Origin of the sequence: Lacihabitans sp. CS3-21 (assembly GCF_024343675.1) — a bacterium.
Taxonomy (GTDB): Bacteria; Bacteroidota; Bacteroidia; order Cytophagales; family Spirosomataceae; genus Leadbetterella.
Window position 1 is genome coordinate 1 of sequence record NZ_RJUD01000004.1, and the last position, 57,671, is coordinate 57,671.

The 57,671-nt window shown below is 34.6% G+C and carries 53 protein-coding genes and 3 tRNA genes (1 of these 56 running past the window's edge); 26 read left to right on the top strand and 30 right to left on the bottom strand.

Annotated features, from left to right (window positions below; genetic code table 11):
• Positions 1-65 precede the first annotated feature (65 nt).
• A tRNA-Lys gene (locus EGI24_RS03620) sits at positions 66-138 on the bottom strand.
• A gap of 351 nt (positions 139-489) precedes the next feature.
• Between EGI24_RS03620 and EGI24_RS21945 the strand changes: the two genes are divergently transcribed.
• Together EGI24_RS21945 and EGI24_RS03625 are read left to right on the top strand one after the other, a co-directional pair.
• On the top strand, positions 490-915 hold the full coding sequence (locus EGI24_RS21945; protein WP_409035468.1) for an SH3 domain-containing protein: 426 nt from the start codon (positions 490-492) through the stop codon (positions 913-915).
• 76 nt (positions 916-991) lie between these two features.
• Positions 992-1,075, top strand: a tRNA-Leu gene (locus EGI24_RS03625).
• 48 nt (positions 1,076-1,123) lie between these two features.
• Here the strand turns inward: EGI24_RS03625 and EGI24_RS03630 are convergent.
• Entirely contained in the window at positions 1,124-2,632 is a 1,509-nt protein-coding gene (locus tag EGI24_RS03630) for a DUF5723 family protein (protein ID WP_255046957.1), read from the bottom strand.
• Positions 2,633-2,742: 110 nt separating this feature from the next.
• Here EGI24_RS03630 and EGI24_RS03635 point away from each other — a divergent pair, with 110 nt between their 5' ends.
• The 3 genes from EGI24_RS03635 to EGI24_RS03645 all read left to right on the top strand — a co-directional run bounded on the left by EGI24_RS03635 (position 2,743) and on the right by EGI24_RS03645 (position 5,154).
• The gene (locus EGI24_RS03635) at positions 2,743-4,176 is read left to right on the top strand and encodes a circularly permuted type 2 ATP-grasp protein (protein WP_255046958.1); all 1,434 of its coding nucleotides are present in this window, start codon (positions 2,743-2,745) and stop codon (positions 4,174-4,176) included.
• A gap of 53 nt (positions 4,177-4,229) precedes the next feature.
• Positions 4,230-4,793: a DUF6580 family putative transport protein gene (locus EGI24_RS03640; protein ID WP_255046959.1), complete on the top strand. Its 564-nt coding sequence runs from the start codon at positions 4,230-4,232 to the stop codon at positions 4,791-4,793.
• A gap of 67 nt (positions 4,794-4,860) precedes the next feature.
• The gene (locus EGI24_RS03645) at positions 4,861-5,154 is read left to right on the top strand and encodes a DUF4286 family protein (RefSeq protein ID WP_255046960.1); all 294 of its coding nucleotides are present in this window, start codon (positions 4,861-4,863) and stop codon (positions 5,152-5,154) included.
• On the opposite strand, the gene EGI24_RS03650 is transcribed toward EGI24_RS03645, so the two are convergent.
• Together EGI24_RS03650 and lpxK are read right to left on the bottom strand one after the other, a co-directional pair.
• On the bottom strand, positions 5,151-6,905 hold the full coding sequence (locus tag EGI24_RS03650) for a putative porin (protein WP_255046961.1): 1,755 nt from the start codon (positions 6,903-6,905) through the stop codon (positions 5,151-5,153). The genes EGI24_RS03645 and EGI24_RS03650 overlap by 4 nt on opposite strands.
• A gap of 148 nt (positions 6,906-7,053) precedes the next feature.
• Entirely contained in the window at positions 7,054-8,076 is a 1,023-nt protein-coding gene (gene lpxK / locus EGI24_RS03655; protein ID WP_255046962.1) for a tetraacyldisaccharide 4'-kinase, read from the bottom strand.
• Positions 8,077-8,078: 2 nt separating this feature from the next.
• Here lpxK and EGI24_RS03660 point away from each other — a divergent pair, with 2 nt between their 5' ends.
• Complete coding sequence (locus EGI24_RS03660; protein ID WP_255046963.1) at positions 8,079-9,146, top strand: o-succinylbenzoate synthase; 1,068 nt, start codon at positions 8,079-8,081, stop codon at positions 9,144-9,146.
• Here the strand turns inward: EGI24_RS03660 and hemF are convergent.
• Positions 9,133-10,044, bottom strand: a complete 912-nt coding sequence (gene hemF / locus EGI24_RS03665) for an oxygen-dependent coproporphyrinogen oxidase (protein WP_255047184.1) — start codon at positions 10,042-10,044, stop codon at positions 9,133-9,135. The two genes, EGI24_RS03660 and hemF, sit on opposite strands and share 14 nt — an antisense overlap.
• Positions 10,045-10,133: 89 nt before the next feature.
• On the opposite strand from hemF, the gene hisC reads away from it, so the two are divergent.
• Complete coding sequence (gene hisC / locus EGI24_RS03670) at positions 10,134-11,180, top strand: histidinol-phosphate transaminase (protein WP_255046964.1); 1,047 nt, start codon at positions 10,134-10,136, stop codon at positions 11,178-11,180.
• Positions 11,181-11,240: 60 nt separating this feature from the next.
• On the opposite strand, the gene EGI24_RS03675 is transcribed toward hisC, so the two are convergent.
• From EGI24_RS03675 to EGI24_RS03695, 5 genes are all read right to left on the bottom strand, one after another.
• Positions 11,241-11,314 (bottom strand) — tRNA-Ala (locus EGI24_RS03675).
• Positions 11,315-11,359: 45 nt separating this feature from the next.
• A complete protein-coding gene (locus EGI24_RS03680; RefSeq protein ID WP_255046965.1) occupies positions 11,360-14,479 on the bottom strand; it encodes a tolB protein precursor in 3,120 nt (1,039 codons plus the stop codon).
• A gap of 35 nt (positions 14,480-14,514) precedes the next feature.
• Positions 14,515-14,976, bottom strand: a complete 462-nt coding sequence (locus EGI24_RS03685) for a C40 family peptidase (protein WP_255046966.1) — start codon at positions 14,974-14,976, stop codon at positions 14,515-14,517.
• Positions 14,973-16,367, bottom strand: a complete 1,395-nt coding sequence (locus EGI24_RS03690) for a TlpA disulfide reductase family protein (protein ID WP_255046967.1) — start codon at positions 16,365-16,367, stop codon at positions 14,973-14,975. The genes EGI24_RS03685 and EGI24_RS03690 overlap by 4 nt, the downstream gene beginning before the upstream one ends.
• A gap of 1 nt (position 16,368) precedes the next feature.
• On the bottom strand, positions 16,369-17,244 hold the full coding sequence (locus EGI24_RS03695; protein ID WP_255046968.1) for a Ppx/GppA phosphatase family protein: 876 nt from the start codon (positions 17,242-17,244) through the stop codon (positions 16,369-16,371).
• Between the two features lie 67 nt (positions 17,245-17,311).
• Here EGI24_RS03695 and EGI24_RS03700 point away from each other — a divergent pair, with 67 nt between their 5' ends.
• From EGI24_RS03700 to EGI24_RS03725, 6 genes are all read left to right on the top strand, one after another.
• Positions 17,312-17,893, top strand: a complete 582-nt coding sequence (locus EGI24_RS03700; protein ID WP_255046969.1) for a hypothetical protein — start codon at positions 17,312-17,314, stop codon at positions 17,891-17,893.
• A complete protein-coding gene (ybeY, locus tag EGI24_RS03705; RefSeq protein ID WP_255046970.1) occupies positions 17,890-18,312 on the top strand; it encodes an rRNA maturation RNase YbeY in 423 nt (140 codons plus the stop codon). Before EGI24_RS03700 ends, ybeY begins: the two co-directional genes overlap by 4 nt.
• A complete protein-coding gene (locus tag EGI24_RS03710) occupies positions 18,299-20,005 on the top strand; it encodes a GMC oxidoreductase (protein ID WP_255046971.1) in 1,707 nt (568 codons plus the stop codon). Before ybeY ends, EGI24_RS03710 begins: the two co-directional genes overlap by 14 nt.
• 113 nt (positions 20,006-20,118) lie before the next feature.
• Positions 20,119-20,955, top strand: a complete 837-nt coding sequence (locus tag EGI24_RS03715) for an alpha/beta fold hydrolase (RefSeq protein WP_255046972.1) — start codon at positions 20,119-20,121, stop codon at positions 20,953-20,955.
• A gap of 5 nt (positions 20,956-20,960) precedes the next feature.
• Positions 20,961-21,464 carry a 2'-5' RNA ligase family protein gene (locus tag EGI24_RS03720; RefSeq protein WP_255046973.1) on the top strand — a complete coding sequence of 168 codons (504 nt, stop codon included), beginning with the start codon at positions 20,961-20,963 and terminating at the stop codon, positions 21,462-21,464.
• Between the two features lie 93 nt (positions 21,465-21,557).
• Positions 21,558-21,962: an OmpA family protein gene (locus tag EGI24_RS03725; protein ID WP_255046974.1), complete on the top strand. Its 405-nt coding sequence runs from the start codon at positions 21,558-21,560 to the stop codon at positions 21,960-21,962.
• Positions 21,963-22,013: 51 nt separating this feature from the next.
• On the opposite strand, the gene EGI24_RS03730 is transcribed toward EGI24_RS03725, so the two are convergent.
• From EGI24_RS03730 to sucC, 5 genes are all read right to left on the bottom strand, one after another.
• Positions 22,014-24,401 carry a malectin domain-containing carbohydrate-binding protein gene (locus EGI24_RS03730; RefSeq protein ID WP_255046975.1) on the bottom strand — a complete coding sequence of 796 codons (2,388 nt, stop codon included), beginning with the start codon at positions 24,399-24,401 and terminating at the stop codon, positions 22,014-22,016.
• 637 nt (positions 24,402-25,038) lie between these two features.
• Positions 25,039-25,413, bottom strand: coding sequence for a hypothetical protein (locus tag EGI24_RS03735; protein ID WP_255046976.1), 375 nt, complete (start codon positions 25,411-25,413; stop codon positions 25,039-25,041).
• A gap of 267 nt (positions 25,414-25,680) precedes the next feature.
• On the bottom strand, positions 25,681-26,226 hold the full coding sequence (locus EGI24_RS03740; RefSeq protein WP_255046977.1) for a hypothetical protein: 546 nt from the start codon (positions 26,224-26,226) through the stop codon (positions 25,681-25,683).
• A 386-nt stretch (positions 26,227-26,612) separates the two neighbouring features.
• Positions 26,613-27,086 carry a hypothetical protein gene (locus EGI24_RS03745; protein ID WP_255046978.1) on the bottom strand — a complete coding sequence of 158 codons (474 nt, stop codon included), beginning with the start codon at positions 27,084-27,086 and terminating at the stop codon, positions 26,613-26,615.
• Positions 27,087-27,497: 411 nt separating this feature from the next.
• Positions 27,498-28,709 (bottom strand): ADP-forming succinate--CoA ligase subunit beta, encoded by a 1,212-nt coding sequence (gene sucC / locus EGI24_RS03750; protein ID WP_255046979.1) that lies wholly within the window; start codon positions 28,707-28,709, stop codon positions 27,498-27,500.
• 110 nt (positions 28,710-28,819) lie between these two features.
• Between sucC and EGI24_RS03755 the strand changes: the two genes are divergently transcribed.
• Both EGI24_RS03755 and EGI24_RS03760 read left to right on the top strand, forming a co-directional pair.
• Entirely contained in the window at positions 28,820-29,470 is a 651-nt protein-coding gene (locus tag EGI24_RS03755) for an ABC transporter ATP-binding protein (protein ID WP_255046980.1), read from the top strand.
• On the top strand, positions 29,467-30,234 hold the full coding sequence (locus tag EGI24_RS03760) for a queuosine precursor transporter (RefSeq protein WP_255046981.1): 768 nt from the start codon (positions 29,467-29,469) through the stop codon (positions 30,232-30,234). The genes EGI24_RS03755 and EGI24_RS03760 overlap by 4 nt, the downstream gene beginning before the upstream one ends.
• Here the strand turns inward: EGI24_RS03760 and EGI24_RS03765 are convergent.
• The 6 genes from EGI24_RS03765 to EGI24_RS03790 form a co-directional block, all read right to left on the bottom strand.
• On the bottom strand, positions 30,221-30,391 hold the full coding sequence (locus EGI24_RS03765) for a hypothetical protein (RefSeq protein WP_255046982.1): 171 nt from the start codon (positions 30,389-30,391) through the stop codon (positions 30,221-30,223). The genes EGI24_RS03760 and EGI24_RS03765 overlap by 14 nt on opposite strands.
• A gap of 192 nt (positions 30,392-30,583) precedes the next feature.
• On the bottom strand, positions 30,584-31,096 hold the full coding sequence (locus EGI24_RS03770; RefSeq protein WP_255046983.1) for a YfiT family bacillithiol transferase: 513 nt from the start codon (positions 31,094-31,096) through the stop codon (positions 30,584-30,586).
• A gap of 165 nt (positions 31,097-31,261) precedes the next feature.
• Entirely contained in the window at positions 31,262-32,050 is a 789-nt protein-coding gene (locus tag EGI24_RS03775) for an inositol monophosphatase family protein (RefSeq protein WP_255046984.1), read from the bottom strand.
• The gene (locus tag EGI24_RS03780; RefSeq protein ID WP_255046985.1) at positions 32,028-33,209 is read right to left on the bottom strand and encodes a DUF4105 domain-containing protein; all 1,182 of its coding nucleotides are present in this window, start codon (positions 33,207-33,209) and stop codon (positions 32,028-32,030) included. Before EGI24_RS03780 ends, EGI24_RS03775 begins: the two co-directional genes overlap by 23 nt.
• Before the next feature lie 57 nt (positions 33,210-33,266).
• The gene (locus EGI24_RS03785) at positions 33,267-35,801 is read right to left on the bottom strand and encodes an ATP-dependent Clp protease ATP-binding subunit (protein WP_255046986.1); all 2,535 of its coding nucleotides are present in this window, start codon (positions 35,799-35,801) and stop codon (positions 33,267-33,269) included.
• Between the two features lie 46 nt (positions 35,802-35,847).
• Complete coding sequence (locus EGI24_RS03790) at positions 35,848-36,459, bottom strand: WbqC family protein (protein WP_255046987.1); 612 nt, start codon at positions 36,457-36,459, stop codon at positions 35,848-35,850.
• Between the two features lie 126 nt (positions 36,460-36,585).
• Between EGI24_RS03790 and EGI24_RS21865 the strand changes: the two genes are divergently transcribed.
• Positions 36,586-39,102 (top strand): OmpA family protein, encoded by a 2,517-nt coding sequence (locus EGI24_RS21865; protein WP_255046989.1) that lies wholly within the window; start codon positions 36,586-36,588, stop codon positions 39,100-39,102.
• On the opposite strand, the gene EGI24_RS03800 is transcribed toward EGI24_RS21865, so the two are convergent.
• Both EGI24_RS03800 and truA read right to left on the bottom strand, forming a co-directional pair.
• Entirely contained in the window at positions 39,099-40,058 is a 960-nt protein-coding gene (locus tag EGI24_RS03800; protein WP_255046991.1) for an L-threonylcarbamoyladenylate synthase, read from the bottom strand. The genes EGI24_RS21865 and EGI24_RS03800 overlap by 4 nt on opposite strands.
• Positions 40,055-41,263, bottom strand: coding sequence for a tRNA pseudouridine(38-40) synthase TruA (gene truA / locus EGI24_RS21870; RefSeq protein WP_310586071.1), 1,209 nt, complete (start codon positions 41,261-41,263; stop codon positions 40,055-40,057). Before truA ends, EGI24_RS03800 begins: the two co-directional genes overlap by 4 nt.
• A 111-nt stretch (positions 41,264-41,374) precedes the next feature.
• Here truA and EGI24_RS03815 point away from each other — a divergent pair, with 111 nt between their 5' ends.
• The 5 genes from EGI24_RS03815 (at position 41,375) to EGI24_RS03835 (ending at position 46,015) form a co-directional block, all read left to right on the top strand.
• On the top strand, positions 41,375-42,580 hold the full coding sequence (locus EGI24_RS03815; protein ID WP_255046992.1) for an MFS transporter: 1,206 nt from the start codon (positions 41,375-41,377) through the stop codon (positions 42,578-42,580).
• Positions 42,581-42,646: 66 nt separating this feature from the next.
• The gene (gene fumC, locus EGI24_RS03820) at positions 42,647-44,047 is read left to right on the top strand and encodes a class II fumarate hydratase (protein ID WP_255046993.1); all 1,401 of its coding nucleotides are present in this window, start codon (positions 42,647-42,649) and stop codon (positions 44,045-44,047) included.
• Positions 44,048-44,101: 54 nt separating this feature from the next.
• Entirely contained in the window at positions 44,102-44,395 is a 294-nt protein-coding gene (locus EGI24_RS03825) for a hypothetical protein (protein ID WP_255046994.1), read from the top strand.
• A 60-nt stretch (positions 44,396-44,455) separates the two neighbouring features.
• Positions 44,456-45,475 carry a hypothetical protein gene (locus EGI24_RS03830; protein ID WP_255046995.1) on the top strand — a complete coding sequence of 340 codons (1,020 nt, stop codon included), beginning with the start codon at positions 44,456-44,458 and terminating at the stop codon, positions 45,473-45,475.
• A gap of 9 nt (positions 45,476-45,484) precedes the next feature.
• Positions 45,485-46,015 carry an NUDIX hydrolase gene (locus tag EGI24_RS03835; protein ID WP_255046996.1) on the top strand — a complete coding sequence of 177 codons (531 nt, stop codon included), beginning with the start codon at positions 45,485-45,487 and terminating at the stop codon, positions 46,013-46,015.
• Here the strand turns inward: EGI24_RS03835 and holA are convergent.
• The 5 genes from holA to EGI24_RS03860 form a co-directional block, all read right to left on the bottom strand.
• Complete coding sequence (gene holA / locus EGI24_RS03840) at positions 46,007-47,026, bottom strand: DNA polymerase III subunit delta (RefSeq protein ID WP_255046997.1); 1,020 nt, start codon at positions 47,024-47,026, stop codon at positions 46,007-46,009. The two genes, EGI24_RS03835 and holA, sit on opposite strands and share 9 nt — an antisense overlap.
• Positions 47,016-47,630 carry an ACP phosphodiesterase gene (locus EGI24_RS03845; RefSeq protein ID WP_255046998.1) on the bottom strand — a complete coding sequence of 205 codons (615 nt, stop codon included), beginning with the start codon at positions 47,628-47,630 and terminating at the stop codon, positions 47,016-47,018. The genes holA and EGI24_RS03845 overlap by 11 nt, the downstream gene beginning before the upstream one ends.
• On the bottom strand, positions 47,627-48,100 hold the full coding sequence (locus EGI24_RS03850; protein WP_255047000.1) for a dCMP deaminase family protein: 474 nt from the start codon (positions 48,098-48,100) through the stop codon (positions 47,627-47,629). The genes EGI24_RS03845 and EGI24_RS03850 overlap by 4 nt, the downstream gene beginning before the upstream one ends.
• A gap of 91 nt (positions 48,101-48,191) precedes the next feature.
• Positions 48,192-49,454, bottom strand: a complete 1,263-nt coding sequence (locus EGI24_RS03855) for a M43 family zinc metalloprotease (protein WP_255047002.1) — start codon at positions 49,452-49,454, stop codon at positions 48,192-48,194.
• Positions 49,435-50,379 carry a PhoH family protein gene (locus tag EGI24_RS03860; protein ID WP_255047003.1) on the bottom strand — a complete coding sequence of 315 codons (945 nt, stop codon included), beginning with the start codon at positions 50,377-50,379 and terminating at the stop codon, positions 49,435-49,437. The genes EGI24_RS03855 and EGI24_RS03860 overlap by 20 nt, the downstream gene beginning before the upstream one ends.
• Positions 50,380-50,638: 259 nt before the next feature.
• Here EGI24_RS03860 and dnaB point away from each other — a divergent pair, with 259 nt between their 5' ends.
• A complete protein-coding gene (gene dnaB, locus EGI24_RS03865; protein ID WP_255047186.1) occupies positions 50,639-52,132 on the top strand; it encodes a replicative DNA helicase in 1,494 nt (497 codons plus the stop codon).
• A 3-nt stretch (positions 52,133-52,135) separates the two neighbouring features.
• Here the strand turns inward: dnaB and mnmA are convergent, their stop codons facing one another.
• Positions 52,136-53,242 (bottom strand): tRNA 2-thiouridine(34) synthase MnmA, encoded by a 1,107-nt coding sequence (gene mnmA, locus EGI24_RS03870; protein WP_255047004.1) that lies wholly within the window; start codon positions 53,240-53,242, stop codon positions 52,136-52,138.
• Between the two features lie 119 nt (positions 53,243-53,361).
• Here mnmA and EGI24_RS03875 point away from each other — a divergent pair, with 119 nt between their 5' ends.
• From EGI24_RS03875 to EGI24_RS03885, 3 genes are all read left to right on the top strand, one after another.
• Complete coding sequence (locus EGI24_RS03875) at positions 53,362-53,919, top strand: hypothetical protein (protein ID WP_255047005.1); 558 nt, start codon at positions 53,362-53,364, stop codon at positions 53,917-53,919.
• 118 nt (positions 53,920-54,037) lie between these two features.
• Entirely contained in the window at positions 54,038-54,499 is a 462-nt protein-coding gene (locus tag EGI24_RS03880; protein WP_255047006.1) for a PspC domain-containing protein, read from the top strand.
• 12 nt (positions 54,500-54,511) lie between these two features.
• The gene (locus EGI24_RS03885) at positions 54,512-55,507 is read left to right on the top strand and encodes a LiaI-LiaF-like domain-containing protein (RefSeq protein ID WP_255047007.1); all 996 of its coding nucleotides are present in this window, start codon (positions 54,512-54,514) and stop codon (positions 55,505-55,507) included.
• Between the two features lie 41 nt (positions 55,508-55,548).
• Here EGI24_RS03885 and EGI24_RS03890 read toward each other — a convergent pair whose 3' ends face one another.
• Positions 55,549-56,760 carry an ABC transporter permease gene (locus EGI24_RS03890; protein ID WP_255047008.1) on the bottom strand — a complete coding sequence of 404 codons (1,212 nt, stop codon included), beginning with the start codon at positions 56,758-56,760 and terminating at the stop codon, positions 55,549-55,551.
• Positions 56,761-56,877: 117 nt separating this feature from the next.
• On the opposite strand from EGI24_RS03890, the gene guaA reads away from it, so the two are divergent.
• On the top strand, positions 56,878-57,671 hold the 5' portion of the coding sequence (gene guaA / locus EGI24_RS03895) for a glutamine-hydrolyzing GMP synthase (protein ID WP_255047009.1). The gene runs 739 nt beyond the window's last position; the window shows 794 of its 1,533 coding nt (coding positions 1-794); it begins with the start codon at positions 56,878-56,880; its stop codon lies beyond the right edge, outside the window.

Sequence of the window (57,671 nt, forward strand, 5' to 3'; positions counted from 1 at the left end):
AATCGGATGAATAACAAATTGAGTTTTGGAGAAATAAAAAAAGCGATGAATTTTTCATCGCTTTGTGATCCCGCTGGGATTCGAACCCAGGACCCATACATTAAAAGTGTATTGCTCTACCAGCTGAGCTACGGAATCAAGACCTTGTCTCAAATGAGGATGCAAAATTATGAAATTAACCCAACAATGCCAAGACTCTTTTTAAAATTATTATTATTCTTTTTGCTATTTTTCTTTCAAATCGCTGATTCTAAGGCACAAAATGATGTTGCTAAAAAAGCAGATTCTTTATTTAGTGCAAAAAAATATTCGGAAGCTGCAAATATTTATGAACTCATTTTTAAAGATAATCAAGTAAACAAGCCAAATATTTCTCTTAAGCTGGCATATATTTACGAAAGTTTGGGAGATTTTCCGAAAGCTATCTACTATTTGAACAACTATTATAATCTAAATCCGGACGATGAGGTGTTTGAAAAAATGAATAAAATGGCTTTGGAGAACAAGTTTACCGGTTTTGAAAGAAGTGACTTGAATTTTATTTTGGTTTTATACCAGCAGTTTTACATTTTTATTCTTTATTCAGTTATTCTGATTGGAATATTTATTCTTATTATCCTATTCCGAAAAAAAATATACAATAAAAAAATTCTACGGAGACATCTTATTTTGGTGGGTTTGTTTATCGTGTTTCTGTTGGTCTTTATTAATGTACCAAATACTTACCAATCGGCCATTATAAATAAGAGTACCTATTTTAGAGAATATCCATCTTCTGGATCACCGATAATAGGTTCCATAGAAAAAGGAAACAAAATCAATATTTTTGGACAAGAAGATATATGGCTTAAAGTCTTGTGGAATAGAAAGATAGTGTATATCCATAAAAATGATACGTGGATTTTGAATGGATAGGCTCATTAAAAAGTTTATTTTTTTTATGTTTGTAGTTTTTTAATTAAGCATTAATACATATTTTTGCGGCTGTATTGGCGAGGTGGTGGAATTGGTAGACACGCTACTTTGAGGTGGTAGTGAGCGAAAGCTTGTGAGAGTTCGAATCTCTTCTTCGTCACTTTAACATATTGATAGGCAGATAATTGAGAAATTGTCTGCTATTTTTTTATCGTCTTCTGAATTTCTTCTTCCGATAGGATTGCGGGTTTGCCACCACAAAACACTTTAATGGACTACCGGGAAGACTGTGATAAATAGGAATAAAAGCCCCTGCGTAAACCGAAACACCGCGAGGATTGAAGGTATTCAACCAACCCGTAATATTATCTGAGCCAAAATAAAATCCATAATACCGGAAAGCGGCTCCAATATTCAAGTTCTTATAATTGTTTTCAATACCAATAGGAACTGCTATTTCTAAGCTTTTTTTCTCGTATCGTGGTGTTATGGATACTCCGGAATAATTGATAACCCCTCGCCTATTAGAATTCAACAAGGATTGCCTCCAGTTTAAGTTGATGTAGATATTTTCTTTCAGATTATAATCAAAGGTGAATACACTCGTAGCAGGCATTAAAATTATGAAAGAATTGCTGTTGGCACTGGCTGTTCCAAATATTGAATTTGTAGTGGCAATAACAGGCTCAAATCCACCAAATTTTTGATAAGTCTGAGGAAGAATTACATCATTAGAGCTGAATAATGCATTGGTTTCAACGCCATTACTGAATTTGATAAACCCTACATCTATAAGTGAAAAACCAATTTTGTAAAGATATTTGTTTTGAGTAGGATTGGTAAATTGCTTTCTATTGTTGTTTCTAGTATAGGTTTGAAAATCAGGACGATATTCATAAATTATTCCCAAATCACCTCCAAATCCCTTACCAATACCTGTCAATTCGATCATTTGACCAGTGAAATTTGAAGTTTGCAGAGAATTAAAACCCGAGGCATCAGTAAGCGTAGCTTGGGCATTTTTAATATCTATATCTTGCCTTAAATTGTCGTTTAGGTTCGGTACTATCGTAAAATCAAAGTTTTTTGATCCTATGTGATTGTACATACTAGATACGTAATATTTACCCGTTGCTCCTATTTTAATGAATTTTGATTCTTCTTCTACAATTACTTTTCCAATAGACCCGTAAAACTCATTTAAAAAGCTGGAATTCAAATAGCCATGTTCGTTCACATAAGTATTTCCTATCAATTCGGTTGATTTTGTGCCTTTGATAATGGTTTTACCTATTTCATCAGACGCTTGGGTGAGCGAATTCATGAATCGATATCGCACGCCAACGGCTACTCCCAACCCCCATTTCTTTATATCTACCCCAAGGGCAGGCCCTTTGGCTTCACCGTTGGCATATAATGACAAATCTCTACCAGACTCTGAGACTTTTAAATAACTGGGCTTCCATATAACTTTTGAACCATCGGCATTTCGGAATTTGTTAGGCGTAGTTTGTGTAACAAAACTTAACAATGAAAACGGAGCATTCCACCTTACATAATTATTTTGAAAATCGATACCAGCTCCTGCCAAGTTTATAAAAATACGCTGACGAGTATCTACCACGTTTGCAGGGTTTGTTGCAAGGCTATTGGTTCCTGAATAGTTACTACCAGCTATTCCCAAAAAATTTTGAGAAAAAACGTTGTGGCTTAACAAAACGAAAAAGTAAATTTTGTACTTTAAGGGCATCAATGCTTATATGACAATTTTTTTTACAAAAATATCACTATTTGTATAGTTTATAACCATATTATACCAAAGAAAAAATGAACAGTAATTTTAGTAACTATCAAACCAACCAATTTTATGATGAGTTGATTGGCACTTCAAACCTTCCACATAAAGGAATTGAAATGGTTTATGACTATTTTAATGACCTGAGTATTGATGAACTGAAATCAAGGCAAAGAAATCTTGAGACCGCCATGATAAACATGGGTATAACTTTTAATGTGTACTCAGAAGAAGGCGGAACTGAGAGGATTATTCCCATAGACATTATACCGAGAATAATAAAAGCCAAAGAATGGAGTAGGCTTGAAAAAGGACTAAAGCAAAGAATTTTTGCTCTCAATGAATTCTTGAAAGATATTTATTCGGATCAAAAAATACTAAAAGATAAAGTAATCCCTTCAGATGTAATTTTCAGTAGCAAAGGTTTTATTAAGGAATGCATGGATATTAAGCCCTTGAAAGATATCTTTATTCACATCACAGGTACTGATTTGATTAGAAATCACAAGGGTGAATTTGTGATATTAGAGGATAATTTAAGGTGCCCTTCAGGCGTGTCTTATATGCTGCAAGGTCGTGAATTGTCTAAACAAGGACTTTCAAAGCTTATTTCAAAGGCCAAAGTAAGATCTATCAGCGAATACACAGAGAAACTTTTTGAGGTGATGAAATATGTTTCTGGCAAATCTGATCCAACTATTGCTGTTCTTACGCCTGGGATTTACAATTCGGCTTATTATGAACATTCGTATTTGGCACAGCAAATGGGTGTAGAATTGGTGGATTACAGAGATTTAGTGGTGGAGAATGATGTCCTAAAAATGAGAACTACAAAAGGCTTGAAGACGGTGGATATGCTCTACCGCAGACTTGATGACGTTTTCATAGACCCGAAAGCGTTTAATCCAAATTCTTTAATTGGGATTCCTAATTTATTTAAGGCATATAAAAAAGGAAATTTGGGCTTGGCTAATGCACTAGGTACAGGAGTGGCAGACGATAAAGTGGTCTATGCCTACGTGCCAAAAATAATTAAATATTATCTGAACGAAGAGCCAATATTGTCTAATGTGGAAACTTTTCTATGCGAGGATCCCAAAAGCATGAAGTATGTACTGGAAAATATTGACCAGTTGGTAGTAAAAGAAGCCAACGAAGCGGGAGGTTATGGCATGCTAATTGGACCAAAATCTACAAGAGAAGAACAAGATATGTTTAGAGAAAGAATAAAATCAAATCCAAGAAACTATATTGCTCAGCCAACAATATCCTTATCTACTGCCCCTTGTTTAGTAGATGAAACCATCGAAGGCCGTCATGTGGATCTTCGTCCTTATATTCTATTTGGAGAAGAAATTTATGTAACTCCTGGTGGTTTAACTCGTGTAGCATTGAAAAAAGGCTCACTGGTAGTGAATTCATCACAAGGTGGTGGAAGTAAAGACACTTGGGTGTTGAAGGAATAGAAAACATTTTTATTGATAGGCTTTTTTTGTAATTTTGTCAAAAAATAATTGAAATGTCGAAATCAGAGATAAAAACCGGTCTTATAATAGGTTCATTGATAATTTTAGCGGCTCTTTCTAGGTTGGTGGATCATCCTATGAATTTTACGCCCATGACAGCTATTTTGTTGTTCAGTACTGCATACATTACTAACAAATGGTTGAAGTTGATTTTTCCTTTTGCGACCATATTGTTCACTGACATGGTTTTAGAGGCTGTAACGGGCTTCGGCTTTCATTCTGGATCATCTTTGGTTTATTTGGGATATGCACTCATTTTTGGAATAGGCTATTTGTTACTCCAAAAAGTTAATGTAGGTCGAACCATCACTGCGGTTTTTTTATCATCAACAGTGTTTTATTTATTGACCAATTTTGCATTTTTCTATCCTGAAAGTGAAGTTTCAAATCCAGCAATTGGTGCTTATCCGCATAATTTTTCAGGGGTTATTGGCTCGTATCAAGCTGGTTTGCCATTTTTTAGAAATATGCTTGTTGGAGATTTGACTTTTACTACTATCGTTTTTGGAAGTTATTATCTAATCAGAAACTTTGGTCTTAAAACTATCAATAACTGATTTTTAAAATAATTTTACTAAAAGGGTGTTTATTCAGATAAATACCCTTTTTTATTTCCGAGATACTATGTTCTTAGAAAATATTACCTTCTCTATCTCAAAAAACAGAAGCCAGGACTTCGAAAGATGGATAAAGCCTGAATTGCAGGATATTGAAATTTGGGTAGAAACCATTCATACCTATAAACTTTTGACTGAAATAGACCCTCAAAGTTGTAACTACTCCATTCAGTTTTCTTTTGTCTCAAAAGAGCAACATGAGATTTTTAAACAATTGCATTTCGATACTTTACTGGCAAAGACACAGATTAATTTTGAGGGGGAAGTGTTGTATTTCAATACACTGCTCCAAAGGTTTTAATCAAAAATTGGCCAATCTACTTTAAACATGAAAGCCCTAGGAGTGGCCAAATAGTATGGGGATGTATAAAATCCCTGGAACCGAAGTCCCTGGTTGGCGTGGCCAAGTTTGAAAGCCAACCGAACTTTGTTTACCTGAAAAGACATGTAGGGATCTACAGTAGCCACACCCCAAACCTGAAAATCGTCTTGCAGGTAAAACTGATTTAAGAGCGGAGAATAAGCATCTGCAGTATACCTTGACTTAAAAAAGACATCAGATCCCACAAAAATCTTCAATACTTTAGCATAAGTGAAATTGAACTCAATATTTGTAAAATTTATCAATGTGGGCAACTTATAAATGTCTTTTGCATTGTGAATATTTACAATAAACTGATTACTCGCTCTAAATTTTGGCTTGTTGATACCCACATTCAAGATGAGATTCGTAATATTTATAATAGAATCAGTCTGTATAGGTTTGAGTTTTTGATTTAAATAAACATAGTTACCTAATAAGGTATTGCCCACCTCTGGTTTAAAGCTCAAGGATTTGTATTTCAAACCATATCCAGCTTTTAGGTGTGTTGTAGATAAACCCTTAAATGAATTATTCCAGCTTATTATACCGTTGTCATAGTTATCAAAAAATAAACCAACTGGAATTACAGATTGATAAAATGTGCCTTCTAAACCTTTAAATGACAATTTCGAATTCAGTAAAAAGTTTTTTAAGCTTGCTGAAAATTCAGCATCAGCATTAAGAAAATTTGAGGAGTCTTTGAAATAATATCCCAATGAACCACCCAAGAATGTTTCGCTTTTTAGGTTGGTTTTAAACTTTTCAGAAAATTTATTATCTAATCTATAAAATCGTTGCCTGGCATGGAGTAAATAATTGAATCCTTTAAAGCGACCTTTAAATCCTACTTTATTTGACAAAACACTGAAGGAAAAGTTTTGAATTAGCGAATCATTATCTAAAACAATGGGTTCAATGTTATAACTAAATTGCGTAGAATTGGTCGCAAATTGTGGATCGACAAAGATGTGTTTTTGATGCTCGTAATCTAATACATGAAAAACCTGAAAACCGTTTTTCAATACAAATTGTTGATAGGTATGTAGGTTATTCCATCTTTCGGTGTTGTAGACTCCGTCTGTAAATTGCGAATCATAAAATCTTCTGTAATTACTTTTCAAATCCTTGATATCAATCGATAGATTCTCTTTTATAAGAATCCCTCCTTGCTCTTTCTGGTTATGATTAAAATGATAAAACGTGCCCAAAAAAGTGTATTTCTTGTTTTTCGAACTGTAGTTTGTCGAAATATCATAACTCCAGTGATCGATTAATTTTTCTTCCGCATTGGTTGCGTCTATTTGTTTTGAAGAATTATACTTAGAAACATTTAATGTAAAGTTTAGCCTTGGGTTTATGTTTTGGCTGTGTGTGAAATCCAGCCTTATGTGCCCATTAGAGCCTTGCATGTAAGACAAATTTGTATAAGGAGAACGTGTGTTATAGTATCTGAAATTAGCCACATTAGGAGCGTACAAACTAAAAGTATTCAGACCAAGTTTGGTGGATGCGTCAGAAAATTCTTCAAAAAGTATTGATTTGGATGCCGTTCCGATATTTCCTAAATCCTGATACAGCCAATTTTTTTCAACTAAAATGTCAGATTTGTAGAACCTTTCAAGTGTTGTATCAGGGTTGTATTCAGTATTGAAGTTTCTTAAAATATCCTTTTCCAGTCTGAATTTCACGCTTTTTGGGCCATAAACCTGTTTCGTAGAATCGTCGAGGATTTGGGCATAGGTTAGATGAACGAATAAAGAAAAGAAGACCGCTAATGTGAAAAACCGCATATTGTATTGGAAACAGATTCAAAATACAAATAACGTCATTTTCTGTTTAATTGATAAAACCTAGTTGCTCAAAAATCTCTTTTTTAAGCTCTATTTCGTTAATAATGCTTATTTTTTGCTCAGAAATATAGAAACTAGGCAAGAATTCAGGATATAGCAAAGGTTTAATTTTAACAAAATCTTTTGCAGTACAAACAAAATTTGATTTGGGAAAAAGGCTCAAAATTTCTGTAATTTCTTCTTTTGTAAATTCATGATGGTCTTTGTATTTAAAATGCTTGTCTATTTCAAAATTCTGCTCAATACCGGCTTTAAACCCTAAATTATTCGCAAGTCCAGATATTAATACAATTTTTGAATTTTTTGTCAAAATTGCATTTTCTATGTTTGAGGGTGGTAAAGATTGAAAAACTGCAAAATATATTGGCGTGTCTTTTTTAGTAAATTTCTTAATTTTATCGGTCAATAAGCGTCTTTCAATTTCTGAAATGTGACTGGGACATTTGGTTACGATAATAATATCCGCCCTTTTGGCACCACTTTTAGATTCTCTTAACAAACCTGTGGGCAAAAGAAAATCCTCGAAAAATGGCCTAGAATAATCAGATAAAAGAATATTTATTTTGGGCTTTAAGTACCTATGCTGAAAAACATCATCAAATAAAATAATATCCAAATTTGGTTGGATCAACAAAGCTTTTTTAAAACCTTCTACCCTATCTTCGGAAACAAAAAAACTTGTGTCTATGTTTTTAGAATATAACATAAATGGCTCATCTCCAACGTCTTTTGATGTGGATTTTGAGTTTATTTGTAGAAAACCTTGTGTTTTTCTACCATATCCCCTGCTAATAATTCCTATTTTATTTTTTGGAAATATTGAAATTAAATAATCAATTATCGGAGTTTTTCCCGTTCCACCTACCGTAAGATTTCCAACTCCAATGGTCGCAATATTTGGCTCAAAAGTCCTCAAAACCTTAAGTTCAAACAAAAGATTCCTTAAACTTGTAATACCTTTGTAGATAAGCGAAAAAGGAAACAATAAATACTTTAAAAACTGTATCATAAATGGCTTTGAAGGCTCAATATTACAAACATACATTAAATTTTAGATTTGAAGCGGGTACTTCTCGTGGAGTTTTGAAAAAAAAAGATTCGTATTTTTTGAAACTTTTTGATGAAACACAACCAGAAATTTTCGGATTGGGAGAAGCTGGGCCTTTGGAAGGTTTAAGTTTAGATTTTGGAATATTAGCTGAAAATAAACTAAAGGATATCGTAAGTTCCATAAATATAGGTAATTATCATTCAAAAGAAGGTTTAAAAACTACCCTAAATAACTATCCGAGTGTATTGTTTGCTATAGAGACAGCCTTATTTGACCTAGAAAATGGAGGAAAGCGTCAGATTTATAATAATTCATTTTTTAATGATTCTGATAAAATAAATATCAATGGCCTTGTTTGGATGGGCAATAAAGATTTTATGAAATCTCAGATTATTGAAAAACTGGAATCTGGCTATGATACCATAAAACTAAAAATTGGTGCTATTGATTTTCAGGAAGAAATTGAACTTTTGAGATTCATAAGAAAACAATTCTCTTCTGCTGAAATTTGCTTGAGAGTAGATGCAAACGGGGCTTTCTCATCTCAAAATGCCTTAGAGAAATTGAATATTCTATCGGAATTTGAAATTCACAGCATCGAACAACCCATCAATGTAAACCAATGGGACGAAATGGCAGTTTTATGCCAAAAAACGCCCGTTCCAATTGCTTTGGATGAAGAATTAATTATAAATTCCGAAAATAAGGAAGAATTATTGAAACATATTCAGCCACAATTTATCATTCTAAAACCTAGTTTGATGGGTGGTTTGGCAGGTTCTAGGGACTGGATAAGTAAAGCTGAAAGTCTGGGAATTAAATGGTGGATTACTTCTGCATTAGAATCAAACATTGGTCTTAATGCAATTTGCCAGTTTGCTAGAGAATTTGAAAACCCTATGCCCCAAGGTTTGGGACCCGGAAAGTTGTATGATAATAATTTCGAATCACCACTTACTATAGAGTCTGGCAAAATATATTACAAAAAGGACCAAGAATGGGATCTTAAAATTTTTAGATCCAATTAGTCCCTTTTACAAGCAAATTTTGTGTTTCAGCCTCTTTTGAGCCTGCTTTTACGTCAAAATTATAATCCCAGTCTGCGTGTGGTGGTAGACTCATGAGTATGGACTCTGTACGACCATTGGTTTCTAGTCCAAATTTGGTTCCTCTGTCCCAAACTAAGTTAAACTCTGCATACCGACCTCTCCTTATAAGTTGCCATTTTTTTTCTTCAGAGGTATATGCTTTGGAATAATTGGCGTGCATCAAGTCTGTATAAATCGGAGCAAAAGATTCTGCTATTGATTTAGTAAATGAAAAAAGTTCGCTTTTACTGTGAATAGTATTTGTTTGAGGAATTACAAGGTCAGGTTTTAGGTAATCATAAAAAATCCCTCCAATACCTCTAGTTTCTTTTCGGTGTTGAATGAAAAAATAGTCATCCGCCCAATTCTTGAAATTTGGATAAAATTTTTCATCATGTTTGTCACAAGAAGCCTTTAATTTTTCGTGAAAACCTTTGGCCTGTTTTAAGTCCACATAGTGAGGGGTAAGGTCTATTCCTCCTCCAAACCAAGATTGGCCATCAGAAAGCTCGAAATACCTTACATTCATATGTATGATAGGAACAAAAGGGTTTTCTGGATGCATCACAATGGAAACCCCAGTAGCAAAGAAATTAAGATTTTCTTTTACTTTCAACATGGTTTTTAAGGAAGTAGAAAGCTCTCCCTGAACGGCAGAAAAGTTAACACCGCCTTTTTCAATAATTCTTCCCTTACTTAGCACGCGAGTTCTGCCACCACCACCTGTTTGATGTTGCCAATTGTCTTCTTTAAAGCGGCCTTTATCATCGGTAATTTCAATACTTTTACAAATATTGTCTTGTAGATTTTTAAGGTATTCAGTTATTTCCTCTCGCATAAATTTATTGTTGGGGAAGTAAAAATATATTATTCCGTCTATATTCCTATAGGTTTTCATTAAATTTGTATCTCATTTTTTATATTTATATGGATTTCAAACAGTTAATTCGACCACATATTTTAAAACTTCAACCTTACGCCTCAGCCAGAGACGAATATTCAGGAAAAGAGGGTACTTTTTTGGATGCAAACGAAAATCCATTTTCTTCAGTAACTGGTGAAAATTTCAACCGTTACCCAGATCCTTATCAATGGGAATTGAAGCATAAATTGTCAGTTTTGAAAGAGATTTCTCCTGAGTCTATTTTTCTTGGAAATGGCTCTGATGAACCCATTGATTTATTGATAAAGGCGGTTTGCGAACCTTTGCAAAATAACATTGTGATCATGCCTCCAACTTATGGAATGTACAAGGTTTGTGCAGATATTCAACAAGTGCAAGTTCAGCAGGCTCCGCTTTCTGAGGATTTTGACATCGATTTAGACAATGTTTTTGATGCGGTAAATGCCGCTACTAAAATGATTTGGGTATGTTCTCCAAACAATCCAAGTGGTAATTTGCTCAATAGAGATTCTATTTATCAGATTTTAAAGGCATTTCCAGAAAAATTGGTCGTGGTAGATGAGGCATATATCGATTTTTCGGATAGTGTTTCGTTCATCTCAGAACTTGGAAATTTCGAAAATCTTGTAGTTTTACAAACCTTTTCAAAAGCCTGGGGAATGGCGGGCTTAAGATTAGGTGTAGCATACTGTAATCCATTCATTATCAAAATATTGAATAAAATAAAATATCCATATAATTTAAATATTCTTAGCCAGCAAAAACTTTCAGAGGCATTGGATAAAGTGAAAGAAAAGAATGTTTTCGTTAAAGAAATTAATGAATTAAAAAAGAAATTAGCAGATGATTTAATGCAAATTCCTTCTTTAGTTAAGATATATCCTTCAGATTCTAATATGCTTTTGGTGAAGTTTAAGGAAGCAAAAAAACTTTTTAATTATCTATTAGATCAAAAAGTGATAGTAAGAGATAGATCCAATGTGGTTTTATGTGAAGATTGCTTGCGATTGTCTATTGGAACTGAAGCTGAAAACGAAATATTAATAAAGGCTATTAAAAGTTTTGTTTAGAATCTCCAAACAGTATAAAAAAATAAAACCTTGGAGGATTTTCCTTCAAGGTTTTTTTAGTGGAGAAGATGGGGCTCGAACCCACGACCTCTTGACTGCCAGTCAAGCACTCTAGCCAACTGAGCTACATCCCCGTTTCGGTCACAAATATATATGTCAGTATTCATACTACAAAACTTTTACCATCCAGGAACCATAAAATTAAATCCTGTTATAACCGGCTGCTTTTGTCCGTTATATATCGGGACCGCCAAGTATGGCTCTACAACCAAGTAGCCTAATACATTGACCCTTAGACTTAAACCCGTAGTAAATATAGGTGAAGTCTTAAATGTAATGGTATTGTTTCCAAAAGATTCAAAGTGATAAGATTGACCTATTTTTTTTTGTTTTGACCAAACAAGACCACCATCAAAAAATAAGTTTAGGTCTGACGGAATATAGTCAAAAGGTATTAAGGCAAGTTTTTTAGGCCCTGTAAAGGGGATTCTAAGCTCAAAGTTGGCTACCGCCATTTGTTCACCTTGGAGATTTTGTTGCGTAATGTAGCCTTGCTGTTTGGAGAGAGCGTTGCCCCAGAAACCATGCATATACCATGGAAAGCCAATATACAGTGGATTAATTTGGTTTAACAACTCAATATTTTTAGGATTTAGTCGGCCTTCGTACATAAATCTTCCCGCTAATGTAAGGGGCTTGAAATACTTATATTTTCTAAAATCCATTAATACTGAGTTGTAGCTCGCTGTACCTAAATATTTGGCCAATTCAACTCTAAATCGATAACCATTCAAAGGAGCCACAGTGCCAAATGTGGTATTATCACCCACAAAAGCCGTGTAAAACTGAGCCAAATTAAAGTTGTTAAATCCCAACTCTTTTGCATTTAGTTTTTTGTCGCGTTCCCTTGAAAAAGAGGTAAAATCATAAATATTTCCGTCTGTACCCAACCCAATTTGGCCACGCTGATTCGTTTCAGTAATATTATAAGTAAACCAATTTCTGGAAACACCGAATTCTAATCTGGAACTTTTACTGAATGGCTTAATTACAAAACCTGAAATTTGGTCAACTAAAAGTCTGTAATTTCTTATTTGCACATCAGCTTCATAGTAATCTAATCCGTTTGAGCGACCCACCGAATTTATAATTTGATAGGGTATACTATCATTTCCGAAAAATCTGTAAGGAATATGAGAAGCCGAAAAACCAAATTGAATAGGATTTTTTTGATTAAGATAGAAAACTTGTCCACCGAAGTCCTGAATCTGTCCATTAAGAGCTACTGTTCCCATTAATTGATTATTATTGAGTATATCGCCAAATAGTGCAGTTATTCCCCCTCCCATGCCAGTTCCAAATCTTGAGGTGCTCACTCCCAAGCCAGAATTTGCCAAATAATCTAATTTGAAATTGGGTTTATATTTTTGTTCCTCAAAATTCAAATTTTCAAGGTTTTTTGCGAAAGTTGTTTTATTTAAGTTGTTATTGACAATATCTGCCCCAATCAGTATTTTACCCGGAACCAAATAACTAACATCTATATTATTTTTTGAATCAACCGTTTGATTGAGAAAGTGAGTTTCGTTGGCAATTATTATGTTGTAATCTCCTTTATTAAAATAATTATAAGCAATTTCTCCTGTTCTAGATGCAACGGAAATGGCAGGAGAATACATCGTAATTCCGCTGATTCCCGTATAATAATTGGTTAATTTAATCAGTGAATTATTGGATAGATTAATTTTGTATAGGTCCTTAAAACCGTCTGGTGAGCTAATGAAATATAAACTATTACCATCTGGTGAAATCTGAGGATTCATATTGTCTGTATCATCAAATAGTGCTAAAGTACTTGTTTTCTTTGAATTAAGATCTAAACTAGATATTCTAAAGTTTTCTTTCTCCAATTTTTGACTATTCCCACCTCTATCGCTAACAAAATAGACCTTTGAGCCATCTGTTGACCATATAGGTTGAATGTCAGAATAATCATCCTGAGTAAGATTGATAGTTTCTTTTGTTCGGAAATTAAAACTATAAATATCAGAAATCCCTTCTTTTAAACCCGAAAACAGGACTTGTGTGCCATCTGGAGACCAAGCTGGATTTGAAAATGAATCAACCGAAGAAGGTTGATATTCTCTTTTTTCACCATTTATGATGTCAATTACCAAAAGTTTATTCTTTCCTTTGGATTGAATTACAATCGCAAATTTTCGACTATCGGGCGACCAAGTTCCGGATGTTTCGATAAAACTATAAGCGTCCACATGAGCCCCAAAAGATGTACTTTCAATCTTTCTAATTGTTTTTCCATTTGAGGCATCTGCAATAAATATATCAAGAGATATTACATTTTTTGATGAAATATAAGCCAAGTATTTCCCATCAGGACTGATAGCAGGCGAAATATTCATGTCTTCTCCCTTTTTGGAAGCACCCAATACTTTTCCCCTTACTTCAGTTTCTTTGCCTTGTTTTTGGCGATTATAATAAAGTATAAGGTCATTCTTGAATTTTGTGGAGAAACTCTCTGAGTCCATTTTAAATGACTTTATAAATGCTTTTTCTAGGCCATAAATAGCTGTTTCCTTAAATAACGGACGAATGATGTCATCACCATAATTTGCGGTAACATAAGCCCAGAAAACTTGCCCCCACCGATAAGGAAAATACTTATACTGCTTACTAACCAAATCCTTAATGCTTGGTATGTCATCATTCAAAACAGCATCTCGCATCCACATACTCGTATGAGCGTCTTTTCTGCCGATAGACATATATTCAGCGAGCCCTTCCACCATAAACAAAGGAAGATTTTGAATATTGGACAATGTAGTTGAATCGCTACCATAGGTCATGGTTTGGTATTGAAAGGCATGAACCAATTCATGGCCTAAAACATGGTCTGTTTGGCGTTTTGTAAACATCAGTGGCATAACTACCCGAGTTCTTAAGCCTTCTGTGACTCCCCCAGTTCCTTCTCCAATGTCTCCTCCAATGGTGGTTGTTTCCTGAAAATCGGGATGGGTGTTATAAAGAATTATTGGATTTGGTTTTATAAAAGCGAGCTTAAATACTTCTTGGTGAAGTTTATACCAATATTCACTGTTTTTAACAAAGTCTTTGGCTTTTTGGGTATCATCCAAATAATTATAGAGCTGAAAGTGCGTGCTTTGTAAAACTTTAAAATTATTACTTTTATTTCGAGGCTTGTTTTGCCCAAAATATTGCGATTGGCCGAATGTTTCTTGAGAAAATAATAAAATGACACCTAAAGTGAGATATTTAAGCATACACTAAATAAGATTTACTTTTTATAACGTAGAAATTAAATCTGTGGTCTAGTGACCTTCACAAATTTAGACTTCCAATAATTAGAAAGCAAATTGTCTTCTCTGACTCCCGTAGATGTTGAAGCGTGTAAGAAAAATATTTCCTCGCGATTTTCAATTCGAGTTATAATGCCTGTATGGTTTATTCTATCGCTATTTACTTTGAAATACACCAAATCTCCAATTTTTATTTCGTCTTTGGGTATCTCATCAAAATGATCAGCTTGTTTGTAGGATACTCTTGGTATATCCTCTCCAAGCTCTTTGAATGCAACAAAAATCAATCCTGAGCAGTCCATTCCATCTTTTGTAGTACCCCCAAATTTGTAAGGTGTACCTAAATAATCTTGGCATTTGTTTACCAATATCTTGTTAATGTTATTACTTGAATATGTATTTCGCTTTTTACATGAAGCAAAAAATATACACATTACAAAAACGTAAAGCAGGTTTTTCATTTGATTAACCGTTCAATTTGCTGAATTAAGGCTCGTCCTTCGTCACTTGAAGGCTCTTCTACTTTATCAGAAATAATTGTGCCAGTTTTATCAATTAATATGTAATTGGGTAACAATTCAGTATTATAACCTTTCCTTAGCTCAGGATTATCAATTCCATTCAGATGCTTTCCTAAAGGTTTCTTATCGATTAGTAGTTTTTTAAAATCTTCATAGTTATCCATATTTATGAAAACAAAAACCAAATTATTTTGCTCTTTGAAGTAATTCTCTACGATGGTTAGATTTCGGAAATCTTCTAAACAAGGACCACACCAGCTTGCATAAAAACCTAAAATAACATTCTTTCCACGGAAATCTTTCAGTGAAACAAAATTGCCTTTTTCATCGGGTAAAATAAAAGATTTTGCCTCTCTACCATTTTGAAGATTTTGAAGTTTACTTAATTTCTCTATCAAAACTGCCGTATACACTTTGTTTTTGGAGAATTCTCTGAAAGAGGCCACCAAAAGTTTTGTTTCTTCGCTCGCTCCATAATTGTCTAAATAGTTGAGGATTTTAGTTGCCAATATTCTCTCTATCAGTTGCTTATCTATCAAATCTTTTTCTGTAAAATAGCTTTTAATGGATTCGTATTCTAGCATGATGGACTGATTATATTTTTGTCCAATTTTGTTGTGGTTTTCAATAAGAGCCTCTACAAAATGTCCATATTCATAAGATTTGTTTTGTGTTTTGGCTTGAAACGTTTTTAAATCAAATCGGTCGAACTCAGCTTCATTAAAAATTTTGTGGAAATTCAAAAAACTAAGTTCATGAAAACTGTATTTCCCGTAGATATCAGCCCTTTGCAAAGAATAAAAATCTTCGGATAAATTAGATTTATATTTATTCAACAAAATGATTTGCTCATCATAAAGGTATTTTGTCAAGTCAAAAAAGCCTTTTCTTGATATTTTCTTCAGCTTTTCGAGTTCATAATCCCAATCTTTCTCTTCTTCAAACTTCTTTTTTTGCTCTATTAAATAAGTCCATTTGTCAGAACCTAAGCCTGCAAATTTTAAAGTATTTTCAAAATCTTGAAAATCTGCAGTCAAATTGATTTGGTCATTGGGTTCTATTTTCCAAAGGAAATAACCAACATCACCAATGTTGATGTCGCAATAAGCGATTTCATCCAAAGCAATTTCAGCATAAAAACTGCCTTTTTTGTCCACTTTCAATTCTAATTCAAGCGGATTCTCTACCCAGTTTCTATAAACAGTAAAAGAAATTGCTGGCTCGGTGTAATTTTTAATATTTCCCGAAAATTTAAAGAAAGTTTGACCAGTTAAAGGCCTAACTGCAAGTAATAGTGTTGAAAAAAGAAAAAAAGGCAAAATTATTTTCATCTTAAGATTTTAAGTTGTGGTAAACTTCCAACATTATTCCGTCTTTCAGGCCCAAATCAGGCACAAACATCTTTGTTGATTTGGCCCATTTCATGGCTGAAAAATATATTTCAGTTGCATATTCTATAACATCTGCTCTGTCTGGATTCATTTTAAGCTTATTTATTTTTTCTTCCATAGTAAACTGGCTTAAATACTTTTGAGCTTCTTCCAATCTTTGAATATCTGCAAGGCCGTTTTCGTCCTTTTCCAAGAACTCAAACAGTTTAGAAATATTGCCTCCGGTTCCTATAGAAATTATCTCAGGGCGATTATGCACATGCTCTTGAATCCAATTATGCATTTTTTTCCAAACATCTTTGGTCACTTTTCCCTCCATTAACCTTACCGAACCAATTTTAAAGGATTGGGAGGTTTCTTTTACCTTTCCATTGTAAAGATTTAGCTCTGTACTACCGCCACCCACATCAATATGCAGATAGGTTTTATTGTCTTCTAATTCGTGAACGATGACATTATTGATCATTTCAGCTTCTTTTTCACCTGAAATAAGGTTTATCGTCATTCCCAACTCTAACTTTACCCTTTCGCAAATATTTAGGCCATTTTCGGCTTCTCTAAGTGCTGATGTAGCACATATCAGGTAGGCGTCAACCTCATGTAATTCCATCAAAAGCTTGTAGACGGTCAATAGTTTTTTTATCCGAGCTTCACTTTCATAGTGTATTTTTCCTGATGAAAAAACATCATGACCTAACCTCAACGCAAACCTCACGTACTCTATTTTCTTGAAAGAAATTCTACCTTCATCATTCAAAACAGATGAAATCTGCATTCTGGCTGCATTGGAACCAATATCAATGGCTGCTATCTTCATTTAAAACTTTTTTATTTCAATTGCAAAAATATGTATATTTTTGGATAACATTACCCTAAAGAAAATTTTGAAGAGACTCGCAAAGATTATTTCAACGGTTGGCAATCCGCTTTCAATTGCTTTATTTTTTGGTTTATACCTTTATTTCTTTGAAGACAATAACCAAAGTCAAAGAAATCTTCCATTGATATTTGTTCTTTCTGTGGCTGTTCCGATGGCAATCTATATCGGCTACAATGTTAGAAGAAGGCGTTTTGCCGATTATGATGTTTCAGATCGAACAAAAAGGGACGGTGTTTACAAAGTTTTGATTGCTGTTTTTATAATTTTGAACTTGGTATTTTACATTTTCAATTTTGATATTAAAGGTAAACTATTGGTGACAACTTTTTTGTTTCATTCATTGAGTAGTTTTTTTCTCAATAAAAGAATCAAAGTTTCTATGCACACAAGTTATAATTTTTTGTTTTCACTTATATTTTATCCAATTAACCCACAAATAAGTTTGTTTCTTTTCGGATTTGGATTTATCAATGCATGGTCCAGATTAGCTTTGTCGAGGCATAAATCTATTGAAGTTATTTTGGGATTCTTAACCGGACTTAGTTTCGGGGGACTTTATTTATATGTTTTTAAGCTTTATATATGATTAATTTTAATATTGAGTTAGATAAGTTTAAGTTATCTGATATTAGAAAAAGGAAATCTTGGTTGAAAGAACTTGTGAAAGATCAAGGCTTTAAATTGGGTGAACTAAATTATATTTTTTTAGATGATGAAGGCCTCCATAAAATAAATTTGGAGTATCTTAATCATGACACCTATACCGATATTATTACTTTTGACAATTCAGAAGATGAAAACCGGATTGAAGGTGATATTTTCGTAAGTATTGAAAGAATTACTGAAAATGCGAATAAATTTGAAGTTGATTTTGACACTGAGCTAATCAGAGTTATGGCTCATGGTGTTCTTCACCTCTGTGGTTACCTCGACAAAAAGCCAGCAGATGTAAAGCTAATGCGTGAAATGGAGGATAAATACATCAAAAAATATGGCGAACTTTAATATTGATTCTGAAAAGGACATAACCTACGATGCCATAGTTATTGGCTCTGGAATTTCTGGTGGATGGGCCGCTAAAGAACTTTGTGAAAAAGGATTAAAGACGCTTGTGCTTGAAAGAGGAAGAGATGTAAAACATGTTTCTGATTATCCAACTGCCATGGCAAATCCCTGGGATTTGCCACACAGAGGACGAGAAACTCATTTAGAAAAAGATACTAATCCTATAGTAAATAAATGCTATGCTTACGATGAGGCTACACAACATTTTTTTGTTAAAGACCAAGAGCATCCCTATGTACAAGAAAAACCTTTTGATTGGATTCGTGGCTATCAAGTGGGTGGAAAATCGTTAATATGGGCAAGACAAACGCAAAGAATGTCTGATGCGGAATTTGATGGACCAGCCCGAGATGGTTTTGCCATCGATTGGCCCATTCGTTATAAAGACCTTGCCCCATGGTACAGCCATGTAGAGCGTTTTGCCGGAATAAGCGGAAATAAAGACGGAATACCTACTTTGCCAGATGGCGAATTTCTTAAACCATGGGAGCTTAATTGTGTAGAAAAACACATCAAAGGAAGAATTGAGCAAAAGTTTAAGGATAGGCACGTTATAATTGGTAGATGTGCCCATTTAACAGAGCCTGCTCAAGTACACTTAGATCAAGGTCGAGGTAAGTGCCAAGCTAGGCATTTGTGTTACAGAGGTTGTCCATACGGTGGTTATTTTTCTTCCAATGCATCCACCTTGCCTTGGGCTGCAAAAACAGGGAATCTTGCATTAAGGCCTGATTCGGTGGTTCATTCAATTATCTATAACGAAAAAACACAAAAGGCATCTGGAGTTAAAGTTATTGATACCCATACAAAGGAAGAATTTATTTTCAAAGCCAAAATCATTTTCATAAACGCAGCTTGCTTAAATTCTAACCTAATATTATTGAATTCAACTTCGAGTCGTTTTCCGCAAGGATTAGGAAATGATTCTGGGGTTTTAGGAAAATATATCGCCTTTCATCAATATAGAGGTCAAGGCTCCGCCACTTACGAAGGATTTGAAGACCAATATTATTTTGGTAGAAGACCTACTTCTGCATTTATGCCCAATTTTAGAAATCTTCACAAACAAGAAATGGATTTTCAAAGAGGTTATATGGTGGCTTTTTCGGCAGGAAGAGCCCGAGGCGTTCCTTCTGAGGAAGATTTTGGTTCAAAATTTAAAGCAAATGCCACCAAACCTGGACCGTGGGGAATTTACATTCAGATGCAAGGCGAATCGATCCCCAGAGAAAGCAATTATGTGAAACTTTCTAATAAAAAAGATGATTGGGGTATTCCGCAGCTGGCCATAGATATTGATTATCATGAAAACGACCTCAAAATGACCAAAGATTTCATGACTACCGCAGAAGAAATGCTGACTTTGGCTGGTTGCAAAAACATCAATATGTTTGATAGTAAACAAAACCCTGGCTTAGATATTCACGAAATGGGTGGTGCTAGGATGGGAAAAGATCCCAAACAGTCAATTCTGAACGAATGGAATCAAGTTCATTCCTGTAAAAATGTATTCGTGACCGATGGTGCAGCTATGACCTCCATCGGAAACCAGAATCCATCTCTAACTTTTATGGCGTTGACGGCTCGAGCTGCAAATTTTGCGGTTGATGCAATGAAAAGGCTGGAATTGTGACGAGTTACTTTTGAGAAAATCTTTGTATAAAAAATCTTTCGAATAGATTTAATGAGTTCAGAATAAACTTATTCTTTTATAATCCGTTTTTTAATAAATTGATTGGAATTAAAATGTTTAAAAATTACATCGGGCTCGTTTTATTATCATTGTTTCTAAGTTCTTGCTTCAAAAAATATATCGTTACTGAAAAAGAAATCAAGCAACACTACGATACTTTGACATTTAAACCCAATTACAAAATTCAAAAAGGTCTTGATTATAAGTTATATACGGCTACCTTTGGTGTGGACACCTTGCAGCCTATCTTGTTTATTCATGGAGCTCCTGGTCGCTGGGAAGGCTTCAGAAAGCAATTGGACGATCAGAGTTATCACTCAAAATATCACCTGTTAGCACCAGATAGACCTGGTTATGGGTTTTCTTATTTCAAAAAAAAATACAAAAAAGTAAGTATAGAAAAGCAAGCTGAGCTTCTTGAAAAAACTTTAGAATTGAATAATTCAAGTCAGAAACCAATCATTGTCAGTCGCAGTTATGGTGCACCCATCGGGGCTTATATGGTAGCACAAAATCCTGGTAAATACGAAAAGCTTATTATGATGGCCCCAGCCATAGATCCAGACGCAGAGAAATTCTTTAAGTTTTCGAAATATGGGAAATGGCCTGTTTTGCGGTGGTTTATACCGAATAGATTCGTAACCGCCACTGATGAAAAATATGACCATATAAAAGAATTAAGACGAATAGAACCCATTTGGGAGAAAATCAGCATTCCGACAGTGGTAATGTATGGGGGAAAAGATTGGGTGGTTGGTCCTGAAAATTTTGAATATGCCAAGCGAAGAATCGGAATGGATTCTACCAAAAAGTATATTTTTATCCCTGAAGCCGGTCATAGAATCAGCAGATCGCATGCTGAATTGCTCAAACAAGAAATTGTGAATTAAATAGCATGAAACGCCTACAGCTAAGCTTCTTTTTAGACAAAAGTCAATCTGCTGATATTGAGGAGATACGAAAAAAATATAATCCCATACAACATGGTTTGATTGATAGTCACATTACAATATGTAGAGAAGATGAACTTTTAGACCTGCAAATAATTAGATTGAACCTTAGAAATCTAAAATTTGAACCCTTTGAATTCCATTTTGGTCAGCCACAAAGATTTTCTGAAGGGAAAGGAGTTTTATTGCCGGTTTTGGACAATGTTGAATTATTTCAAATTTTAAGGAAAAACATTCTGAAAGGAGTGATTGAGAATCCCAGAGAACACATACCGCATTTGACTTTAATGCACCCAAGGAATGCTATCTGTACAGAGGCTATATTTCAAGAAATTAGGAAGTTTTCTTTTCCCGATCATTATTTTTTTCAAAAAATAAGCTTAATTCAACAGTTTAATATGGAAAAATGGGAGGTTTTAGAAGAGTTCGATATCAAAATTAATGGATAATTAATACTTATAATTCATTGTAAATCAAACAAATCAACCAGATTTAGGTTAAAAATAAATCCATTTAATTATATTTGATTAAACGATTTACAAATGAAGACTATCCTCGTTATTTTGTTTTTCAGTTTCAGTACCTCTTTCGGTCAAGAAATGAAAGAGATAGTTAAAAGTATATATTTTGGTGGAGGAAGTTATATCATAGACAACAACCAAGCTCAACAGCTGTCAGACTTGGTAAAGAGCATAAAAAATCTTGAGTACTATGAGATAAATATCATGAGCCATACTGACCCTATTGGTGGAAGGGAGTTTAACGAATATTTGAGCCGTATGCGGAGCCAATCTGCCATAGATTTACTTAAAAATTTTGACATCCCGCAGGAGAAAATCAGATTTAAAGATTTCGCTTTTGATGCTCCCTCCCATGATAATAGTACATGGGAAGGCCGAGCTAGAAATCGAAGGGTCGATATTCAGTTTAAGCCCATAGTTTTTTAGCCATCCCTTATCTGCAAAGTTTTATATAATGGAAATAAGCTTTTTTTTGATTCAGTTTTTAACAAACTTCTTCGTCCAAATTTTTCCCGAATTATTCAAAACCACCTCATACAATCCCGCACTAAGCTGATGGATAGGTATTTGTAATTCGGTGTCGGAATTTGAAAGATTGGTTTTCCAAACTGATTGTCCATTGCTATTCACCAATTGAAGTTGATTTATGCCCGTTTTATTTTCTAATTTAATTTGATTAATATGTAGGAAATCTTTGGCAGGATTTGGGTAAACATTCATTTCTAACGGAATTTCTTCCATTGGACTTTCATTAGAATAATTAAGTCTTCCACCAGGGTTATTTACCCCTAAAGAAATAATCTCTATAGCCGAAATCAATGGATTATCTAGGATGCGTTGAAGTTGCAAGTTCAAATTAGCATCCGTAACATAAACATTAAAAGATTTTTTTAGAGCATTTTTTACACCGGCTTCTGCCTTGATGTTAAAATTTGGAGCTACGTTATTACCTTCAATGATAATATTAAACTGCCTATTGGCTGAACTTACCGTTTCATTGAAATATAAATTTACTTTGTACCAGCTTGGATCATAGAAAACAGGAAAACTCCACCGCATATCGTCTCCTGACTGGCTATCTCTTCTGAAAGTTTGAAAAACTTGATTGGGTAAATCTGTCTGATTTGTGGAAATAATACTGGTGCCACCAAGACTACCTGCTTCTGCCACATTTGAGAAAGGTGAAGGGTTATTAGAAGTATCTATGGAAAAATCACCATTTGCTGTACTCAATTCCGTTCCTCCGGCATTAATTCTGAACAGGCTTTGTGTGGAACTAGGTACGTTAGCATATAATGTAATCTGGATTGTTTTTGAACTCCTGCCACCAGTTTGATCAGATGCCACAAAGGTTAAATCAAAGGTTTGGTTTTGAGATTGTGGAATGGCCGAAAATGTGGCTGTTCCATTTCCATTATCTGTTAAACTAACAAATGATGGCCGATTCTCAATACCAAAAGCTGGTATTTCTCCGTCTGGATCTATAGCTGAAATATTGAAACTAAGTGAACTGCCCGATGACAATACTTTATTGGAAAAGGCGTCTAAAACAGGAGGATTTACGAGAGATTCATAAGCTCCAATATCATATTTACCCCCATTTGACCGAAGATTGCCTTCAATATCATCTACAATATTTAAGGAAGAAATATCGTAGCCAGCATTTACAGCAGGAGAATTTATAGTGGTATGAAAATCTGTTGGACTCTTAAATAATGCCTCCGTAATTGTCGGCATTTTTAGATTATTTTTTTCATCACCTTGAGCTCCACTGCCATAAGATATATATATGGCGTTGCCATAGGGTTCGACCAAAAAATTGTTATAAATATTCTTTGTACTTAGGTTGCCGTAGAGTTTGATGTTTTCTTGTCCAGATTTTACGAAAGTATTATTTGCAATCAAAAAGTTTATATTCGTAGTTGTGCGGTCATCACCAAATAAGCTATTTTTACCTGAATTTATCACCAGATTGTTATAAACAGATATATTATCAGTGGGTTGAGTGATAATTATTCCATTTCCTGAGCCATTGGTAATTTTATTTCCGAAACATTTTCCACCGCTTGCACCAGCTTGTATTCCATTATTTTGATAAACTTCAAAAGGAGAAATTCCGTAGGAATTTACTACGTTGTTATAAACCTCAGCTTGGGGCGAACAAGAATATTGAATACCATCTGCACCGGTATTTTCTGTGATATTGTCATATATTTTTAAGCCTTCTATCAAATGCGGAAATACGGTTATGGTTTGCCCCTCACAAGTGATAGATTTTCCATTAAAAAAGCTGCTACCAACATACATACCTTCACCACCCGTATTATGAATATAATTGTGGTGGATAGATACCTTTCTCATTGCAAAATTGGCTCTCCAAGAGTTGGGATTGCAGTTAGGGTCGGTTTTAATGAGCATTCCTGCAAAACCTGTATTTTGTATTTCTAAGTGATCAATTTCACAGTTACTACTCAAACCCGCCACAGAAAGTCCGCTGGCATTTTGGCCTGTACCTGATATAAAAATTCCATATTGAAAATCGGGGTTACCTGTTCCAGTAACTTTAAAGTGTTTTGAACCTAAAAAGTCCAATGCTCCATAATATTGGTTGTGAGAAATCGTCACTCTTCCACCACAATTTTTAAAGACAATAGGTTGATCTTCCGTGCCCACAAAATCTACAAATCTAAGGAGTGAATATTCCCCAGATTGAATACAAATCACCTCACCGGGCAGTACATTCATGGTGGTCCCATTGTAAATACCACTTTGAGTGATCGTGCGACTGCAATTACAAGTTTGTGAGTACGCTGCGGAGTTTAGAAAGAATAAAAGAAAGGTGCCAAAAGTAATTATTTTTTTCATGGTAAAAGTTTATTATTGTTTTGATAGCTATAGTTTTCAATTTATAATAAATTTTACTTTTGGGTTTACAAGTTTTCCAAAATTTGGAATATTTTGAAGGATTCCTTCATTTGGACATTTAAAAATAATGCTATTATTTGTACTTCCAAGAGGATTTTTAAAAAAAAGTGTACAAAAAAGCACTTTAATTATTAGATGGTATAGTTTTTGAATAGCGGGCTTTTTCTCTTTCGAATTTTTGTAATCATCCTATTAGTTTACCGATAAGTACAATTAATCAAGATGAAAAATAAAAGTGTGAATAGATACTCCACTTAATTTTTAAGCATTTGATATCAACTAAAGTTATTATTTAATAAAATTCTTGGTAAAGGAAGTTCTAGCGGAAAATTAATTGACTCTCAGGCTAGTAAGTCAGGCTTTAAATTTATAAAGCCACCTTTTCATAAATGGCGTGAACTGTACAAAACAAAAAATATGAATGTCCAGAGGAAGCAAATGATTTTTGAAATTCCTGTATTAAGTAACTGCCTGTAAACGTGATGGTTGTGAACAAATAAAGGCAAGAAACTAAGTTTCCTGCCTTTTTTAGATAATTTGTGCTAAAAATTTTTCGCGTTTTGCTTTACGCTTATTCTTAATTAACTGCTGGAATCTCAATCAATTCCAATTCTTCGTTTTCTAATTGAATATCTTCCTTAATTTCCCATAGATATTTAAACACTGTTACTGCGTGGTCGATTCTCTTAATTTTTTCGTCTGCAAAAGAAAGGTCAGCATGCTCTAAAATTCTACCTTTCATTTCAGCGGCAGCATTCAAAAATGCCTCTTGCTCGGCTTTAGAGGTGTACATAAAATCTACATTGGAAGTTTTGTAGGTATAAACTACTTCTTTAAAAACCTCCCAAGGGTTTTCTGATTTAGTAAGGTTTGCTTTTGGAGTTGTTTCGGAGGCGAAAGATGTGAAACTTAAACCTAAAATAAGAACGAATGATGTTGCTAACTTTTTCATGATGTAATTGTTTTTAATTGAATATTTGCTTCTTTGACCCTAAGAACAACAAATGGTTTAGTGTCTGATAATCAACATTCTACGATTCATGACATTTAATCTACGAATGGCTGGATATTTTCTATGGATGTGATTTATGAGTATTCTTGGGATTTTCTGGATTATCATAACGAGTGTTGGTGATTTGTTGGTTTTATTGCTTTTGGATTGCAAATTCTATTTATCTAGCTTCGAGATTGTCCTGCGGAATATCGCGAAGAGGTGGATTTAATTTCCAAAATAGTAAGCTCTAGAAATTAAACCATCGGGAAGTAAATGTAAAATTATCTTTTCGTATTCATTCTTTATTGGAAGATTTAGTGATAGTTCGGGAAAAATACTTCGAATTACTTTCTCGCCATTTTGAGCATTAATAAATACCCAATTTGTTTTTGCCTTATCTGAAATACAAATTAGTTCAAAATAAAATGAACGAGGTTTTCCTAAATCATTCATAATTATTTCAGTTCCAATCAAAGCTTGAAGAGTAGAATCTTTCGGAATAATTGTTTTTATATAAATTAATTTAAAATCTAAGAAATTCTTCATTCCAGCATCATTTAATTTAGACCATAACAATTTGGTTTTTCTTTCAAATTCACTTTTTCCACCAGTAATATCTATCAATTTGGGATGAATATAATTTGAATAACTGATGAAATCTCCCTCTAAATAATGTTTACTCATTATCTTAAAATCTATTTTTAAAGTTTCTTCACTTTGAGAAAATGATAGGATAGGAAGCGATAAAAAGAATAAAAAAAAATATTTCATTTTGAAGTAATTCCAACGCCCAACATTTTGATGGCTTTGGAGTGATTTTAGAGTTAATTTATTAATTATCGAGACTTTATATAAATAATGCTTTGTATTGAGGAAAGATAAACTATAAACGCCAACAATTGTAAAAAGCGGCTCCAAAAGAAGCATGCTAAGGACAAAAAAGCATTGAAACTGTACTGCTTCAAAGTCGCTCACCTAATCTGCAAATCAAATTTTGAAAAAAGAAAATGAAAAGCAAAAGAATTTATTATTCGGATTGGAAATCCTCTTTATCCAGCTTCGAGATTGTCCTGCGGAACATCTCGAAGAGCCGTGGAATTCATCTAATCTCTTGTCCAATCTAACTTTGAACTTGTTGTAAAACGTCGAATCAGTATTTAATTTTTTATGTGGAAAGAATCTGTCACTTGAAAAAAAGTGGCTTTATTTGCTTCCCACATATCAGTCTTACAATTTATAGTAATTAAATAAAAATCCGAATTTTTTCTGAACGCAATTGTAACCCATTTTAAATTATTGTCAAAATGCTCATAATAAAATTTGGCTATGCCATCATTATTTGTCATTTTAACATTTTCTGGGTTATCTTTTATTTCATTCATTTCTAATACAAACTCTCTTGTTTTTTCTAATGGAAAATCAATGCCAGATTCTCTTGAAACTGTGACTGCTCCATAATTTTCATTAGGCATGAAATTTAAAATTCCATTTTCGTTTGTCATTTTCCATATACTCGGATATTCAAGTGTAAACTTATCATCTTTATACATAGTGAGTTTCTCAGTTTGTGTACAAGCTTGGTGTGATATTAGCCCTAAACCTAAAATTATTTTATAAAATGGATTAATCATTTTCATCACTTTTTAATTTGATTATAACTTATCAATATACACTAAATAGTTTTATTTTTTTTCCAACGAACAGCTATTATGGTTTTCGGAGTTATTTTAGAGCTGCTGCCACTGCAATTATTTTATTAATTATCAAGTCTTTACATAATGCTTCCTTTTGGAGACAAACCAACTTTAAGTGCCAACGTTGATAAATAGTTGCCCAATACTATGCGTGCTAAGGACTGAACAGCGTAGAGGCGGCTGTGCTTAAATGTCGCTAACCAAATCTGTATACCAAGTACTGAAAAAAGAAATTGAAAAGCAAAAGAATTTATTTTTCGGAAAGAAATCTTATCAAATATTATTTCTAGTAGCAAAAAAAAGGGCGACTTGAAAAGTCGCCCCACACAAAAAATATTTATAATAATATTACGCCAATACCTTAGTAATCAAGTCAGCAGCGTCTTTTAGCAATACGGCTGAGTACACTTTTAGGCCTGAGTCATTGATGATTTTGGCTCCTTCTTCGGCGTTGGTACCTTGTAGTCTTACGATAATCGGCACAGGAATGTCTCCGATAGATTTGTAGGCTTCTACAATACCCGCAGCCACCCTGTCGCAACGCACAATTCCTCCGAAAATATTCACGAAAATGGCTTTTACGTTAGGATCTTTCAATATCAACCTGAAACCAGCTTCTACCGTTACGGCGTTTGCACCACCACCTACGTCTAAGAAGTTAGCAGGATCACCACCCTTAAGCTTGATGATGTCCATGGTAGCCATGGCCAAACCAGCCCCGTTCACCATACAACCTACGTTTCCATCTAGTTTTACATAGTTCAGGTCGCTTTCAGAAGCTTCCACTTCCATTGGATCTTCCTCAGCTTTGTCTCTCAAGGCTGCCAAGTCTTTGTGACGGAACAAGGCGTTGTCGTCCAAACTTACTTTGGCATCAACGGCCAATATTTTATCGTCAGAAGTTTTCAAAACTGGGTTAATTTCAAACATCGCCGAGTCTGTTTCCTCATAAGCTTTGTAAAGGCTCATTAAGAACGCTACCATTTCTTTGTTGGCATTGCCTGTCATACCTAGTTTGTAAGCCACCTTACGAGCTTGGAAGCCCTGTAAACCTACTCTTGGGTCTATCCATTCTTTGATGATTTTCTCTGGCGTATGCTCAGCTACTTCTTCAATGTCCATACCACCTTCGGTAGAAGCCATGATGACGTTGCAAGCTCTGCCTCTGTCCAAAAGAATAGAAACATACAATTCTTTCGGCTCAGAATCACCAGGGTAATAAACGTCTTCGGCAATCAAAATTTTGTTCACCACTTTGCCTTCAGCACCAGTTTGAATGGTCACGAGTGTGTTTCCAAGCAAATTCGTAGCGATGGTTTTTACATCATCAGCAGATTTGGCCAATTGCACACCTCTTTGCTCAGTTCCGACAATTTTCCCTTTTCCTCTACCACCTGCATGTATCTGAGATTTTACAACCGCAAACTTCGAATTTGTTCTTTCGGCTATTTGCTGATAAGCAGCGATGGCCTCGTCTGGGGTAGAAGCAACAATTCCTTGTTGAACTCTTACACCATATTTCGATAAAATTTCTTTACCTTGGTACTCGTGAATATTCATAATTTATTAAATAAAAATTGAACTTTTCTAATTTTTTGCCAAATTAGCAAATTATTACACTTTTTAAAAATTTATTTCGAAAAAATAAGCAAAGAATTACAGAAAAATATATGTTGGAAGGATCAAATATTTACAAAAAATACGGCTCAATTGAGGTTTTAAAGGATATTTCACTGCAAATACAGCCTTCTGAGATAGTTTCTATCGTAGGGGCTTCGGGTGCAGGCAAGAGTACACTTTTGCATATATTGGGTACGCTTGACAAGGCAGATTCTGGAAAAATATATTTGGATAAAATAGAGTTGAGCCAACTGGATAACAAGGCACTGGCCAAAGTAAGAAACGAGAAAATTGGCTTTATTTTCCAGTTTCATAACCTCATGGCAGAGCTTACCGCCAAAGAAAATATCTGTTTGCCGGCTTGGGTTGGCAAAAAAGGTAAAGAGGAAACAGAAAAACGTGCTGAAATTTTGTTAGATGCTTTGAAAATTTCGCACCGTGCGGATCATTTGCCATCTGAAATGTCAGGCGGTGAACAGCAACGCGTAGCGGTAGCGAGGGCATTAATCAACTCGCCAAAATTCGTCTTTGCCGATGAACCAAGCGGAAACCTAGACACCAAGAACGCCGAAGAGCTCCATTCACTATTTTTCGAGCTCAGAAACACTTTTGGCTGTTCATTTGTTATCGTTACACACAACCCATCACTCGCCGAACGCTCTGACCGAACCATTGAATTAAAAGACGGAAGAATATTATGATTGGAAGTAAAAAACAAATCTTATTTATTGTTCTCTGCGGTATTTTTATCACAAATGCCTTAGTTGCAGAGATTATTGGAGCAAAAATATTCTCCTTAGAAGGAATTTTTGGCCTAAAACCAGCTCAAATAGACCTTTTAGGCTACAAATTAGATTTTAATCTTACTGCGGGAGTGCTGAATTGGCCCATCGTATTCATTATTTCAGATATCATTAATGAATATTTTGGAGTAAAAGGTGTAAAAATTATCTCTTACTTAACGGCAGCTCTTATAGCCTATGCCTTTTTGATACTCTATGGAGCTACAAGTCTTCCTCCAGCACAATTTTGGCTAGACATCAACAGTGTAGATGCACAAGGAAAATCATTGAATATCAACAATGCCTTTAGTTTGATTTTACGTCAAGGAATGGGGATAATGTTGGGTAGTATCATAGCTTTTTTGTTCGGACAAATACTGGATGCTTTGATATTTAGAAAGTTACGTCAAATGACTACCAATAAGTTCCTTTGGGTTAGAGCTACAGGGTCTACCTTAGTCTCTCAGTTGATTGACAGTTTTGTGGTGTTATTTATTGCGTTTTTTGTTTTTGGCAATTGGCCATTCAGTCAAATCATAGCCGTTGCATCAGTAAATTATATCTACAAATTTATCATAGCTGTTTTGATGACGCCTTTTATTTACCTGATTCACTACGCCATCGACAAATATCTTGGTAAATATGAGTCAAACGAAATGATAGCAAAAGCTACTTATCAGTAATTTCTTGAGTGGTTGGGCATGTTGAACACGCACCAGAGCTACAAGAGGCACAGGCTCCAGCTTTACCTTTTGCTTGCTTCATAAATAAGCTTACAATGTATTTGATAGCAATGCCAAATACAACAATAATGAAGATATTTTCGAGTAATTGTATCATTTCGCTGTTGTTTAAATTATTGTAGAAATCGTTGGCTTCGGCTCCGCTCAGCCTCCGATATACTCATTTCCAATAAATTTTCTCATAATATCAAAAACCTTTGACGGCTTAGCAGAGCGAAAGCCAAGCGGTAGTTGAGCGAAGCCATTTCTACTCGGTGGCTGAGCGGAGTCGAAGCCACGAATATCGAAGCTAGTTCATCGCCAATTTAATATGCTCCAAATGATGCTCCGAATGCCATCTATACAGGGCAATTACATTTCTTAGAATATAGGTCCTTTGATATCCATTGTGATAAAAAGTTTTCTCAAAATCTTCTTGTTTAAGATTTCTGAAAATAAAGACCAGTCTTTCATGTAGACCTTCAATGATATTTAGTGAGCTTTCAATAGGCAATTTAGAATCTGGTAAATTTGCCCAATCACCCTCGCTGTAGCCTTTTATAGTCGGATTTTCTTCCGTTAATGCACATTTAACACGTATGTACATGTTTGAGTGCGAGTCGGCCACATGATGTACCACTTGTCTGACTGTCCATCCTTCTGGGCGATATGGTGTATCCAAAATGTCGTCTGGTAAACCTGTCACCAATTCTCTCAAGATTTTAGGGAAATCTTCTAGGTAGTTAATTGCACCACTTAACGATTCATAAGGGTACTCTTTGGTGTTATCAAATTTGCCGATGGGGTATTTTAGGTTTTCCATATTTTTGTTGTTATATTTTTAGTCACAGAGTTTTATAGTGTTCTTTTTTATTCACTTTTCGTTTTTGAGTTTAACGGAGTTTTCGCTTTGCTCATTTCCGCATCGTCAACTTGAATTTAAGCTTTTAAAACTTAGCGTCTTTGCGTTAAAAAAAGTCAGCCGATATTACCAAAAACGCTTTATTTCTGCTAAAAGTTCGGTTTGTACGGCACTTCCTGCGATGATATCGCCGCCGAAAAGGTAATTGTCACCACCCGAGAAATCCGTGACCTTCCCTCCTGCTTCAGTGACCAAAAGAACACCAGCTGCCATATCCCAAGAATTGAGATTGTACTCAAAAAAGCCATCGTACATTCCGGCTGCCACGTAGGCTAAATCTAGGGCTGCGGAACCAAATCTTCGTAAGCCATGCGTTTTTTGCATCAAAGACTCTAAGATTTGGATATATTTCTCCATTTCTTCAAACTTATAGTATGGAAACCCTGTAGCAAACAAACTTTGTCCAAAAGTATGATTATCAGATACTTTTATTGCAGAATCGTTTCTAAAAGCACCACCACCTTTCGTTGCCCAAAACATATCATGGGTGCAAATGTTGTATACCACTCCAATGAGTACATCCTTTCCTTCAGCTAGTGCCAAACTCACTGAATAATGAGGTAATCCATGCACGAAATTAGCAGTTCCGTCCAAGGGGTCTATAATCCAATTCAATCCGTCTTGATCTCCTGTAGCAACTGTTCCCTCTTCTGTAATGAAACAAATTTCGGGATTAATGGCTTTCAGTCTGGTAACAATCAGATTTTCAGCTTCTTTGTCCACATAAGACACCACGTTATTTATGTCTTTGTATTCTATCGAATTGGTCTTAAATTTAAGAGCTTCATTGGCTATAAATTCTCCAGCCTCTTTGGCTATTCCTTGTACTTGTTCAACTATTGATTTTAAATCCATGGTTATTTTTTAAAATGAAAGCTACTCTGATTAATGCTGTGAGTATAATTGGTATTATGGCTAGTGGGATTCCTTGAGGTTTATAACCCCAAGCCAGCAATAATCCTATATTTATCAAGGCATATATCCAAAGTAATAGTTTTGTTATAGCAGTTTTTTTTACAAAAAATATCATCGGAAACATAATCGGAAAAGCCCAGATTACATTCATGTTTTTTTCAGTAACACCATGATCTGTTACGAACCAAAGTCCTAGAAAAAACCAACCTGCAATTCCCAAAATAGAAAAGAATATTTTATCAAAAAATAGTTTTTTATTTCCTGATTTAATTTGCCAAAAAGTAAAGATAGCCACTAGTCCGAATAGCAAAGAGAAAACTACAAAGGGCGAAAATATAGAAGAAGAAACACTTGGTGGCTCTACTGCAGTATGCTGAATTTTACCTAAAACAAAAGGCTGTATTACACCGTCGTGAACAATCGTTGCTGAGTCAAAACCAACAGAAAGGTTTTCCGGAAGAAACATGGCTCCTGATTCTTTCGTTTTTTCGTCAGAAGGCAAGCCAATAGCGAGACTCATGCCAAAATTCATCCAAGGCTTCTTTTTACTTGCATATTTGTCTATCCACTCGCGATAGGTTGAGTCAGCATGCAAGGTCGGTGAAAACTGAAGCGAATCTTTACAAACTTGTTGTAAAATATCCCGAATTCTACTGGCACAATTGTAGTAGAAAAAACGGTATTTGTATTCCCGATTTTCTGGTAAATAATTGTTGGTCAAAAATTGATGAAGGTCCTCTTTTTGTTGGGCTGATAAATTTAAAATTTGTTCAGATGCCGAGCGATTTTCTTTGAATTTGTAATGGTCAATAAATGGCTGGAAATCGTATTTTGCCATTTTATAAGGTAAGGTTCCTTTTAAAAACTTTACCACAAAACCAGGCTGGTCAAAGCTGAAAGTTCCATAATCGTAACACTCATTTATGCCATTTACGGGATCATTTAGGTGCAATACCGTATGACCCCATATTTGATAGATGGCGTCTTCCGACGAACCTGTAGAAATCGTAACCAAGCCAAATTTGGCTTCTTTCGAAAGTTGCTGAGCTTGGCTACTTAATGCAGCAACTAAGCAAATGAATAAGAATAGTTTTTTCATAAAACAAAAATAGCACGAGAAACCTTTCCCGTGCTATCGATTTATATTTTTTAAAAATTATTGTTCAATCGTTTCCTCTTTTGGCTTTTTGCTAAATTTCAACAATTCACCATTTTCTTCATGATCAACCATGATCACATCACCTTCGCTCAAAGTCCCTTTCAGTATTTCCTCTGCTAAAGGATCCTCTACAAATTTCTGAATGGCTCTGTTTAAAGGTCTAGCACCATATTGTTGGTCGTAACCTTTTTCTGCTAAGAAATCTTTGGCTTTTTCGGTCAATTCCATTGAATAACCGATGCTAGTAATTCTCGAGAAAAGCTTTTTGAGAGAAATATCAATGATTTTGTGAATGTCTTCTCTAGCAAGAGAGTTAAACACGATAACATCATCCAGTCTGTTTAAGAATTCTGGTGAGAAAGTCTTTTTCAAAGCATTCTGGATAGTTGATTTTATCATATCATCCTGATTTTCAACTCTTGATTTGGTAGCAAAACCAATTCCTGAACCAAAGTCCTTCAAGTCTCTAACACCAATATTAGAGGTCATGATGATGATTGTGTTTCTAAAATCAACTCTTCTCCCCAAACTATCTGTCAAAATACCATCATCCAATACTTGTAACAAAATATTGAAAATATCTGGGTGTGCTTTTTCAATTTCATCTAAAAGCACTACAGAATATGGCTTTCTTCGTACTTTTTCAGTCAATTGACCGCCTTCTTCATAACCTACATATCCTGGAGGAGCTCCTACGAGACGCGAAATACTGAATTTCTCCATGTATTCACTCATATCAATACGTATCAAAGCATCTTCTTTGTCAAAAAGATATTCGGTCAACGTTTTTGCCAATTCTGTTTTACCAACACCTGTGGGTCCTAAGAAAATGAACGTTCCAATAGGCTTTTTCGGATCTTTCAAACCTACTCTAGTTCTTTGAATGGCCTTTACAAGTTTCTCCACGGCGGCATCTTGTCCAACAATTCTTCCACGAAGCGAATCACCCATTTTCAGGATTTTATCGCCTTCATTCATATTGACTTTTTTCACTGGGATGCCCGTCATCATGGCTATTACCTCGCCTACGTGGTCCTCAGTTACAATATGACGCAAAGTTTTAGATTCTTCTTCCCAAGCTTGTTTGGCGTTTTCAAGTTGTTCCAAAAGCTTTTTCTCACGATCTCTCAGCTGAGCTGCTTCTTCGTATCTTTGACTTTTAACGACTCTATTTTTCTCTAATTTTATTTCCTCAACAGCCTCTTCTAAATCTACGACTTCTTGAGGGACATTGATGTTTTTGATGTGAACTCTTGCTCCTACTTCATCAATCACATCTATGGCTTTGTCAGGTAAAAATCTGTCCGTAATGTATCTTTCTGAGTATTTTACTGCGGAAACAATGGCTTCATCAGAGTAAGTTACATTGTGGTGATCTTCGTATTTGCTTTTGATGTTGTTTAGAATCTCAATGGTTTCATCGATAGATGTAGCATCCACCATAACCATTTGGAATCTTCTTGCCAAAGCACCATCTTTTTCAATGTATTGACGATATTCATCCAAAGTTGTTGCTCCAACGCATTGAATATCTCCTCTGGCCAAAGCTGGTTTGAACATATTAGAGGCATCCAAAGAGCCACTAGCACCACCAGCACCTACAATGGTATGTATTTCATCAATGAAAAGAACGATTTGGGGATTTTTCTCGATTTCAAGCATTACGGCTTTCATTCTTTCCTCAAACTGACCCCGGTATTTCGTTCCAGCTACCAAAGAAGCCAAATCAAGCGTAACTACTCTTTTTCCGAAAAGAACACGAGAAACTTTTTTCTGTACAATTCTAAGTGCTAAACCTTCAGCGATGGCTGTTTTACCCACACCTGGCTCACCAATTAGAATTGGATTGTTTTTCTTTCTTCTAGATAAAATCTGAGCGACTCTCTCTATTTCTTTTTCACGTCCAACAATTGGATCTAACTTCCCGATTTCAGCCATCTTGGTCAAATCTCTTCCAAAATTGTCCAAAATTGGCGTTCTAGATTTTTCTCCAGTTTTTGGATCGCCTTTCTGGCTACCGTAAGATCCACTTCCACCACCAAATGATTTGTCGTCATCGTCAGTATCTGGTCTTTCCATGGTAGGTTCCTGACCAGTTAGTTGATATTCCAACATTTCTTTGATCAATTTATAATTGATTCTATAACGATTCAATATTTGGCAACCCAAATTATCATCGTCTCTCAGCACAGCTAACAACAAATGTTCAGTTCCGATAACATCAGACTTGAAAATTTTTGCTTCTAAATGGGTGATTTTAAGTACTTTCTCTGATTGTCTGGTCAGAGGAATGTTAGAAAGGTTTTTGATGGTATTGGTTGCTGTTCCTCTTGTAGAGTTCTCGATAGAGGTTCTTAATTCTTCTGGATTTAAACCAGCCTTTTGAATCAGTTCTAAACCAAGTCCTTCACCTTCACGAATCATTCCTAAGATAAGATGCTCAGTTCCGATATAATCGTGCCCCAATCTCAATGCCTCTTCACGGGCAAGAGATATAACTTCTTTTACTCTTTGTGAAAACTTGGGTTCCATTTAATCTCCTTTTTTATCGAATTAACATTATTTTTTAAAACATTGTTCAATTGACCGATTTCCTTGAGCTTCTCAGGATTTGTACGCTCTCTGGTCCTTTCGAAAAAATAAGGTCTATGACACTCAAATTAGGCTCAAACTTGTTGCCAAAGTTTTGAAAATATTCTTTTGGCACATAATATTCCGGAAAATCGAGTCTATTCTTTGCATTAAAGCTAATAAAATCGTTTTTATTCTCAAAATAGGAAAATTCAGCTTGACAAATTGTCGTGTTAATTTTCAATAATTCAAGACATATTGTCAGAGATTTATAGTTTAGATCGATTAGATGTGCATAATGTTTGGTAAATAACGGTTCAAACATATATTCATAGTACTCGAAATACGAACTTTTTTTATAACAATTTTCAATAGACTTCCGGATGGACCTTTGCCAGTTGGTAGAATTATCAATTTTTATTTCCTTAATAATTTCATTGTTTGGACCTTTTTGAATGGGAACGGTTAGTGTTTCTATTTGATGCGGACCTAGAATGTTTGCTCGAGTTCTGAATGATTGTTTCCTATATTGTTCTCCAATATTGATTTTTATTTCAGATTCTTCTAAAATTGTAGTCATATAAACCAAACATGGCAGAAAATTTGAAGAGAAAATCATCGTAAGATAATTTTTAGGTTTTTTGGAAGTTTAAAGAACAAAGATAATAAGGCAATTTTGATGGTAAGAGGTTTTGTTTTTTTAGTTTTCTGTTTATTTACCTCAGTAAATATATCAAAGGCTTTTGTGCCTGAAAATATAAAGCTGAAGGTAGTGGTCATTAATAGTTTCGATGGAAATCAGTTACAGTCGAATTTTACAGTAAAAGTAACACTAGATCCTGGCGGTCAAGAGATTAAACTCATTAATAACAAGAAAGAGACATATTATGATATTCCAAGAGGTAAAGTTCTGAAGATTTCAGTTACAGCCGTAGGTTTTTATAATGAAGTTAAATCTTTCGAAAGCGAGAATTTGAGTGATGGTGACATTTTAGAAATTCAATTAAATCCTAAACCATCTGGAAGATTGCAACTTACAACAATTGATGCGGATACCAAAGATCCTGTTTCTTCTGATGTTGAAATTGTGTTTTTTTCAAGAACTAATAAGGAAAAAATAAACGAACAAAATCCGCAGATTCTGTATTATTATGAATTGAAAGGAAAGTATAAAATTACAACAAATGCCAAGGGCTATTTAAAAGATACACGAGAACTGGAATTAGATATCGATGCGGAACAAAAAACAGAAACAGTAGTAATAGAGCTGATTAAAAACCGAATGCAGCAGGAAATTAGTTTATTTGATTTATCTACAAACTTAAAAATTTCTGCCGGAACTGTTTCTATAAATCATATGGAAACTGGACAAAAGATTTTCGATGGAAAAATAGAAAATGGCCGTGTATTATTTGATGGAAATAGAAATGATAATTATACTATTATAACAACTGTTCCTGGTTTTATGGAGTTCAAATCACCTTTTGTTTTGGATGGTAAACCTAAAAAATATGGATTATCACCAAGTTCTTCTCTTCAAATTGATGTTTTTGATGAAGAATCCAGCGAAAGGCTAGGAATAGAACTTGAAATCACTAGCCCTACTGGTAAGAAATCCAAGTTGAATACATCGAATAAGCAAGCCTATTCATACGTTCCCACCGAGACGGGTACCTATAGCATTGCGTCCAAAGCCAATGGTTATATCAATCGTTCTGGTAGTTTTTTTGTAAAATCTTTGGCAGCAGGTAGTACCTTTTACACATTTAGACTCAAAAAAGGCTCAAACGAGTACGTTATTAGCGTATTTGATTTCGAAACCAAAAATCCAATTAATAATGCCATCATAAAAGTTTATAGCGAGCAATCAAAAGAGATTGCTGGGAAAGTTACAAAAAATCAAAAATCAGTAAATTTAGATGCTGAGAAGAAACATTTTTTTGAGGTATCGGCAATTGGATATAACGATTTTACCGCAAATGTTGAAACAAATAAATCTATAGAGGTTTTTCTAAAAAAGAAAGTTGCGGATGTTTTAGAAACCTTTGAAATAACTGTTGTGGATGAACAAACCAAGATTCCAATAAAAGATGCAAGACTTAGAGTTTTTGAAAGTGACAACAAAGCCATTGCTTTGAGTTTTGACCCAAGTAGGTCAGTTTTTATCTCCAATAAAGTAAATCCTAAGCTGAGTTATAACTACGAAGCTTCTGCCAAAGGTTATAATAATTTGAAACAGCGGTTGGATTTGACTCAAAATAAGATTCAATTGGTAATGACAGCTTTTGAAATTAGCAATTTTTATTTTTCTGCCATAGATGCATTTACGAAAGAAAAGATTGATGCCAATTTTAAAATTCAAGTAGAAAAGGTTGAAATCAAACAAGATTTGGAAGGTGACAGAAAAAGAGTCAGTCTTTCTGCAACAAATAATTATAGTCTTGAAGTCAAAAAAGACAATTTTAAAAGCATTAGTAAGGTAATAGATAGAAGAGAAGCGGTAAATTCAGCATTTGTTGTTCCACTTTTCAGAGAATCCTACCCTATTCTTTTCAAAGTTAATAATAAATTGGATCCTTCAAAAACACCTGAAATTAAGGCAACCCTAAAAACTAAAAATGACAACAAATCAGAGGAATTGTCTTTCAATCTTGATAAAAATGGATTCTTAGGCAATATTTCATCTGATGGAAACTATACTTTGCAAATTCAAATACCTGATTTTGAAAACTATACTGGAGCTTTCATGCTGAATCAAGCAAATCCTGAAAGCTTGGAATATTTATTGACTTTAAAACCGTTAAAGAAGGCAATTGAAAAAGTTGATAAACCAGTTATAGAGACGCCAAAAGAGGAAAAAGTAATAGCGGCAAAGGTTCAAGGACCTCCTTCGGCAGCCTTAGATATCAAAAAAGGAATCAAGTATCCGTTGGAAGGGGTAAATTTTGAAAAAAGTAAAACAATATTGGTGAAAGGTGCTGAATCTAAACTTGACGGTGTAGTTGAATACCTAAAGCAAAACCCTAAAGCCCAAATTGAAATAGCAGGTCATACAGATAATGAAGGGTTAGACCAAAGATTAAATCAACGTCTATCAGAGTTTAGAGCAAAAGTGGTCGCCAATTATTTGTTCAATAAAGGAATTGCCTCAGAACGAATTATTACCATCGGAAAAGGCTCGACTGAACCAATTGTACCCAATGACACTGACGAGAATAAAGCAAAGAATAGAAGAATAGAAATTATGATTTTAGAAGATTAAGATTTTGCAGCTGCTCTCCTAAGCCTGTCATTTATGGCTAATCCCAAGCCAATTTCGGGAACCAATTCTATATAAATTTTCTCAATGGGAAGTTTATCTAAGCTTCTTAATCCATCAAAAAGTCTAAAAGCGGCTTCCTTTAAGTCAGAATTGGCAGATAAAATAAATTGATTGTCAAATCCCTCTACTTCTTTATTAAATAACAAGAAGCCTGTTTTGTCCTTGTCAATATGCTTTAAATCTACTTTTTGCTCAAGAATCTCTATACGTTTGTTGGGTGAATAATGTTTATCTAGCATTCCAGGTGCCTCAGGATTTGAACTGGAATGATCTTTTATGATTATTTCCCCAAGAAATAAATTTTTTAGGCTTTCAAGTTCTAAGCCACCTTTTCTATAAACAATCAGTTTTTCATCTTCCATGCCGATAATGGTTGACTCCAACCCTACTTGGCATGGCCCTCCGTCAAGTATATATGGAATTCTTTCTCCCAATTGTTCGAAAACATGCAAAGGTGTGGTGGGCGAAACATAACCAAAGGGATTGGCACTCGGTGCTGCCAAAGGGAAATCCAGTTTATTTAATAATTCAAGTGTTAGGGGATGATTTGGAATCCTGATTGCCACTTTTTTTAGACCGGAAGTTGTTATTTCGGGAATTATTCCGCTTTTTTCTACCAAAAAAGTCAAAGGACCTGGGCAAAATTTATTCGCAATAGCTAAAAGCTCTTTGGGGAAATTCAGGGTATATTTTTCGAAATCTGATATTTTTCCAACGTGAATGATCAAGGGATCAAAACTTGGTCGGTTTTTGGCTTCATAGATTTTGCTCACCGCCAAAGGATCCAATGCATTTGCTGCTAAACCATAAACCGTCTCCGTAGGGATGGCCACTATGTTGCCATTCATCAAAAGATTTTGAGCTTTGCTTATACTTTTTCCTATTTCTGCGGTCATAATTGTTTTTCAAAATACAAAATATCATCCTCGGGATTAACATTGTAAGGAATTGTCTCCTCAAATCCCAAATTTCTATATAAGCTCACGGCGGATTCCAAACGCCCCAAAGTATCTAATTTCATAATTTTATATTTCAAGTCTTTGGCTTTTTCAATTAAGGCCTCGGCCAAAAGTTTTCCGATACCATAACCTTGAAATTCAGGAAGAACAAAAAGTCGCTTCATTTCACAAATTCCGTCTTCTAGCTTTTTAAGAGCAACTATTCCAACCACATTTTCTCCTTCTTTTGCAAATAAGATAGTTCCCGTTGGAAAAGCATATTTTCCCGGCAAATTGTCAAGTTCTTCTTGGAAGCCTTGAAAACACAATGAAATGCCTAAATTTTCTTGATACTTGAGGAATAATGTTTTCGCTAGACCCATTTCACTCATTTCTGCTTCTGAAATCTTAACAAATCTTTCAAAATAGCCTTCTGGGTAATTTACCTCTTCTAATGTTAAACCTTCGGCTTTGGCGGCAATCCCAGCTTTTGTTCTATCTTTTTCTAAAATTATTTGTTCAAAATCATCTACAGAAATCTTCGAAACTCCTACATTTATCAAAGTTCCAACGATTGCCCTCACCATGCCTCTTAAAAATCTATTGGCCCTTATGTGAAACTCTAAAGTATCCCCATTTTGTATCCAAAATGCTTCTTCTATCCTACAATCAAAAGTCTTAACGTCGGTTTTTACCTTACTAAAACTTTTAAAATCCATGTGTTTGAGTAGAATTTGCGAAGCTTTGTTTAGTTCTGCAATATTCATATTTCTAAAGTAAACCGCTGCCACATCTTTCTTAAAGGGGTCTTTAAAAGGAATAATTCTGTAAATATATTTTCTAGTTACAGCATCAAATCTGGTGTGATCGTTGGGATATACCTTAAAAATATTATTAACTGAAATGTCATCGCTTAAGAATTTGTTTAGCCTAATTTTAAGATTTGTAGTGTCATTTATTTTTTTGGGAAAAATAAAATGAGCAAACTGCTGTCTAGCATGAACACCCGTATCTGTTCGACTACTGCCCATAATCGATATTTTTTCGCCTAAAATGGTGCTTAAAGCAAATTCCAATTCACCTTGAATACTCGGGGCATTGGGTTGAATTTGCCAACCATGAAAATTTGTTCCAAGGTATGATACCTCTATAAAGTATTTCATACTGCAAAATTATGGATTTTTTCAGCAATATATTTGATAAATGATTTTTTAGGCTTTAAAAAAATGCTTTAGTTTGTAGAATAAACAAAACTGTAAAACCCTAATTATATTATGAAATTGACTGTAAGGATTCAGCTCATGTTGATGATGTTCCTGATGTTTTTTACCTGGGGCTCGTGGTATGGCCAAATGGGCAAATACATGTTCACCACTTTAAATGCCAATGGCGACCAAATAGGCAATGCTTATGCAACATTTTCCATTGCTTCTATTATTGCTCCATTTTTTATCGGTATGATAGCCGATAGGTATTTTTCAGCCCAAAAAGTAATGGGGATTTTGAATTTATTAGGAGCTGGAATCCTTTATTTTCTTATTCAAAACCAATCGGCTGATAATTTTTTCTGGTATATTTTGGCCTACACCCTAACATTTGCTCCCAATTTGGCCTTGTCAAGTTCAATTGCAATGAATCAAATGAAAGATCCGGGAAAGGAATTTCCAGTTATTAGGGTTTTAGGCACGATAGCATGGATAGTAGTTACCAATATTATAGGTTTTTATGAAGTTGGAGATAAAGTAACAATTTTCCAGATTGCCATGTTTACCTCACTTGCTTGGGCTGTTTTTGCATTTACTTTGCCCAATACCCCACCAAAGGCAACTGGAAATGCCACTATCGGTCAAATTTTAGGCACTGATGCATTCGTGTTGTTTAAGGATCGTTCCTTTTTAATATTCTTCATTTCGTCTGTTTTGGTTTGTATACCTTTGGCATTTTATTATGCCCATGGAAATTTATCTCTTACCGAATCAAATATGACTAATGTAGAGAATAAAATGTCACTCGGTCAGGTTTCAGAAGTTGGATTTATGTTACTTATTCCTTTTGCTTTGCAAAAATTTGGCATAAAAAAGATGTTAATTGTAGGTTTGATTGCTTGGATTACACGTTTTGTTTGCTTTGGATACGGCGATGGAATTTCGTCTGAGTGGGTTTTATATATTGCAATATTGCTCCATGGCGTATGTTATGACTTCTTTTTTGTAACGGGACAAATTTACACCGATAACAAAGCAGGAGAAAAAATAAAGAATTCTGCCCAAGGGCTCATAACTTTTGCAACTTATGGTGTAGGTATGGGAATTGGTTCCTATTTATCGGGAAAAGTCCTTACCAAATATACATCAGTTGTAGATGGAGTTACCAAACACGATTGGTCTGGTGTTTGGATGGTTCCTGCTTACATTGCTGCTGGTGTTCTAATACTGTTTATTTTGTTTTTCAAAGATAATACGAGAAATTCGGCTAAATAAATTGTATAATTCTAAGTTTGATATTATTCAAATCGATACTAAATTTGTAAAAAAATAGATAAAAAAATGGACTACAGGATAGAAAAAGATACAATGGGCGAAGTTCAAGTACCTTCACATGTTTATTGGGGGGCTCAAACACAACGTTCGATTGAGAATTTCCAAATTGCACAAGACATCAACAAGATGCCTAAAGAAATCATCAAAGCTTTTGCCTATTTGAAACATGGTGCTGCTTTAGCAAATTTTGAAGCAGGAGTTTTGGATGAAGAAAAAGCAAAGCTTATTGGTGTAGTTTGTGATGAAATATTAGAAGGAAAACTAGATGATCAGTTTCCATTGGTGGTATGGCAAACGGGTTCTGGTACGCAATCAAACATGAACTGTAATGAAGTTATTGCTTACAGAGCCCATGTCTTAAAAGGTGGTGAATTGAATGACAAAGCGAAGTTTTTACATCCAAATGACGATGTAAACAAGTCACAATCCTCAAATGATACCTTTCCAACTGCTATGCACATTGCAGCCTATAAGATGTTGGTAGAGAAAACAATCCCAGGAATTGAAAAACTCAGAGATACGCTTTCTGCCAAATCAAAAGAGTTTATGCATGTCGTTAAAATCGGCCGAACGCACTTCATGGATGCAACACCTTTAACACTTGGGCAGGAATTTTCGGGATACGTTTCACAGCTAAACCATGGTTTGAAAGCAATCAACCATACCCTGGATCATTTATCTGAGCTAGCACTAGGTGGTACCGCCGTTGGTACTGGCATTAATACGCCTGATGGATATTCAGAAAATGTGGCTGGTCAAATTGCTAAGCTTACCGGTTTGCCTTTTAGGACTGCCGAAAATAAATTTGAAGCCCTTGCAGCCCATGATGCTATTGTGGAAGCACACGGTGCTTTGAAAACCGTTGCAGTAAGCCTAATGAAAATTGGCAATGACGTCAGAATGTTGTCGTCAGGTCCACGATCTGGTATTGGCGAAATATACATTCCAGATAATGAACCTGGGTCTTCAATTATGCCAGGAAAAGTCAATCCTACGCAATGCGAGGCCATGACAATGGCAGCTGCTCAAATTCTTGGTAACGATGTGGCCATTAATATTGGGGGTTCAAACGGTCATTTTGAACTAAATGTGTTTAAACCCATGATGATTTTCAACTTCCTTCATTCAGCGAGACTTATTGGAGATGTTTGTGTATCGTTTAATGACAAATGTGCTGTGGGAATACAACCTTTGCATGAAAATATTAAGAAGCATGTGAATAATTCGTTGATGCTGGTAACAGCCTTGAATACTAAAATAGGGTATTATAAAGCTGCGGAAATAGCTCAAACTGCCCACAAAAACGGTAGTACGCTTAAAGAAACGGCAATTGCTCTAGGTTATGTGACTGCCGATGAATTTGATGAGTGGGTAAAACCTGAAGAAATGGTCGGAAAAATTTTGTAATATTTTGTTGTAAATATCCTTTTGTATATTATTTTTGACAAAAAAATATCACTAATGAAAAAATTAGTTCTTTTTCTTTTATTGATTTCTGCAACTTTCTCATTGTCAAGCTTTGGTATTGTGAGCAATCCTCGAATTGCCAATCAACAGCAGAAGGCAGGAAAATTAATGGTTATTAACTCAAAATCAACTGTGAATTCAACAGCTATCTTTAATAACCCAGTGGAAATCAAAGATAACGGAAAAACAGAGGAGAAGTTGGAATCTGGAAAAAGCCTTCTTAAAAGCTTCTTTGCGTTAATTATTAGTACGTTATCTCAAATTGTTATGACTTTAGTTTCTAAATAAACAAAATTGATAAATTTTTTGTCTGAAAAAACGTTGTCTTCTCAAAGGCAGCGTTTTTTTATGAAATATATTTTCTTGTTATTTTTATTAGTTTCCTGTTCGAGGAAGGATTCTATGCCACCATTATTATTTGAGAAAGGTTCCGCTTTTGTTATAAATGGTGGAGAAAATAGTATATCTGTTATTGATACTGAAAGTTTTGAGGAAAAAGGTCGATATTATTTCAAAAATGCAGGAAATTCATTTGGTCATCATATCTATTTTTCAAATGATTTTTCCAAGTTCTCAATAGCTTTTCCAGAATATGACTTTTCAAATGGACATGGAGGTTTGCATGGAGCTTCTGTAAAAGGAAATATCGGAATCCTAAACCTCTCCGACCAGACTGAAAAAATTATTCCGTTAACTTTTGCCAACCACAATGCAATTTTCTCCCCTGACCAAAAAGAAATTTGGACGAGTTTAGTTTCACATTCAGGCAAGGTACAAGTTTTTGATGCTGTGAATTATAATTCTATAAAGGAAATTTCAGTTGGGCCAGACCCGACAGAACTTATTTTTGCCAAAAATGGTGATTTAGCGGTGGTTGCTAGCGGAGAAACCTCCTTTTTGACAGTAATTGATGCCAAATCAAAAGTAATAGTAAAAGAAATAAAAGTAGACCCTTTCCCAACGAATGTTTGGCCAGGATGGAACCAAGCCACAGTTTTGGTTGAAAACTCAAATACTAAGAGTTTAAATATTGTAAATCTCGATGATTTTAAAGTGATTGATTTTATAGATTTTGATTTTATACCTGGTTTTGTAGTCTATAACTCATTTTTAAGCGAATTGTGGGTTTGTGCTCCCAAAGCCAATAAAGTATTTGTTTATAAAAAAAACCAAACAGAGTGGCTGAAAAAATCTGAGATTTTGACGGATAGTGATCCGCATCAAATCGGTTTCCTGAAAGATGGTAAGACCGCTTTAATAGTCAATCAAAAAGGAAATTCGGTTCAGGTTGTGGATGTTTTGTCAAAAGCAGTAAAAAAGAAAATTAATATTGGTCTAAAACCAAATGGAATTGCAATTTGGGAATAATAAAAAGAAATGAAAAAAATATTGGAGTTAATAGCGTCCTATAATGGTATATATGAATCAGAGAAATTGATTAAAAAAAGATTTATAGAATTTGTTCAGAAATATGAGGATTGCTTTGAAAGACATTTACTAGTTGGCCATATTACAGCATCTGCTTTTATTTTTGACAAAAAAAACAACAAAATACTGCTACTTCATCATAAAAAACTCAATAAATGGCTGCAGCCAGGAGGTCATTGCGATGGAGATAAAGATACACTTTCGGTAGCAATTAAGGAGGTTTTTGAGGAAACAGGTTTAGTGATTAAAAATCAAGCTCAGCCGATATTTGATTTAGACATTCATATGATTCCAGAAAATAAAGGAATTCCTGAACACGAACATTTTGATGTAAGATATTTGCTGTTGGCTGATTCTAAAATCCCTTTGATACAAAACCACGAGACCAATCAATTGAAATGGGTTGATTTGTCAGAAATGGAGAATTACACCTCAGAAGAGTCATTAAGAAGAATGAAAAATAAGCTTACCTTAGTTTAGAATATTGAAAATCAAGTCTTTGTAGATGTCACCTTCAGATATTGAGCCAGCTTCTACACCTTTCGATTTTTGATCTGCAATATTTAGGGCATGAATAACTTTCATCAATTGACCTATAGGATATAAAGAAGCTGCTTTTTTATAATCTTTCAAGAAATAGGCATTTACCCCCATATTTTTCGCTAAATCAGCATCCGATTGATTTTTAAGACCATGTAGTAAAAGCACTTTCGAGAAAAAATTATACAGAATAATAATATTTGGTGTGATTGGGTGGTCTTTTGTGTTGTCCCCAAAGTACTTCACTATTTGAAAACTCCTTTTTGCATTTTTCTCTGTTAATGCCTTTTGTAATTCAAAAACATTGTAGTCTTTGGAAATTCCTACATACTTTTCAATCGTAGAGGCATCAATGGCTTCATCTGCCTTAAGGTTTACCTTAAGCTTATCAATTTCATTATGAATGGCTTGTAGGTTGTTTCCAATGTGTTCAGAAAGTAATTGGACTGCCTTAGGACTTATTTTAAGATTAAGAGAAGCACAATGCGAAATTATAAAATCTGGAATTTCATAATCATACATTTTTTTGAAGTTCATATTTAGCCCATGCTTTGCAAATGCCTTTACCCAGGTTTTTCGCTCATCTTGTGGTTTTCCAAAACTCAAAACCAAAATCGTAGAACTTAAAGGATTATTCGCATAATTTTCGATCAATGCCAGGTTGTCTTTGTTAGACAAATCTGCCATCATGTGAGCTTCTTTTACAAGCACCAATTGCCTTTCGGCCATCATTGGGAATTTCCTGGCATAGTTTATTATGTCGCCAGTTGTAATATCTTTTCCATACAACACATACTCATTGAAACCCTTTTCAAAATCTGGAATGGCAATGTCTAATATTTTATTGACAAACTGATCTACATAAAAAGGCTCGTTTCCATGCAGTAAATATACTGGTTTGAGCGATTTCCCTTCCAGTTTGTCTATAATTTGCTGATAATTATTTGCCATCGAGTTTATGTTCTTTCAATAATTTGTCACAATGTTTTTTTAATTCTTCAAAGAATTCCAAGAATTTTTCATTGATGAAATAGTAATTCTCCTCAAATTCCTTCAAAGATAATCTTAAATCTATTTCAGGCTTATTTATTCTTTTATTAAGGTTAAGGAAAGCTCTTTCTAGTCCCCAGTTTTCTTTGTAATTCTTTAACCAATCATGCTCTATCATCGAATTTATCATTCCCTGAAGATGCTCTGGTTGTATATCCAAATAGCTCTTTAGAGATTTATAAACCCTTGGCCTAAAGACATCAAATGCTTCTTCAGTGAAAATTTCCCAGTTTTTTACCAAATAATGATCAAATAAAACATCAATAATGATGGGAGAATATTTCCCAAATTTTGGGTAAAAAAGTTCCTTACATTCTTTTACCACAGGGTGTGAATCCGTCATAGTATCTATTTGACGGTGCATTAAAAGACCAATTTTGACATCCTTTGGCAACTTACCATTGGTTTCATTTTCTATATGGCCTGTAACAAAATCTTCCAAAAGATTCCCCAGAATTACTCCATCATTGCTTCCAGCCAGAAAAAGATGAGCCAAATAATTCATAACAGTTCGTATTTAACTACTTCAACCCCAAATTTTCTTAGAAAATCAACACCCTCATCACTGGGAATTCCTTTATATGTAGCATAAGAATTCAAGAAAAATACCTTTTTGATTTTCATAGAATATATAACTCTTGCACAGGCGATGCATGGAGATAAAGTTACATAAAGCGTTGAACCTTCTACTTTCGCACCATTTTTTGATGCATATAGTATGGCATTTTGTTCAGCATGAAGTGCCAATGAACAACTGCCCTTTGAGTCTCTTGGACAGCCCACATCACCAAAGTCTTCATCGCAATTGTGGGTTCCTGAAGGCGGGCCGTTATATCCTATCGAAATAATTCTTGTTTCGTTTACTAAAACCGCCCCTACTTGAGCTTTTATGCAATGCGACCTTTTAGCCAAATTACTGGCTAATTCCATGAAAATATCATCAAATTTTGGCTTTTCGGACTTTTTTATTTCCATAGATTTATTTTGGAGAGCTAAATGCTTTAAAGAATTCAAAATTAAACAAAAACAAATCTGAAAGGAAATCTAAATTTCGGCAATTGTAATTTTATTGAGAAATTAACCTTTTATATACAATCTCTTCTCCAGATTTTACCCTTAAATTATAGATTCCTTTGCCTAAATCAATTTTTGGAATTTGAATAAGCCTGCTCGGTGAGTCTTCGAAGGTTGCTTGAACAATTTGCTTTCCAGAAGCATCAAATATTTCGTAATTAAAGTTTGCAAAGGCATTTAATAGGATTTGGAACTGCAAGTATTCTGTTGAAGATGGGTTTTCTAATACTTTTACAATCAATTTTTCCGTTTGTGGAAGGTTAAATTCGGAGTTTGTAACTAATCGTTTCCTCCTTTTACTCACCTCTAATATAGCCCTAACTCTAGATTTTTGGTCGTTTGTGAAAACATTCATACAACTATCTGCTGTATAATCCATGTAGTTTTCAATCATGTTCTGCGTTCTAGTCCCTCTACAATTGGAATATTTGGGTGTACATTTTATACTTAAGTTTCCACTTTCTGTTGGTGGAGTATCGTTACAAAAATCGTCTCCACAATATTCATCGCCCCAAGTGTGAATCAAGCCCAACCAATGACCAATTTCGTGTGTGAGGGTTCTTCCATGGGTATAAACTCCGTTGGTTGAGGTTCCTGTTTTACTCCCGAATGCTCTGTGGTCAATCATCACCCCATCAATGGTTTCATCAATTTCTTCAAGTTCTAATCCGTCAAATTCTCCAATTGGAAATTCGGCATAACCTAAGAAATCGTCCTTTAGTGTGGTAACCCAAATATTTAAATATCGATTGGAGTCCCAATAGGACAAACTGGATAACAAAGTATTTTCATCAAATACATCAAAGCTGGACTTTGAAGAATAAATCCTATTAATTCCTACATTTGGATTTCCATCTGGGTCTTTATCTGCCAGATAGAATTCAATATTCATATCTGTCCCAACTGGAGAATTATTAAATCCCGGTGTGGAGATTTTTTTCCTGTAATCTTCATTCAGAACCCTAATTTGAGAAAATACTTGCTCGTCGGATATGTTGTTATTGCCTTCTCCACCAATTTTACCTGATAAATTATTATGTATTATGTGTACAACAACAGGAATTCTTATGAGTTTATCAGCAAATATGCTTTGTTTTTCATATTTTTGATAATAATCTTGAAGCTTTCTATTTAGAATTTCATGCCTTCTTTTTAGTTTTTCATCAGCCACATCGCCAACGGCACATTTTCTTTGTGCACTGAGGTTTAAAACACAGAAAACAAGAATTAAAAGACTAAGAATCGGCTTTTTCATATGCTTGCAATATTTGTACAACCAATGGATGCCTTACTACATCTTTTCCGTCTAACTCAATAAAGTCAATTCCATTTATTTTTTGAAGTTTCTTTTCTGCATCTTCTAAACCTGATTTTTGGTTCTTCGGTAAATCCACTTGGGTTTTGTCACCTGTTACGATTATTTTAGAAGCAGGCCCCATTCTAGTAAGAAACATCTTGAGCTGCATTGGGGTGGTATTCTGAGCTTCATCTAATAGAATAAACGCATTGTCTAGTGTTCTTCCTCTCATATAAGCCAAAGGGGCAATCTCTATTGTGTTTTTCTCTAAGAACGCTTTCAATTTTTCGCTCGAAACCATGTCTTCAAGAGCATCGTAAATGGGTCTCAAATATGGATCAATTTTTTCTTTCAAGTCACCAGGCAAAAAACCAAGGTTTTCTCCAGCCTCAACCGCAGGCCGAGTAATAATGATTTTCTTAACTTTTTTATCCTTTAAAGCCCTAACCGCCAAGGCGACAGCTGTGTATGTTTTTCCAGTTCCAGCTGGTCCAATTGCAAACACAATATCTGATTTTTCAGAAGCTTCAACAAGCCTTTTTTGGTTTAGTGTTTTGGCTTTTACAATCAAACCTCTATTGCCATGTACAATAATGTCTTTCTGGTTCAATATCTCATCTATATGCTGCGTTTCACCTTCTAAATAGTTCTTGATATTTTCTAATGAAAGATGGCCAGTCTTCTCAAAATGGGCTAAAAGTTTCTCAAACAAACTACTCAGTTGGTTTACATCTTTTTCTGGACCTTTTAAGAATATTTCATCTCCACGGGAGATAATTTTGCTCTGAGGGTATGTTTTGGCTATTTCTTTAATGTTTTCGTTCTGAAATCCGAAGAATTCATTTAATGAAGACGATTCTAGTTTTATTGTTTTTTCAGTCAATTGTTAACCTAATTTTAATTTTCATCAAATTTGGAAAAATTATTAACAATTTCATCGATTTTTCCACAAAAAATTATTGTTACCTATTTAAAATACTGATAAATAATCCTTTCTAAAATCGTTCATTTTGGTTGATTTTATTATCATTTTTTTTTAATGTAATATTGTATTTCGTTAACCCAATTGAAAAAAACAGGCTTTGAGTGAATTTATAAATACATCGATTGTCAGTGAGAATTTAGCTCTGCAAAGAGGTAAAATGGCTCCCCAAACCCCAGAAATGGAAGAGGCGGTTTTGGGAGCTATTCTCATCGATAAGGATGCCTTTGGGCTTGTGAATGAGCTACTCAACATAGAAAGTTTTTATTCTGAAGCTCACCAACTTATTTTTTCCACTATCACAGAGCTTTTCAAAAGCTCTGAACCCATCGATTCCTTAAATGTTATAAGAAATCTCAGAAAAAACGGCCTAATACAGAAAGCAGGTGGAGCTAAATACATTGCGACATTAAGTAGCAAAATTAACTCAGCGGCTAATATTGAGTACCATGCCATGGCGATTTCGCAGTCAGCCATCAAAAGAGAAATGATTAGAGTTGCTGGAGAGATTTTAGAAGATGGTTTTTCTGACAATTTTGATGTTTTTGATCTGCTGAACAAAACAGAACAGTCTTTCTTTGGAATATCTGAAAAAAATATTAGAAAAAATTACCTCGATGCTAACACCATCATGCGGAATACGATTGATGAGTTAGAGCACAAAAAACAGACGAATGTTGATGGTTTAACGGGCATAGCGAGTGGTTTTACTGATTTGGATAATCTTACTGGTGGTTGGCAAAAAACAGAGCTAACGATTATTGCCGCTAGACCCGGTATGGGTAAAACTGCATTTGTGGTTTCTTCAATGAGAAATGCTGCTGTAGATCATGATATTCCAATTGCTATTTTTTCTTTGGAAATGTCAGCTACGCAACTTATGCTTAGGATGATATCAGCTGAAGCAGAGATTGATAGTGAAAAACTGAGAAAAGGTACTTTGCAAGGTCATGAATGGGAACAACTTCATCATCGCATAGAAAAACTTTCAAAAGCCAATATATTTATTGACGACACTCCTGCCCTCTCTATTCTTGAATTAAGGGCAAAATGTAGGAGATTAAAAGCTCAGCACAATATTCAAATGGTTATCATCGATTATTTGCAGTTGATGACTGGGGACGACGGTTCAGGTGTCTCAAGCAGCCGTGAGCAAGAGATTGCAGCTATTTCGAGGTCTTTGAAAAACCTTGCCAAAGAACTTGAAGTGCCTGTTTTGGCACTTTCACAGTTGAGTAGAGCAGTAGAAACTAGAGGAGGAGATAAACGTCCACAATTATCAGATTTGAGAGAATCTGGATCAATTGAGCAAGATGCCGACATGGTAATGTTTTTGTATCGTCCAGAGTATTATAAAATTACAGAGGATGAACAAGGAAATTCAACCGAAGGAATCGGTGAACTGATTATTGCCAAAAATCGAGCGGGAACTATCGAGAATATTCGGCTTCAGTTTATTGGTAAATTTACAAAGTTTGCCAATATTGGAGAATATTCTGGTGCTTCATCTATTCCAAATTCCTTTAGTCAACATTCAGGTATTAGTCAATTTGAATCTCAAGCCGTTGATCCTGGATTTCAAACCTTTAAGAGCAAAATGAATTTGGATCAGGAAAACCCTAATCCAAATTTAGACGAAGAATATCCTTTTTAGTCTTTAAACTCTGAAGTTTTTAAGAATCCACCCACCACCTATCACATCTTCCCCCTCATAAAACACCGCTGCTTGTCCTGGGGCAATTGCGGCTACTGATTCTTGGAAATATGCTTCTATTTTATCAGACTCAATCTGCTTAATGTATGCTGATTGACCTTTATCTTTATATCTAATTTTCGTGACGGTATCTAAGCCTCCTTCAGGTATGGCAGCATATTTTTGAAGATTAAGTTTACCCACAGTCATGGCATTTTTCAAAAGATATTCTTCGGTTCCAAGGACTACTTCATTGGTTTCTTTTCGAATCTCTGTTACGAAAACCGGATAGCCCATTGCTATTTTTAGACCTTTTCTTTGTCCGATGGTATAAAATGGATAACCTTCGTTTTTTCCAACTATTTCACCTGTTTCAAGAACAAAATTACCGCCATTTACTCTTTCTTCTAATCCTTCCACTCGCCTTTTTAAGAATCCACGATAATCATTATCAGGAACAAAGCAGATTTCATAAGATTCGGATTTGTTTACTAAATCGTAGAATCCTTTTTGTTTGGCCATGGTTCTTATTTCTTCTTTTGTATATCCTCCAAGAGGCAAAATTGTGCGTGACAGACTTTCTTGTGAAACTCCCCAGAGCACATAACTTTGGTCTTTTGTACTGTCCACCCCTTTCGAAATCACATATCGGCCACCTTCTTCTCTGATTTTGGCGTAATGTCCAGTGGCAATAAACTCACAGTCTAAATTATCTGCCCTTCTCAATAAAGCATCCCATTTGATATGTGTATTGCATAAAACGCACGGGTTGGGAGTTCTTCCTTCGAGATACTCACCAGTGAAATGATCTATCACAAAATCACCAAATTCAGAACGAATGTCTAATATATAGTGAGGAAATCCCAAATCCACTGCAATGGCTCTTGCATCATTTATTGAATCAAGGCTACAACAGCCTGTTTCTTTTTTTGTACCACCTGAGGATGCATAATCCCAGGTTTTCATGGTCATGCCTATAACCTCATAACCTTGCTCATGTAACAATACAGCTGCCAAAGAGCTATCTATTCCGCCACTCATGGCTACCAAAACACGTCCTTTCTTACTCATAATCTCACTGCGAGGATTCAAAGTCCTCCGTTTAGTTTAAAAATTAAAATACAAAAATAAGTAACATTAAACCCATATGAATGGTTCTTGCTTAATTTTGCAAAAAAAACATTTAGAAGATGCCCAAAACTATTTTGGTAAAGAACATAACAAGTTTGTCAGAAGCTAGGTATTGCTCAGGTATGATGGTAGATTTTATTTCTTTTGATTTAAATCCTGAAAGTCCTGATTTTGTTGATTTGAAGGAATTTGAAGAAATAAAAAACTGGTTAAGTGGTGTAAAGATTTTGGGCTCTTTCAATACCAATGATATTTTTAAAATTATTGAAGCCCTAAACCATTACAAGCTAGATGGTTTTATTTTTGATGAAAATCAAAAAAGTATGCTAGAAGATCTTGATTCTACTATAAAGATATTAGAAATTGAAAATGTTGAAAATTTTGAGTCAAATCTAAATGTGAATTTCATTATTTTGAAGAATATAAAAATAAATGAAATAGTACAACAGTGGTCAAAGGAATACCATACTTTGGTCGGCTATGAATTCGATAACATCGATAACAAAAATCAAGAAATAGCCGGTTACGCATTCAAAGGCAGCAAAGAAGTACGTCCAGGTATTAATAATTATGACGGTCTCATGGAGGCTCTTGAAAAGCTTGAAGACCTCAATTAATTTTTCAAATAACATATTTTCGGTTTATCAAGTATTTATACCACTTATGTAGTTTGCAATACATAGTACCGACGAACTGGCTAAGTTTGTTTCATAATTAATGAAAAAGCTATAATGTATGTACAGAATTAAAAACCAAAACAGTATTTTAGGTGGAGTTTGCCAGGGATTGGCAAGTTACTTGAAAACAGACCTTACATTGGTACGAATTGTATTTGTTGTCTTGTTTTTTACACCATTTCCGATTGTTATTTCGTACCTGATAATGTGGGCAGTTTTGCCCAAACACCAATTTGAGATGGTGAACAACAGTGAAGTTTATGATAGTAGTACAATTTTAAAACCAATAGCAGACATGAGCAATCAATCAAGAAACGGAAATATGGTAGGAGGTTTAATCCTTATCATTTTAGGTGCAGTTTTTTCCTTCAAAACATTCTTTGACATAAACCTTTTTTCATATTTGAAAAACATGTGGCCTTTAATTCTAATTGGCTTGGGTGTTTGGATAATTGTTAAAGACAAGGATGAAAATAATGGAGATGTAAATAATAGCAATCCAACCGGTACCGGTTATTAATCCTAAATATCTATGAAAAATAACGGTAATATTTTTTTAGGAGCCATTTTGGTAGCCTTTGGAGTCTTGATGCTCGGCGTCGTAAATGATTGGTTTCAGTTTGAGGTTTCTATGCGAGAGTTGGCTAAATATTGGCCAGTACTCATAATATTGGGTGGTATAGCAGTGTTTTTTACTCCCAAAAGAACGGTTTTTAATCCTACTACTGCCCTTTTGGTGGCTTTTGCAATACCATTAGCCATTTACAACGCATCTACCTCGGCCATTGACAAAGTGAGGTCAGAAATCAACGATGATTTTGATTTTGATGTGGAAATGGATGACAATGATAACGATTTTAGTTTTGATGAAGACAGCACTTCGAACTCAAAAACATCTCAAAACTTTAGTGTGCCTTTCGACAAGTCTGTTGAAGAAGTTAATTTAGAAATTGGAGGAGGAGCTGCAGAGTTCTTTTTGGGTGAAGCTTCTGGAAACGATTTGTTTTCTGCTGAAACTAGGCTTTTTGAGAACAAATTCAACCTAGAAGATGAAAAAAAGGGAACTACACATGAAATTTCCTTTAAGATGAGTTCCAAAAATGGCTCTGACAATATTAGAATCGGCAAAGGAATAAACAACGATGTCAATCTGAAGTTAAATAAAACGCCGATTTGGAATCTAGATTTAGGAGTTGGGGCCGGAGAGCTAAAATTCGATTTGTCTGATTATAAAATAAAGGACATCAAAATGGAAACTGGTGCTGCTGATATAAGTTTGAAACTCGGTGATAAATTAAAAGAATCAAAAGTAAGAGTAGAAAGTGGAGTAGCTAAAGTTAAGATTATGGTACCAAGAGGAGTTGCATGTCAAATCAAGATGGACGGAGCATTGAACGCCAAAGATTTTGATGGATTTTCGAAATCAAGTTCAGGAACTTGGAAAACGGATAATTTCGAAACAGCAACCAACAAAATTTATTTAGAAATCAAAAGCGGACTTTCTGCAGTTTCTGTTGATAGATACTAATTTAATAAAATTATATCGAAGATTGAGTGACCACAAGTTGCTCAATCTTTGTATTTTAGGGCTTCTACAGGGCTTATTTTCTTTATAATAAGCGATGGTAAATAAGTTACCAATAATACCACAACAAAAACAGAAAGATTAACTATCAATACAATCCACCAATTCCAATCAATGGGAACATAATTCATGTAATAATTGGCAGCATCCAATTTAACCAGCTTATATGTTGATTGTAAATAAGCTATTCCAATTCCAAGTAAATTTCCCCAAAACAATCCCCAAAGTATAATTTTCGAACCATTTATAAGGAAAATGTTCCTTATTTGCGTATTTTGTGTTCCTACAGCCTTTAAGAGGCCTATCATTGGAGTTCTTTCCATAATCATGATTAAAAGCACAGAAATCATATTGAAAGCAGCAACAATTGTAATGAGTGCTATAACCATAATAATGTTCCGGTCCAACAATTTGAACCAATCGAAAAATTGTGGTAAAATCTCAGGAACTTTTAAAACTTCATATTCTTGAGGAAAAATCTCTAGCAATTTTTTCTTTACCTCATCAATTGTCTCAACGTCTTTTATAAAAATCTCGTAGTGACCAAATTCCCCTTTTTCCCAATTATTGATTTTTTGAATCAATTTTAAATTTGTTAATACATAAACCTGATCTAATTCCTCTACATTAGAATCATATATCCCAACAATTTTTAGCTTCCTTGCTCTAGGAGGATTTTGGATAAAATAAACCAATAAGTCATCCTCGAGTTTTAGTTGTAATTCGTTTGCTATTTTTTTACTAATAATAATTTCATTCTCAGCTAAAAATGATAACTTTCTACCTTCTATTATATTCTGCTCAAATTCATTCCAATCGTATTTCGAATCTATGCCTTTGAGTACTACACCAGATATTTCTTCTTCAGATTTTAGAATTACAGACTTTAAAGCGACTTTATTTATAGACTTTACCTCTGGCAATTTTATGGATTTATTAAAAAAATCCAAATTATTTGCCATGGTCGCTTCCTCAAACGAGCGATTAAGTGTAATTTTGTTAACTTGAATGTGGGAGGTTTGGCTAAAAAGTTTCTTTTTGATGGTATTTTTGAATCCAACAAGTATAAAAAAAGAAAGTATAAGCACTGACACGGCAATAGCAATGCTTGCAATTCCGACTTTAATGATAATAGAAGAAAAGGTTTGATTTTTGGTATGTTGAATTTTTTTAGCCAAATACAATGCAATATTCATCCAATAATCTTTTTCTGTTTTTATAAAAATGTAAGATTGCAAAAGTAATGTTTGGAATTGAAAAGCAAGTTAAAAAACCAAAGGAGTTTGAATAAATAATAAAAGAGAAAGGATTTGATGAGAGAACAAGAAATTTTAATCATAGATTTTGGGTCACAATATACCCAATTGATAGCCAGAAGAGTGAGAGAATTAAACGTTTATTGCGAAATTCATCCATTTCACCATCTTCCAGAAATTACTGAAAATTTAAAAGGAATAATACTCTCGGGTAGCCCATGTTCTGTTAGAGACGAGGAATCTCCCAATATTGCCCTAGAACAATGGAGAGGTAAATTACCAATTTTGGGTGTTTGCTATGGAGCTCAAATGATGGCGAATAATTTTGCAGGTAGCGTAGAAGCTTCCAACACCCGGGAATACGGGAGAGCTGTTCTGGAAGAATTTGATTCCGAAAATGAGTTATTTAGTGGTATTTCACGAAATTCTCAAGTATGGATGTCACATGGAGATACCATCACAAAACTTCCAGAAGGTGCAAGGTTATTGGCATCAACGTCTTCAGTAAAAAATGCAGGTTTTGTATTTGAAAACGAAAAGACATTTGGTATTCAGTTTCACCCAGAAGTTACTCATTCTACAGATGGGGTTAAAATACTCGAGAACTTTGTTGTGAAAATATGTGGATGCGACCAAAGTTATACACCAAACTCATTCGTTGAAACTTCTGTTGTGGAATTAAAAGAGCAACTAGGAGAAGATAAAGTAGTTTTGGGACTTTCTGGTGGTGTTGATTCGTCAGTAGCGGCTTTATTGATTCATAAAGCTATTGGTAAAAATCTGTATTGCATTTTTGTTGACAATGGTTTGCTAAGGAAAAATGAATACCAGCAAGTATTGGAGTCTTATAA

Bases quoted from the DNA above. Each gene is read 5' to 3' on its own strand.
- EGI24_RS03855 (WP_255047002.1), bottom strand. From the start codon at position 49,454: ATGAAAAAGCCGATTCTTAGTCTTTTAATTCTTGTTTTCTGTGTTTTA.
- EGI24_RS03720 (WP_255046973.1), top strand. From the start codon at position 20,961: ATGAAACGCCTACAGCTAAGCTTCTTTTTAGACAAAAGTCAATCTGCT.
- EGI24_RS03880 (WP_255047006.1), top strand. From the start codon at position 54,038: ATGTACAGAATTAAAAACCAAAACAGTATTTTAGGTGGAGTTTGCCAG.
- EGI24_RS03800 (WP_255046991.1), bottom strand. From the start codon at position 40,058: ATGACCGCAGAAATAGGAAAAAGTATAAGCAAAGCTCAAAATCTTTTG.
- EGI24_RS03640 (WP_255046959.1), top strand. From the start codon at position 4,230: ATGTCGAAATCAGAGATAAAAACCGGTCTTATAATAGGTTCATTGATA.
- ybeY (WP_255046970.1), top strand. From the start codon at position 17,890: ATGATTAATTTTAATATTGAGTTAGATAAGTTTAAGTTATCTGATATT.
- EGI24_RS03725 (WP_255046974.1), top strand. From the start codon at position 21,558: ATGAAGACTATCCTCGTTATTTTGTTTTTCAGTTTCAGTACCTCTTTC.
- EGI24_RS21945 (WP_409035468.1), top strand. From the start codon at position 490: ATGGCTTTGGAGAACAAGTTTACCGGTTTTGAAAGAAGTGACTTGAAT.
- EGI24_RS03635 (WP_255046958.1), top strand. From the start codon at position 2,743: ATGAACAGTAATTTTAGTAACTATCAAACCAACCAATTTTATGATGAG.
- hemF (WP_255047184.1), bottom strand. From the start codon at position 10,044: ATGCGAGAGGAAATAACTGAATACCTTAAAAATCTACAAGACAATATT.
- EGI24_RS03765 (WP_255046982.1), bottom strand. From the start codon at position 30,391: ATGATACAATTACTCGAAAATATCTTCATTATTGTTGTATTTGGCATT.
- EGI24_RS03770 (WP_255046983.1), bottom strand. From the start codon at position 31,096: ATGGAAAACCTAAAATACCCCATCGGCAAATTTGATAACACCAAAGAG.
- EGI24_RS03730 (WP_255046975.1), bottom strand. From the start codon at position 24,401: ATGAAAAAAATAATTACTTTTGGCACCTTTCTTTTATTCTTTCTAAAC.
- truA (WP_310586071.1), bottom strand. From the start codon at position 41,263: ATGAAATACTTTATAGAGGTATCATACCTTGGAACAAATTTTCATGGT.
- EGI24_RS03815 (WP_255046992.1), top strand. From the start codon at position 41,375: ATGAAATTGACTGTAAGGATTCAGCTCATGTTGATGATGTTCCTGATG.
- EGI24_RS03735 (WP_255046976.1), bottom strand. From the start codon at position 25,413: ATGAAAAAGTTAGCAACATCATTCGTTCTTATTTTAGGTTTAAGTTTC.
- EGI24_RS03695 (WP_255046968.1), bottom strand. From the start codon at position 17,244: ATGAAGATAGCAGCCATTGATATTGGTTCCAATGCAGCCAGAATGCAG.
- EGI24_RS03740 (WP_255046977.1), bottom strand. From the start codon at position 26,226: ATGAAATATTTTTTTTTATTCTTTTTATCGCTTCCTATCCTATCATTT.
- EGI24_RS03685 (WP_255046966.1), bottom strand. From the start codon at position 14,976: ATGAAAAACCTGCTTTACGTTTTTGTAATGTGTATATTTTTTGCTTCA.
- hisC (WP_255046964.1), top strand. From the start codon at position 10,134: ATGGATTTCAAACAGTTAATTCGACCACATATTTTAAAACTTCAACCT.
- EGI24_RS03660 (WP_255046963.1), top strand. From the start codon at position 8,079: ATGGCTTTGAAGGCTCAATATTACAAACATACATTAAATTTTAGATTT.
- sucC (WP_255046979.1), bottom strand. From the start codon at position 28,709: ATGAATATTCACGAGTACCAAGGTAAAGAAATTTTATCGAAATATGGT.
- EGI24_RS03755 (WP_255046980.1), top strand. From the start codon at position 28,820: ATGTTGGAAGGATCAAATATTTACAAAAAATACGGCTCAATTGAGGTT.
- EGI24_RS03875 (WP_255047005.1), top strand. From the start codon at position 53,362: ATGCCCAAAACTATTTTGGTAAAGAACATAACAAGTTTGTCAGAAGCT.
- EGI24_RS03710 (WP_255046971.1), top strand. From the start codon at position 18,299: ATGGCGAACTTTAATATTGATTCTGAAAAGGACATAACCTACGATGCC.
- EGI24_RS03760 (WP_255046981.1), top strand. From the start codon at position 29,467: ATGATTGGAAGTAAAAAACAAATCTTATTTATTGTTCTCTGCGGTATT.
- EGI24_RS03830 (WP_255046995.1), top strand. From the start codon at position 44,456: ATGAAATATATTTTCTTGTTATTTTTATTAGTTTCCTGTTCGAGGAAG.
- EGI24_RS03835 (WP_255046996.1), top strand. From the start codon at position 45,485: ATGAAAAAAATATTGGAGTTAATAGCGTCCTATAATGGTATATATGAA.
- holA (WP_255046997.1), bottom strand. From the start codon at position 47,026: ATGGCAAATAATTATCAGCAAATTATAGACAAACTGGAAGGGAAATCG.
- EGI24_RS03715 (WP_255046972.1), top strand. From the start codon at position 20,119: ATGTTTAAAAATTACATCGGGCTCGTTTTATTATCATTGTTTCTAAGT.
- EGI24_RS03790 (WP_255046987.1), bottom strand. From the start codon at position 36,459: ATGATTTTCTCTTCAAATTTTCTGCCATGTTTGGTTTATATGACTACA.
- EGI24_RS03745 (WP_255046978.1), bottom strand. From the start codon at position 27,086: ATGATTAATCCATTTTATAAAATAATTTTAGGTTTAGGGCTAATATCA.
- EGI24_RS03680 (WP_255046965.1), bottom strand. From the start codon at position 14,479: ATGCTTAAATATCTCACTTTAGGTGTCATTTTATTATTTTCTCAAGAA.
- dnaB (WP_255047186.1), top strand. From the start codon at position 50,639: ATGGCTCCCCAAACCCCAGAAATGGAAGAGGCGGTTTTGGGAGCTATT.
- EGI24_RS03850 (WP_255047000.1), bottom strand. From the start codon at position 48,100: ATGGAAATAAAAAAGTCCGAAAAGCCAAAATTTGATGATATTTTCATG.
- lpxK (WP_255046962.1), bottom strand. From the start codon at position 8,076: ATGATACAGTTTTTAAAGTATTTATTGTTTCCTTTTTCGCTTATCTAC.
- EGI24_RS03690 (WP_255046967.1), bottom strand. From the start codon at position 16,367: ATGAAAATAATTTTGCCTTTTTTTCTTTTTTCAACACTATTACTTGCA.
- EGI24_RS03785 (WP_255046986.1), bottom strand. From the start codon at position 35,801: ATGGAACCCAAGTTTTCACAAAGAGTAAAAGAAGTTATATCTCTTGCC.
- EGI24_RS03885 (WP_255047007.1), top strand. From the start codon at position 54,512: ATGAAAAATAACGGTAATATTTTTTTAGGAGCCATTTTGGTAGCCTTT.
- EGI24_RS03890 (WP_255047008.1), bottom strand. From the start codon at position 56,760: ATGAATATTGCATTGTATTTGGCTAAAAAAATTCAACATACCAAAAAT.
- mnmA (WP_255047004.1), bottom strand. From the start codon at position 53,242: ATGAGTAAGAAAGGACGTGTTTTGGTAGCCATGAGTGGCGGAATAGAT.
- EGI24_RS03775 (WP_255046984.1), bottom strand. From the start codon at position 32,050: ATGGATTTAAAATCAATAGTTGAACAAGTACAAGGAATAGCCAAAGAG.
- EGI24_RS03780 (WP_255046985.1), bottom strand. From the start codon at position 33,209: ATGAAAAAACTATTCTTATTCATTTGCTTAGTTGCTGCATTAAGTAGC.
- fumC (WP_255046993.1), top strand. From the start codon at position 42,647: ATGGACTACAGGATAGAAAAAGATACAATGGGCGAAGTTCAAGTACCT.
- EGI24_RS03845 (WP_255046998.1), bottom strand. From the start codon at position 47,630: ATGAATTATTTGGCTCATCTTTTTCTGGCTGGAAGCAATGATGGAGTA.
- EGI24_RS03825 (WP_255046994.1), top strand. From the start codon at position 44,102: ATGAAAAAATTAGTTCTTTTTCTTTTATTGATTTCTGCAACTTTCTCA.
- EGI24_RS03645 (WP_255046960.1), top strand. From the start codon at position 4,861: ATGTTCTTAGAAAATATTACCTTCTCTATCTCAAAAAACAGAAGCCAG.